This window comes from Nocardia sp. NPDC004340 (assembly GCF_053602575.1).
This window is the reverse complement of sequence record NZ_JBSGDW010000003.1, coordinates 620,123-677,117: the sequence shown is the minus strand read 5'-3', so window position 1 is coordinate 677,117 and position 56,995 is coordinate 620,123. Positions and strand designations below refer to the sequence as shown.

The 56,995-nt window shown below is 68.4% G+C and carries 52 protein-coding genes (1 of these 52 only partly in view); 24 read left to right on the top strand and 28 right to left on the bottom strand.

Annotated elements, in window-relative coordinates:
* The 9 genes in view from ACWEOI_RS15220 to ACWEOI_RS15180 are tightly spaced (at most 14 nt apart) and all read left to right on the top strand, a layout consistent with a single transcriptional unit that may run on beyond the window.
* Positions 1-939: the 3' portion of an MCE family protein gene (locus tag ACWEOI_RS15220; RefSeq protein ID WP_433666268.1), read on the top strand. The gene continues 69 nt to the left of window position 1, outside the view; 939 of the gene's 1,008 nt are visible here — the last part of the coding sequence; its start codon lies beyond the left edge, outside the window; its stop codon occupies positions 937-939.
* Entirely contained in the window at positions 939-1,949 is a 1,011-nt protein-coding gene (locus tag ACWEOI_RS15215; RefSeq protein ID WP_452360155.1) for an MlaD family protein, read from the top strand. Before ACWEOI_RS15220 ends, ACWEOI_RS15215 begins: the two co-directional genes overlap by 1 nt.
* Positions 1,950-2,870, top strand: coding sequence for an MCE family protein (locus tag ACWEOI_RS15210; protein WP_452359964.1), 921 nt, complete (start codon positions 1,950-1,952; stop codon positions 2,868-2,870).
* Positions 2,867-3,877, top strand: coding sequence for an MlaD family protein (locus ACWEOI_RS15205; protein WP_433666265.1), 1,011 nt, complete (start codon positions 2,867-2,869; stop codon positions 3,875-3,877). The genes ACWEOI_RS15210 and ACWEOI_RS15205 overlap by 4 nt, the downstream gene beginning before the upstream one ends.
* Positions 3,877-4,827: an MlaD family protein gene (locus ACWEOI_RS15200; protein ID WP_452359963.1), complete on the top strand. Its 951-nt coding sequence runs from the start codon at positions 3,877-3,879 to the stop codon at positions 4,825-4,827. The genes ACWEOI_RS15205 and ACWEOI_RS15200 overlap by 1 nt, the downstream gene beginning before the upstream one ends.
* A gap of 14 nt (positions 4,828-4,841) precedes the next feature.
* The gene (locus tag ACWEOI_RS15195) at positions 4,842-5,453 is read left to right on the top strand and encodes a G1 family glutamic endopeptidase (RefSeq protein ID WP_452359962.1); all 612 of its coding nucleotides are present in this window, start codon (positions 4,842-4,844) and stop codon (positions 5,451-5,453) included.
* Positions 5,393-6,106: a TetR/AcrR family transcriptional regulator gene (locus ACWEOI_RS15190; RefSeq protein WP_452359961.1), complete on the top strand. Its 714-nt coding sequence runs from the start codon at positions 5,393-5,395 to the stop codon at positions 6,104-6,106. Before ACWEOI_RS15195 ends, ACWEOI_RS15190 begins: the two co-directional genes overlap by 61 nt.
* Complete coding sequence (locus ACWEOI_RS15185) at positions 6,103-6,756, top strand: TetR/AcrR family transcriptional regulator (protein ID WP_452359960.1); 654 nt, start codon at positions 6,103-6,105, stop codon at positions 6,754-6,756. Before ACWEOI_RS15190 ends, ACWEOI_RS15185 begins: the two co-directional genes overlap by 4 nt.
* Before the next feature lie 10 nt (positions 6,757-6,766).
* Positions 6,767-7,801 (top strand): HD domain-containing protein, encoded by a 1,035-nt coding sequence (locus ACWEOI_RS15180; protein ID WP_452359959.1) that lies wholly within the window; start codon positions 6,767-6,769, stop codon positions 7,799-7,801.
* On the opposite strand, the gene ACWEOI_RS15175 is transcribed toward ACWEOI_RS15180, so the two are convergent.
* Complete coding sequence (locus ACWEOI_RS15175; protein ID WP_452359958.1) at positions 7,774-8,382, bottom strand: TetR-like C-terminal domain-containing protein; 609 nt, start codon at positions 8,380-8,382, stop codon at positions 7,774-7,776. The genes ACWEOI_RS15180 and ACWEOI_RS15175 overlap by 28 nt on opposite strands.
* 131 nt (positions 8,383-8,513) lie before the next feature.
* Here ACWEOI_RS15175 and ACWEOI_RS15170 point away from each other — a divergent pair, with 131 nt between their 5' ends.
* Complete coding sequence (locus tag ACWEOI_RS15170; protein WP_452359957.1) at positions 8,514-9,095, top strand: TIGR03086 family metal-binding protein; 582 nt, start codon at positions 8,514-8,516, stop codon at positions 9,093-9,095.
* On the opposite strand, the gene ACWEOI_RS15165 is transcribed toward ACWEOI_RS15170, so the two are convergent.
* Positions 9,079-9,936, bottom strand: coding sequence for a cyclopropane mycolic acid synthase family methyltransferase (locus ACWEOI_RS15165; RefSeq protein WP_433666257.1), 858 nt, complete (start codon positions 9,934-9,936; stop codon positions 9,079-9,081). The two genes, ACWEOI_RS15170 and ACWEOI_RS15165, sit on opposite strands and share 17 nt — an antisense overlap.
* A gap of 216 nt (positions 9,937-10,152) precedes the next feature.
* Between ACWEOI_RS15165 and ACWEOI_RS15160 the strand changes: the two genes are divergently transcribed.
* Both ACWEOI_RS15160 and ACWEOI_RS15155 read left to right on the top strand, forming a co-directional pair.
* Positions 10,153-11,055, top strand: coding sequence for an expansin EXLX1 family cellulose-binding protein (locus ACWEOI_RS15160; RefSeq protein ID WP_452359956.1), 903 nt, complete (start codon positions 10,153-10,155; stop codon positions 11,053-11,055).
* A gap of 84 nt (positions 11,056-11,139) precedes the next feature.
* Positions 11,140-12,060: an alpha/beta fold hydrolase gene (locus ACWEOI_RS15155; protein ID WP_452359955.1), complete on the top strand. Its 921-nt coding sequence runs from the start codon at positions 11,140-11,142 to the stop codon at positions 12,058-12,060.
* A gap of 22 nt (positions 12,061-12,082) precedes the next feature.
* Here ACWEOI_RS15155 and ACWEOI_RS15150 read toward each other — a convergent pair whose 3' ends face one another.
* Positions 12,083-12,703 (bottom strand): WS/DGAT domain-containing protein, encoded by a 621-nt coding sequence (locus tag ACWEOI_RS15150; RefSeq protein ID WP_452359954.1) that lies wholly within the window; start codon positions 12,701-12,703, stop codon positions 12,083-12,085.
* A complete protein-coding gene (locus ACWEOI_RS15145) occupies positions 12,700-13,482 on the bottom strand; it encodes a wax ester/triacylglycerol synthase domain-containing protein (protein ID WP_452359953.1) in 783 nt (260 codons plus the stop codon). The genes ACWEOI_RS15150 and ACWEOI_RS15145 overlap by 4 nt, the downstream gene beginning before the upstream one ends.
* Positions 13,483-13,750: 268 nt before the next feature.
* On the opposite strand from ACWEOI_RS15145, the gene ACWEOI_RS15140 reads away from it, so the two are divergent.
* On the top strand, positions 13,751-14,398 hold the full coding sequence (locus ACWEOI_RS15140) for a cutinase family protein (protein ID WP_433666253.1): 648 nt from the start codon (positions 13,751-13,753) through the stop codon (positions 14,396-14,398).
* A gap of 247 nt (positions 14,399-14,645) precedes the next feature.
* Here the strand turns inward: ACWEOI_RS15140 and ACWEOI_RS15135 are convergent, their stop codons facing one another.
* From ACWEOI_RS15135 to ACWEOI_RS15115, 5 genes are all read right to left on the bottom strand, one after another.
* Positions 14,646-16,706, bottom strand: coding sequence for an SDR family oxidoreductase (locus ACWEOI_RS15135; protein WP_452359952.1), 2,061 nt, complete (start codon positions 16,704-16,706; stop codon positions 14,646-14,648).
* Between the two features lie 337 nt (positions 16,707-17,043).
* On the bottom strand, positions 17,044-17,295 hold the full coding sequence (locus tag ACWEOI_RS15130; RefSeq protein ID WP_452359951.1) for a hypothetical protein: 252 nt from the start codon (positions 17,293-17,295) through the stop codon (positions 17,044-17,046).
* 160 nt (positions 17,296-17,455) lie between these two features.
* Positions 17,456-18,775 (bottom strand): GDSL-type esterase/lipase family protein, encoded by a 1,320-nt coding sequence (locus tag ACWEOI_RS15125; protein ID WP_452359950.1) that lies wholly within the window; start codon positions 18,773-18,775, stop codon positions 17,456-17,458.
* 88 nt (positions 18,776-18,863) lie between these two features.
* Entirely contained in the window at positions 18,864-19,787 is a 924-nt protein-coding gene (locus ACWEOI_RS15120) for a sigma-70 family RNA polymerase sigma factor (protein WP_452359949.1), read from the bottom strand.
* A 4-nt stretch (positions 19,788-19,791) separates the two neighbouring features.
* Complete coding sequence (locus ACWEOI_RS15115) at positions 19,792-20,184, bottom strand: VOC family protein (RefSeq protein WP_433666248.1); 393 nt, start codon at positions 20,182-20,184, stop codon at positions 19,792-19,794.
* 296 nt (positions 20,185-20,480) lie between these two features.
* On the opposite strand from ACWEOI_RS15115, the gene ACWEOI_RS15110 reads away from it, so the two are divergent.
* Positions 20,481-21,251, top strand: a complete 771-nt coding sequence (locus ACWEOI_RS15110) for a GNAT family N-acetyltransferase (RefSeq protein WP_452359948.1) — start codon at positions 20,481-20,483, stop codon at positions 21,249-21,251.
* Entirely contained in the window at positions 21,248-21,481 is a 234-nt protein-coding gene (gene infA, locus ACWEOI_RS15105; protein ID WP_452359947.1) for a translation initiation factor IF-1, read from the top strand. Before ACWEOI_RS15110 ends, infA begins: the two co-directional genes overlap by 4 nt.
* A gap of 45 nt (positions 21,482-21,526) precedes the next feature.
* On the opposite strand, the gene ACWEOI_RS15100 is transcribed toward infA, so the two are convergent.
* From ACWEOI_RS15100 to ACWEOI_RS15050, 11 genes are all read right to left on the bottom strand, one after another.
* Positions 21,527-22,387 carry an amidohydrolase family protein gene (locus ACWEOI_RS15100; RefSeq protein WP_452359946.1) on the bottom strand — a complete coding sequence of 287 codons (861 nt, stop codon included), beginning with the start codon at positions 22,385-22,387 and terminating at the stop codon, positions 21,527-21,529.
* 80 nt (positions 22,388-22,467) lie between these two features.
* The gene (locus ACWEOI_RS15095; RefSeq protein WP_452359945.1) at positions 22,468-23,646 is read right to left on the bottom strand and encodes a glycosyltransferase; all 1,179 of its coding nucleotides are present in this window, start codon (positions 23,644-23,646) and stop codon (positions 22,468-22,470) included.
* A 13-nt stretch (positions 23,647-23,659) separates the two neighbouring features.
* Entirely contained in the window at positions 23,660-24,979 is a 1,320-nt protein-coding gene (locus ACWEOI_RS15090) for a glutamate-1-semialdehyde 2,1-aminomutase (RefSeq protein WP_452359944.1), read from the bottom strand.
* Positions 24,972-26,276 carry a GNAT family N-acetyltransferase gene (locus tag ACWEOI_RS15085; protein ID WP_452359943.1) on the bottom strand — a complete coding sequence of 435 codons (1,305 nt, stop codon included), beginning with the start codon at positions 26,274-26,276 and terminating at the stop codon, positions 24,972-24,974. The genes ACWEOI_RS15090 and ACWEOI_RS15085 overlap by 8 nt, the downstream gene beginning before the upstream one ends.
* The gene (locus ACWEOI_RS15080; RefSeq protein WP_452360154.1) at positions 26,273-27,601 is read right to left on the bottom strand and encodes a glycosyl hydrolase family 28-related protein; all 1,329 of its coding nucleotides are present in this window, start codon (positions 27,599-27,601) and stop codon (positions 26,273-26,275) included. The genes ACWEOI_RS15085 and ACWEOI_RS15080 overlap by 4 nt, the downstream gene beginning before the upstream one ends.
* Before the next feature lie 77 nt (positions 27,602-27,678).
* On the bottom strand, positions 27,679-28,980 hold the full coding sequence (locus ACWEOI_RS15075) for a Wzz/FepE/Etk N-terminal domain-containing protein (RefSeq protein WP_452359942.1): 1,302 nt from the start codon (positions 28,978-28,980) through the stop codon (positions 27,679-27,681).
* The gene (locus ACWEOI_RS15070; protein ID WP_452359941.1) at positions 28,971-30,347 is read right to left on the bottom strand and encodes a hypothetical protein; all 1,377 of its coding nucleotides are present in this window, start codon (positions 30,345-30,347) and stop codon (positions 28,971-28,973) included. Before ACWEOI_RS15070 ends, ACWEOI_RS15075 begins: the two co-directional genes overlap by 10 nt.
* 86 nt (positions 30,348-30,433) lie before the next feature.
* Positions 30,434-31,438, bottom strand: coding sequence for a CgeB family protein (locus ACWEOI_RS15065; protein ID WP_452359940.1), 1,005 nt, complete (start codon positions 31,436-31,438; stop codon positions 30,434-30,436).
* Positions 31,435-32,718, bottom strand: coding sequence for an oligosaccharide flippase family protein (locus ACWEOI_RS15060; protein ID WP_452360153.1), 1,284 nt, complete (start codon positions 32,716-32,718; stop codon positions 31,435-31,437). Before ACWEOI_RS15060 ends, ACWEOI_RS15065 begins: the two co-directional genes overlap by 4 nt.
* 445 nt (positions 32,719-33,163) lie before the next feature.
* Complete coding sequence (locus ACWEOI_RS15055; protein WP_452359939.1) at positions 33,164-34,354, bottom strand: glycosyltransferase family 4 protein; 1,191 nt, start codon at positions 34,352-34,354, stop codon at positions 33,164-33,166.
* Complete coding sequence (locus ACWEOI_RS15050) at positions 34,351-35,412, bottom strand: glycosyltransferase family 4 protein (RefSeq protein WP_452360152.1); 1,062 nt, start codon at positions 35,410-35,412, stop codon at positions 34,351-34,353. Before ACWEOI_RS15050 ends, ACWEOI_RS15055 begins: the two co-directional genes overlap by 4 nt.
* Before the next feature lie 341 nt (positions 35,413-35,753).
* On the opposite strand from ACWEOI_RS15050, the gene ACWEOI_RS15045 reads away from it, so the two are divergent.
* The 3 genes from ACWEOI_RS15045 to ACWEOI_RS15035 all read left to right on the top strand — a co-directional run bounded on the left by ACWEOI_RS15045 (position 35,754) and on the right by ACWEOI_RS15035 (position 39,725).
* Positions 35,754-37,352, top strand: coding sequence for a serine/threonine-protein kinase (locus ACWEOI_RS15045; protein ID WP_452359938.1), 1,599 nt, complete (start codon positions 35,754-35,756; stop codon positions 37,350-37,352).
* A gap of 145 nt (positions 37,353-37,497) precedes the next feature.
* A complete protein-coding gene (locus ACWEOI_RS15040) occupies positions 37,498-38,889 on the top strand; it encodes a polysaccharide pyruvyl transferase family protein (protein ID WP_452359937.1) in 1,392 nt (463 codons plus the stop codon).
* Positions 38,886-39,725: a glycosyltransferase family 2 protein gene (locus ACWEOI_RS15035; protein WP_452359936.1), complete on the top strand. Its 840-nt coding sequence runs from the start codon at positions 38,886-38,888 to the stop codon at positions 39,723-39,725. Before ACWEOI_RS15040 ends, ACWEOI_RS15035 begins: the two co-directional genes overlap by 4 nt.
* Positions 39,726-39,821: 96 nt before the next feature.
* On the opposite strand, the gene ACWEOI_RS15030 is transcribed toward ACWEOI_RS15035, so the two are convergent.
* Together ACWEOI_RS15030 and ACWEOI_RS15025 are read right to left on the bottom strand one after the other, a co-directional pair.
* A complete protein-coding gene (locus tag ACWEOI_RS15030) occupies positions 39,822-40,448 on the bottom strand; it encodes an MspA family porin (RefSeq protein WP_433666234.1) in 627 nt (208 codons plus the stop codon).
* Between the two features lie 245 nt (positions 40,449-40,693).
* Positions 40,694-41,815, bottom strand: coding sequence for a class I SAM-dependent methyltransferase (locus ACWEOI_RS15025; RefSeq protein ID WP_452359935.1), 1,122 nt, complete (start codon positions 41,813-41,815; stop codon positions 40,694-40,696).
* Between the two features lie 14 nt (positions 41,816-41,829).
* On the opposite strand from ACWEOI_RS15025, the gene rfbC reads away from it, so the two are divergent.
* On the top strand, positions 41,830-42,399 hold the full coding sequence (gene rfbC / locus ACWEOI_RS15020) for a dTDP-4-dehydrorhamnose 3,5-epimerase (RefSeq protein ID WP_452359934.1): 570 nt from the start codon (positions 41,830-41,832) through the stop codon (positions 42,397-42,399).
* On the opposite strand, the gene ACWEOI_RS15015 is transcribed toward rfbC, so the two are convergent.
* From ACWEOI_RS15015 to ACWEOI_RS15000, 4 genes are read right to left on the bottom strand one after another with little or no spacing between them, the layout of a single operon-like run.
* On the bottom strand, positions 42,383-43,411 hold the full coding sequence (locus tag ACWEOI_RS15015) for an NAD-dependent epimerase/dehydratase family protein (protein WP_452359933.1): 1,029 nt from the start codon (positions 43,409-43,411) through the stop codon (positions 42,383-42,385). The genes rfbC and ACWEOI_RS15015 overlap by 17 nt on opposite strands.
* 2 nt (positions 43,412-43,413) lie before the next feature.
* The gene (locus tag ACWEOI_RS15010; protein WP_452359932.1) at positions 43,414-44,064 is read right to left on the bottom strand and encodes a PIG-L deacetylase family protein; all 651 of its coding nucleotides are present in this window, start codon (positions 44,062-44,064) and stop codon (positions 43,414-43,416) included.
* On the bottom strand, positions 44,061-44,843 hold the full coding sequence (locus ACWEOI_RS15005) for a glycosyltransferase family protein (RefSeq protein ID WP_357084950.1): 783 nt from the start codon (positions 44,841-44,843) through the stop codon (positions 44,061-44,063). The genes ACWEOI_RS15010 and ACWEOI_RS15005 overlap by 4 nt, the downstream gene beginning before the upstream one ends.
* Before the next feature lie 5 nt (positions 44,844-44,848).
* Complete coding sequence (locus ACWEOI_RS15000; protein WP_452360151.1) at positions 44,849-46,105, bottom strand: methyltransferase domain-containing protein; 1,257 nt, start codon at positions 46,103-46,105, stop codon at positions 44,849-44,851.
* A gap of 521 nt (positions 46,106-46,626) precedes the next feature.
* Here ACWEOI_RS15000 and ACWEOI_RS14995 point away from each other — a divergent pair.
* Together ACWEOI_RS14995 and ACWEOI_RS14990 are read left to right on the top strand one after the other, a co-directional pair.
* Entirely contained in the window at positions 46,627-48,138 is a 1,512-nt protein-coding gene (locus ACWEOI_RS14995) for a sugar transferase (RefSeq protein ID WP_452359931.1), read from the top strand.
* A gap of 112 nt (positions 48,139-48,250) precedes the next feature.
* Entirely contained in the window at positions 48,251-52,726 is a 4,476-nt protein-coding gene (locus ACWEOI_RS14990) for a caspase, EACC1-associated type (RefSeq protein WP_452359930.1), read from the top strand.
* Positions 52,727-52,769: 43 nt separating this feature from the next.
* Here the strand turns inward: ACWEOI_RS14990 and ACWEOI_RS14985 are convergent, their stop codons facing one another.
* Complete coding sequence (locus ACWEOI_RS14985) at positions 52,770-53,084, bottom strand: hypothetical protein (protein WP_452359929.1); 315 nt, start codon at positions 53,082-53,084, stop codon at positions 52,770-52,772.
* Positions 53,085-53,327: 243 nt separating this feature from the next.
* On the opposite strand from ACWEOI_RS14985, the gene ACWEOI_RS14980 reads away from it, so the two are divergent.
* The 3 genes from ACWEOI_RS14980 to ACWEOI_RS14970 all read left to right on the top strand — a co-directional run bounded on the left by ACWEOI_RS14980 (position 53,328) and on the right by ACWEOI_RS14970 (position 55,865).
* The gene (locus ACWEOI_RS14980; RefSeq protein ID WP_452359928.1) at positions 53,328-54,302 is read left to right on the top strand and encodes a hypothetical protein; all 975 of its coding nucleotides are present in this window, start codon (positions 53,328-53,330) and stop codon (positions 54,300-54,302) included.
* A 339-nt stretch (positions 54,303-54,641) separates the two neighbouring features.
* Positions 54,642-54,890, top strand: a complete 249-nt coding sequence (locus ACWEOI_RS14975) for an integrase core domain-containing protein (RefSeq protein WP_452359927.1) — start codon at positions 54,642-54,644, stop codon at positions 54,888-54,890.
* Between the two features lie 12 nt (positions 54,891-54,902).
* On the top strand, positions 54,903-55,865 hold the full coding sequence (locus tag ACWEOI_RS14970; RefSeq protein ID WP_452359926.1) for a DUF6615 family protein: 963 nt from the start codon (positions 54,903-54,905) through the stop codon (positions 55,863-55,865).
* Positions 55,866-56,122: 257 nt separating this feature from the next.
* Here ACWEOI_RS14970 and ACWEOI_RS14965 read toward each other — a convergent pair whose 3' ends face one another.
* On the bottom strand, positions 56,123-56,623 hold the full coding sequence (locus ACWEOI_RS14965) for a hypothetical protein (RefSeq protein ID WP_452359925.1): 501 nt from the start codon (positions 56,621-56,623) through the stop codon (positions 56,123-56,125).
* Positions 56,624-56,995: the final 372 nt, after the last annotated feature.

Sequence of the window (56,995 nt, the reverse complement as noted above, 5' to 3'; positions counted from 1 at the left end):
TTCATCGTGACCGCGCTGCGGACGCCGATCCCCGGCGACAAGGTCACCTATGACGCCGTGTTCACCGATGTGTCGGGCCTGTTCGCCGGAGACTCGGTGCGCATGTCCGGTGTCGCGGTCGGGAAGGTGGAGACGGTGTCGCTGGACGGCAGCCGGGCCCGGGTGCACTTCACCGTGGATCGGGAGCGGCCGGTGTACGACAACACCAAGGTCGCGGTGCGATACCAGAACCTCATCGGCCAGCGGTACGTCGAACTGCTCACCGACGGGCCGGGGCGCACGAAAATCGCCGCCGGGACGACGATCCCGGTCGAGCGCACCATCCCGAGCTTCGACGTGTCCAAGCTGTTCAACGGTTTCAAGCCGATGTTCGACACGCTCGATCCCGCGCAGCTCAACCAGCTCGGCACCAACCTGCTGCGCGTCATCCAGGGCGACGGCTCCGGGATCGGGCCGGTGCTGGCGGACGTGGACACGCTCACCAAGCACGCCCGCAACAGCGAGGCCGTGATCGTGCTGCTCATCCGCAATCTGGGCGTGGTCGCGGACGCCATCGGCGGCAAGTCGAAGGCGGTCGGCGACCTGGTGCAGCAGCTCTCGGGCATCCTGCATCAGTTCACCGCCAAGACCCAGGCCATGCTGAGCGCGGTCGACACCGCGAAAACCCTGCTGGCGCCCGTGGTTCCGCTGCTGGAGGAGACCCGCGACGCCTACGACACCGCCTACGGTCCGGTCGACGGCCTGCTCCGGCGACTGGTGCCGCAGACCGACGAACTGACCCAGATCCTCGCTCTCGCACCGCAATTGGTGACCGGGCTGAATCAGACGGTTCCCGGGCAGGGGTTCAAGCCGCGCATCACCTGCTCCCACGGTGAGGCCGCGCTGCCCGCGGTGGCCGGGGTCATCCTGTCCAACCAGAACCTGGTGGTGTGCAACTGATGAGAGCGTTGATCGCCCGGATGGGCGAGCTGATCCGGGACGTGCTCACCGGTCGCGGGGACCAGAACACGCAATTGCGCTGGGGTATCGCCGGGGTCGTGGTGTGTGTCATCGCGCTGGCCGTCGCGGGGGCGGTGTACGTGATCCCGTTCGGGCAGCGCACGTACGTGGCCGACTTCCGGATCTCCGGCGGGGCCCGGCCCGGCGACGAGGTGCGGGTGGCGGGCATCAATGTCGGCAAGATCCGCGCCGTCGACCTGGTCGGGGATCACGTGGAGGTCGCGTTCACCGTGAACCGCGATGTGCGGGTGGGGGACCGGTCGGCGGTGGAGGTCAAGATGCTGACCCCGATCGGCGGCCACTACCTGGCGCTGGCCCCCGCCGGGGACAAGGACCTGGCGTCGAAACACATCCCGCCCGAGCGCACCACCACCCCGTTCGAGCTGAGCGACATTCTCGACAAGGGCACCCCGGTGTTCGGCAAGGTCGACGCCACCACCATGCGCGACACCATCGGGCAACTGAATTCGGCGCTGGTGCAACAGCCCGACGCGCTGCGCGGGGTGATCGGCAATGCCAACGAGCTCACCGGGCTGCTGGCCGAGCGCACCGATCAGCTCAACGGCGCGCTCACCGTCTCCGACGAGTACATCGCCGCCATCGCCGACGACAAGGCGCTGCTGGCGGACTTCGTGAAACAGCTCGGCACGGTCGCCGACCGGCTGGGCAACCGCAAGAACGACATCGTGAGCATGTTCGCCCTGCTCAAGCGATTGCTGATCGTGCTGCACCGGCCGCTCATGGCCTACGACAGCATCGAGCCGTCGGTCACCCAGTTCGAGCAGCTGTTCTCCAAGCTCATGGAGGACCCGAACCGGCTCGACACCGTGATCAACGGGATGCGCGAGGTGATCAACCGGCTCAGCGGGCTGCTGGGCACTCAGGTGCAGATCGCGGACCCGGCCGCCGGCGTCCGGCTGTGCATTCCCTTCGAAGGCAAGGCGTGCTGAATGAACTGGGGCAGAACAGCACTCGCCGCGGGTGTCGCCGTCGTGGTGGTGGCCGCCGGGGCGGTGGGGGTGTCGTGGGCGACGACCGTCCGCGATCCGAAACAGAACGTGTGCGCCGAGTTCACCGACACCGTCGGACTGTACGAGGGCAACAGTGTGACCATGCTCGGGGTCGAGGTCGGCACGGTGTCGAAGATCGAGGCGCTGGGCGACCGCATGCGGGTCACCATGCGCGTCAAGGACTCGGTGAAACTGCCCGCCGATATCGCGGCCGTCACCATGTCGAGTTCCATCGTGACCGACCGGCACGTGGAACTGACCAAGCCGTACACCGGCGGCACCCGACTCGACACCGCGAAATGCATTCCGCTGGAACGGACCAAGACGCCCATCGGGATCAGCGACGCGCTCGACGCCATGGGCAAGCTGGCCGGTGACCTGACCGGTGGCGGCGGCACACCGGATTCGCTGCTTGACGACACCCTGACCGCGGCCGACAAGGCCATCGACGGGACCGGGCAGCAGTGGAATCAATTGCTGCAGCGACTGTCCGCGGTCGTCGGTGACCCCGCGCAGAAGGATGCCGCGTTCCGGCGGCTGGTCGACAATCTGGACCAGCTCACCACCATGTTCGTGACCAACTGGCCGGATATGGCGCAGGTGCTGAACAATCTGCGCAACGGCCTGCAACTGATCGGGCAGTTCTCGGCGGAATTCTCCGGGGCGGTCGATATCGCGGTCGAATTCCTACCGGTGATCGCGCGCAATGCCGGGAAATACGATCAGCAGATCTACAGCCTGCTGGATGTGGTGTTGCCGCAGGCGCACACCTTCGTGCAGCAGCATCAGGGGGACATCACCTCGCTGCTCACCGCGTTGCCGCCGCTGGCCGCGCAGCTCCCGCAGGCGGGTGCGCGGTGAGGCGGGCGGTCGTCCGGCTGCTGCCGGTGGTCACCGCGGCCGCGCTGGTCCTGACCGGCTGCGGGGTGAAGGCGACCGATATCCCGATTCCCGGCACCTATCCCTCCGGCGACACCTATTCGGTGCGTATCGAATTCGGGTCGGTGCTGAATCTGCCCGACCGCGCCAAGGTGATCTCCGACGGTGTCGAGGTCGGCATGCTCGACCACATCGAGCTGATCGGGACCACCGCGGTGGCGACGGTGAAACTGCACACCGACGCCAAACTGTCGAAATCCACGACGGCGGAACTGCGGCAGTCGACCATTCTCGGCGATATCCATATCGCGCTGGAAGCGCCCAAGAACGCCGGCGGCACGCTGCTCGGCAACGGTGACGTGATTCCGGTGTCGCAGACGATTCCGGCCACCAATGTCGAGGATATTCTGCGAGCGCTGTCGAACATCATCACCGGCGGGCGCTGGTCGGACATCCAGAAACTGGTGACCGACGTGAATGCCGCGTTCCCGTCGGACCCGGCCGAACTGGACCGGGTCAACCGGGCCGGGCGGGCGGCGCTGCACGATATGGCCACCCACACCGACGAATTGAATCGCATCCTCACCTCGGCGCAGCAGATCACCGCGAAGCTGGAATCCGGTCGCGGGGCGGTGGACCGGATCCTCACGCTCGGGCCGGATCGGGCGGCCGGATTGTCGGATGTGCTGCTGGCCGTGGTGAATCTGATCATCAGCGGCGGTCCGCTCGCCAAGAACGCCGGGGATCTGCTGCTGCCGCACATCGGCGACTTCCGGTCGATCGTGTCGGTGCTCGCGCCGACCGCGGTGACGGCCGGATACGCCGACCTGACGCTGGCGGCGAATCTCGACATCTTCCACACGCTGCTGAAGGAGAAGATCATTCCCTTCCTGAACGCACCGGATGTGAAGGTGCGCAACGTATCCGCCGCTGACGCGCAGGCCGATCAGTTGATCGGCACGCTGCGCGGGATCGGGATGGTGCCCTGATGAAGCTCTCACTGTCCGGGCCGGTGTCGCTGGTCATGCTGCTGGTGCTGACCTTCGTGTGCGGCAGCTACATGGCCGTCGGCGTGCTGAATCTGGATCCACGCCGCCAGAACAACACCGTCACCGTGCTGCTCGACGGGTCGGGCGGGCTGATGAAGACCTCCCAGGTGACGCTGCGCGGGCTGCCGATCGGCAAGGTGCGCGATATCGGGGCGACCGCGCACGGACTGGCGGTCACCCTCGAATACGACGCCAAGTACCGGATTCCGGTGGACAGCGTCGTGCAGATCGCCAACCTGTCCGCGGCGGGGGAGCAGTTCCTCGACTTCCGGCCCACCGGGACCGCCGGGCCGTTCCTGCGCGACGGCAGCGTGGTGCCCAACCGCCAGGTGCGGGTCGCGACCACCGTCGGGGACGCGCTCGCCAAACTGGATGCCTTGACCGCGCAACTGGATCCGGCCAAGCTGCGAAATCTGGCCACCACCGTGGCCGCCGGGTTCGAGGGTCGTGACGCCGAGGTCGCCAACCTCACCAAGGCGCTGGTCGGGACCGCGAATCTGTTGCGGGACAAGCGGGAAGCCATCGGACGGCTGTACTCGAACGTGCAGACCCTCGGCGACAAGTTCGACGGGCGCGCGCCCACGTTGAGCGCGGCCGCCGGGGATCTCACCACCGCGCTGCCCGAACTGCTGCACATCATCGCCGCGTTCCAGAACTACTCCTACATCGGCGAGCACATCTTCGACGATCCGATCGGGCCGCTGGTCACCAAGATCGACGAATACCTGCGCCTGATCGGGCCCGACCTCGGGCAGATCGCCACCGTCCTGAAACCCGCCACCAGCGTGATCAAACCGCTGCGCGTGGACGCCGGATCGATCGTGGACCTGCTGTCCGCGGTGTTCCCCGGCGACGGCGCGGCGCACGTGGGCATCGAGATTCCTCGCTAGAGAGAAGGCAGACCGTGACCGAGACCGAGCAGACCGAGACCGACAAGCCCGACGCGGAGGAGACCGTCGAGGAATCTCCGAAGGCGGAGTCCCCGAAGGGGATCGGTGAACGACTCAATCCGTTCGTGGCGGCGGCCGCGGCGGTCTTCGCGATCGCGGCCGTGGTGCTGGGGGTGCTGTGGCACAACGCCTCGGGCGACTACGACGCGCTGAAGGCCGGCGCCGCCGATCGTGATCGCGCCGCGCAGGTGGCGAAGGACTACACGCTGCGCTCACTCACCTACGACTACCGCAACCTGCCCGCCTTCTTCGACGGCGTGCAGCGGGGAGCATCGGATCCGTTGCGCGACAAGTACACCCAGTTCCACGACACCCTCGCCAAGATCATGACCGATGCCCAGGTGGTGGCGTCCGGCGACGTGGTGGGCACCTCGGTGGAGGCCAAGGACAACGACCAGTACACGGTCACGGTGTATGCCACCCAGCGCACACAGAACGTGCAGCAGCCCGACCCGGCGACGGTCCCGAACCTGCTGGTGGTGACGGTGGCCGGGCACGACGGCGAGTGGCTGGTCACCGACTACGGCCCCAAGGACGCCGGTGTGAAGGGCGGGGCCGCGAAATAGCCTCGGCACGCATCGGCCGCCCGCCGCAGCGCGAACTCCCCGCGCGCCGCCGCCGGGAGATCATCGAAGCCGCCTACGAGGTGTTCACCGCGCACGGCTACGAGGCCACCGCCATCTCCGAGGTGGCCGCCCGCGCCGGCATCGGCCAGGGCACCGTCTACCGCTACTTCGGCAGCAAACGCGAAATCCTGGACCACGTCATCGATCTCGGCATCGAGAAGGTGACCGACGCCATGCGACTGCACACCGTGTTCGGCGCGGCCGACACCGTGGACGACCTGGTGGCCGCGGTCCGCGCCGCCGTGGCCCGCCTCTACGACCTGCTCGGACGCGAGCCGCGCGTACTGCGGCTGCTGGTGGTGGAGGCCGGGGCCATCGATCCCGAACTGGCGCACCGCCTGCTCGGCCTGGAGGCCCTCACCGCCTCCCTGATCGCCGCCGAACTCACCCGCGGCCTGGAGGCAGGATGGATCCGTCCCGACATCGATCCGGAAGTGCTGGGCCACACCATCCCCACCCTGGTCGGCCCGTGGCTCATGCGGGAACTGCTGGGCGCGGGCAATCCGGCCATCCGCGACCGCAGCATGACCGCGGTCCTCGCCTACCTCGACCGAACCCTGCGCCCCCTGGCACCCCCGAGCCCGCCCCCATGACCGCCGCCCCGGCTCCCGACCCCCACCGCGACCGCCCCCGCCTGTCCCGAGCCGACCGCCGCCGCGCCGAACTGGTCACCGCCGCTTACGAACTGGTCGTCACCCGAGGCTTCCGCACCATCTCCGTCGACGACATCGCCGCCGCGACGGGCGTCAGCCACGGCACCTTCTACAACTACTTCCCCAACAAACGCGCCATCCTCGACGCGGTCATCGACCACAGCTTCCTCCACATCCGCGACCTCCTCCTGGGCCCCGAGGGCGACGTCACCCCTACCACCATGGACGCATTCTGCGACCGCTACGCCCGAGTCATCGACCGCTGCTACGACCTGGTCGCCACCGAACCCGGCCTGGTGAACTTCTTTCTCCTGGAAGCCTCCTCGATCGACGACGCCGTCCTCGACCGCTGCCTCCACAACGCCCGCGCCTACGCCGCCGAATCCGTGGCCCGCATCCGCGAGGGCATCGCCCACGGCTACCTAGACCCCACCCTCGACCCCGCCATAGCCGGCGAAGTCCTCCTCTCCCTCCTCGTCTCCGCCCTTCTCTCGGCCCTCCGCGCCGGCACCGACGGCCTCACCCAACCCCGAGTCCGCACCCAACTGGTCACCTTCCTCCGCACCGCCTTCGCCGACCCGCACGGGTAGCTTCGACTTCATGATCGACGACGACATCGAGGAGACCGCGCGGTGCTTCGCGCGAGCGGCTCACGGTGACCAAAAATACGGTGGCGCACCGTATTCAGTTCATCTGGCGACGGTGCGGGATGTGCTGGACGACTTCGGTTTCGCGGGGGATCTGGGGGTGGCAGCGTGGCTGCATGACGTGCTGGAGGACACGGCCGTTACCCGGGTGGAACTGGAGACGGCATTCGGTGCGGGGGTCACCGAACTCGTGTGGGCGGTGACCGGGATCGGGGGGACGCGGGAGGAGCGGAACCGAGACATCTACGGCAAGATCGCGGGCTGTCCGTCGGCGGTGATTCTGAAGCTGGCCGATCGGATCGCGAACGTCGAGGCCAGTGCCGGGACGCGGTGGTTTGCGATGTATGCCGCTGAACAGCAGGCATTTCGAGCACACCTCGGGCCGATCCTCGCGGGCGAGACGGCTGTCGGCCAGATGTGGACCAGGCTCGAAGGGGCGCTGGCGATGAACAGTCGAGACGCGACGGTGCGGCAGGTGCTCGAGCGGTGGCGGGCGCGGGAGGCTCCGGATGGGGACTCGATCGTGTTCGCCGACGGGACGCTGGTGACGATGGCGTTGGTGCGGAGCAGATTCCATCAGCCGAAGGGTGAGCCGCCGAAGCCGGACAAGTGGTACTGGCAGGAGGATTTTCGGGCTACGGCTTGGTCGGCTGCCGAGTGGATCGACGTGGACCCGACGTTCGACACGGCGGTGCACGACGGTAGCCGCGCGATGGTGGGGGAGTCGGCGTCGCACGGGAGCATCGGGTGGGTCGCGTTGACCGACGATGACGAGCAGAACACGCTTCGGTGGATCGCGGTGTCGGGGACCTCCAATCCCTTCCATCACGTCACGCTCGATGCGGAATTCGTGGTTGCCACCAGCACTTTGGAGCTGACCTGGACCTTCCCGCGGAACTCGCCGCAGGATGTGACCATCGCTCCCGCTGATCCGGCGGTGCTGGAGGTCATGCGGCGCCGCTACGTCGACAAGATGCGGGCGCGGTAGGCGGTCAGGAGCATGGTGGTGAGGTCGTCGAGGTAGGCGGGTTCGGGGGGGATGCCGGTGATGGTGAGGCGCCAGTAGAGGGGGCCGGCCAGGAAGTCCAGGGCGAGGGGGAGATTGAGGTCGTGGGGGAGTTCGCCTCGGGTGATGGCGCGGCGGAGGAGGGCGGTGGCGCGGTCGCGGCGGGTGGTGGCGACGCCGGTGGTGAGGGTGGCGGCGAGGGCTGGTTCGCGGGCCGCTTCGGCTAGGAGGTCGGGGATGATTTTCGAGGCCAACGGGTGGCGGAGGCCTTCGGCGGCTGCCGCGAGGAAGGCGTGGAGGTCGCCGCGGAGGGTTCCGGTGTCGGGGGTGTCGGCGGCGTCGACGGCGACCTTGGTGATGAGGTCGGTGGCCATGGCCTGTTTGGAGGGCCAGCGGCGGTAGACGGCGGCCTTGCCCGCGCCCGCGCGGCGGGCCACGGCCTCGATGGAGAGGCGGCCGTAGCCGACCGCGGCGAGCTCCTCGAAGAAGGCGGTGGTGAGCGCCTCGGTCAGGTCGTCCTGTAGGACCGGGCCGCCGGACGTGCGGCGCGGGGAAGGGGGCATGTGATCCACGCTAACACGAGACGGAACGGTTGCGTATCGACTGGACCGGGCTGTACCGTTCTCGACATAGCCGAGACGGAACCGTTCCGACTCGATGGACTCGAGCGGTCCTCCGATCGAAAGACACCACCATGAACACCGTGGTCCCCACCCTCGTCGACCGAATCCACGACGCCCTCGACACCACCGGCGCGATCGTCGCCGGCATCGACGACACGCAGCTCGGTCTGCCCTCGCTCTGCCCCGGCTGGGACGTCCGATTCGAGCTCAATCATCTGGTCGGCGGCCTGCGCGTCTTCGCCGCCGAACTCACCCACACCGATCCCGGCGGAGACCACCACGACGACTGGCTCGGCACCCACCACCGCACCGCCTACGCCGCCGCCGCGCACCTCGACCGCGACGCCTGGTCACGCCCCGGTGCGCTGGACACCACCGTCCGGCTCGGCTTCGGACCGGTACCCGGCCCCATGGCCGCCCTGATCCACCTCACCGAGATCCTGGTCCACGGAATCGATCTGGCCGTCGTCACCGGGCAGCAGCACCTCGTCGACGAGCGGCAGGCCGACTACCTGTTCACCGTCATGCGATCCATGGACTTCGACGCCTTCCGTCGCCCGGGCATGTTCGGCTTGGCGCAACCGTCGTCCGCGGATGCGCCCGCTCACCAGCGGCTGCTGGCCTTCCTCGGCCGGCCTACTTCTGCAGCGTGAACTGCATGACGTCGAGGTGGCCCGCGCGGAAGTGCTGGGCACACCCGGTCAGGTATCTCATGTAGCGCTGATAGACCTCTTCGGAGGTGAGCCGGACGGCCTCGGCATGGTGGGCGGCGAGGGATTCGGCCCACAGATCAAGGGTTTTCGCGTAGTGGGGGCGCAAGGCTTGGATGCGGGTCGTGCGGAACCCGACCGCCTCGGCCTCCTGGGGGACGGTGCTCTGCTGGGGGAGTTGGCCGCCGGGGAAGATTTCCCGCTTGACGAAGATGTGGAACAGGGCGTCCTCACGGGTCACGGGAATCTCGGCGGCCCGCAGGTCGGCGAGACTGTGGCCGATGATGGTATGGAGCAGCATGCGCCCGCCGGCCGGGAGCATGCGGTGGCAGCGGGTGAAGAACTCGGGGTAGCGCTGTTTGCGGAAGTGCTCGAAGGCGCCGATGCTGACGATGCGGTCGGCGTTGCCGTCGAATTCCTCCCAACCCTGTAGGCGCACTTCGGCTTCGGAGATGCCGAGTTCGCGCAGCTGGGTGCGGACGTACTCGAATTGGTTGCGGCTCAGGGTGAGTCCGATGACGCGCACACCGTAGGTGAGCACGGCGCGGATCATGGTGGAACCCCAGCCGCAGCCGACATCGAGCAGGGTCATACCGGGTTCCAGACCCAATTTGCCCAGTGCCAGATCGATCTTGGCCAGTTGCGCCTCCTCCAGGGTCAGGCCCGCACGGTCGAAGTAGGCACAGCTGTAGGTCATGGAGGGGTCGAGGAACAGCGCGTAGAAGTCGTCGGACAGGTCGTAGTGAGCCTGGACCTGCCGGTAGAAGGGCGCGAGCTGGGCCATGGCATCTCTCCCCGGGTGTGGTGACGTCGGAGATCTGGACATCCGGATATACGTAGCGGTCGGCCCTGGGTTCTACATCGCGGACACACCGCCAACACGCCGCGCTTTTCATTCCGAAATTGCCATTCGACCTCAGCGTAGCGGCCCCGGCTGCTTTCCTGAAGGGGAGTTCAGCATCGTTTCAGCAAACACAATTCGGAGGGTTGGGGACCGGCCATGCACCGCACCGGACACGAAGAGGTCCATCCTGGCAGGCCGTGGTTGTGGACGATTCTGGTGGGAGCGGTGGTGGTGGGACTGGCCACGTGGTGGATCAGACCGCAGTCGTTGAGCTGCAGCGTGGCCGAGCCGACGACGACCGTCGTCATGCTGCCCGCCGCACCCGCGCCGATTTCGGTTACTCCTCAGCAGATGCACGCCGTGGACGCGCAACCGCCGCAGGAACGGGCCGAGGCCCGGTTCTACGCCTTCGGTCAGGGCGGCGCCTGCTCACTGCCGGACCTGCCGCTGGACGGCTACTACGTCGGGGTGCCGACCAATCGCTACGACGGCTCCGCCCCCTGCGGCTCCTACGTCGATATCGACGGCCCGCTCGGCAGCGTCCGCGCTCAGGTCGTCGACCACTGCCCCGGCTGCGGCCCGGATCAATACGATTTGAGCCGTTCGGCTTTCGACGCGATCGCCAATTCCGTCGACGGCGTCGCGCCGGTCAAGATCACCACCGTTCGCGACCCGAACCCCGCGCCGGAGCTGTTCTACCGCGTCCAGCAGAGCTCCTCGACCAGCTGGATCGGAATCCTGTTCTCCGGCACCGGCAATCCCCTCGCGCAAGTAGCCTTGCGCCCGGATTCCGGCGGCGACTACCGCCCGATGCGCCGGGGCTACGACAACTACTGGACCGTGTCGGGCATCGGCAGGGGCCCGTTCACCGCCCAGGTGACCGACATCTACGGCCACGTCGCGTACGTCCCTGGGGTCGCGATCGAGCCGGGACAGTTGCGCCGCACCGGAATTCAGCTCTACGACATTACTGCCGAGCCGTCCCCCGCCCCGCCCGAGCCCCCGGCCCCGGTGGTCGTGACCACGGTGGTCGCCGCCCCCGCGCCCTGCACGCCGTAACCCGCCGCCGCGCCCGCGGTATGGCATCATCGAGTGAAACGTGTTCCAGTTCGACCGCCGCGACGGTGTGCCGGGAGGCCCTCGATGACGAACCCCAGCTCGGATACGACCACGCCCGCCGCGCCCCGGCGGGGCCGCCGCCTGTCTCCGCGCATCTCCCGGCTGACCGAGGTGCCGCAGGGCGAGATGGTGGAGCTGCCCGGCCGCGGCGCCACCTACGTGGTGGACCTGCCCGGCCCGACCGCGGCCGCGCCGACCGTCCTGCTGCTGCACGGCATGGCGACCACCGCCATGCTCAACTGGTTCCCGTCGCTGCGTGAGCTGAACGCCCACTACCGCGTGGTCCTGTTCGATCAGCGCTGGCACGGCCACGGAATCCGTTCCGAGCGTTTCGATCTCGACGATCTGGCCGACGACGTCATCGCCGTCGCCGACGCCGTGGGCGTCGAGCGCCCCATCCTGGCGGGCTACTCCATGGGCGGCGTGGTGGCCCAGCTGGCCGCGCACCGGCACCCGGAACGGGTGGGCGGGCTGGTCCTGGCCGCGACCACCTACCGTTTCCAGGAGAAGTGGCGCGAGCGCGCCTTCCATCGGGGCTGGTCGGCGACCGCCGCCCTGTTCTCGGAGTGGTCGTTCCGCCGGGCGGAGCTGCGTCGCGACAAGCTGCCCACGCTGCCGGAGTCCTCGTGGCCGGTGGGCCGGATGGATCGCTGGGCGATGGCGGAACTGCGGGCCACCAGCGGCTGGGCGCTCGCGCAGGCGCTCGCGGTGCTGGGGCGTTTCGACGCGTCGGAATGGCTGCCGACGTTGAAGATGCCGACGGCGGTGGTGATCACCACGCGGGATCGGGCGCTGCCCGTGTTCCGTCAGCTGGAGATGGCGAAAGCGATTCCGGGAGCGGAGATCTTCCTCGCCAGGGCGGGCCACGCGGCCTGCGCACTCGAGGCGGACGTCTTTGTCCCGGTGTTCCTCGAGGCCGTGCAGTCGGTGGCGGAGCGGCTCTAGACGGTAGCCACTCGGTTCGGGCTCAGCCCTTTTCGCGCGCGGCCTTGAGCAGCGCGGTGATCACCTCGGGGACGGCGTCGGCGATCTTGTCGACATCGGGGACCAGTTCCTTGCAGGCGATGAAGCCGAAGTCCAGGTGGCCGTTGTTGGAGATCACGGTGGCGGTCAGGCCCGCGCCGTGGAACACCGGTCCGAACGGATACATCGACGACACCCGCACCCCGAGGAAGTACATCGGGAAGTTGGGTCCGGGCACATTGGAGATCACCAGGTTGTGCACCACCGGGTGGTGATCGGCCAGTTTGAGCGAGGAGTACGCCCGGGCGGCGAGCTGGAAGGTGTTGGGCGGGGCGTACTTTCCCCAATCCTGGAGGAAGTCGGCGCCGATCAGGTTGTGCTCCTCCTTGGCCCCGCGATTGTCCTCGGCGATGGCCAGCACCCGCGCCACCGGATCCTCGATCTCGGTGTAGAGCCGGGCGAAGATGGTCGACACCTTGTTGGTGCCCTCCTCGTGGCGTGAGGTGTCGTGGGTGGACACCGGAACCGAGGCCATGAGCGAGGTTTCGGGCAGTTCGTCGTGCAGTTCGAGGTAGCTGCGCAGCGCGCCGCCGACCACGGCGAGCACCACGTCGTTGACCTTCACCCCGAAGGCGGTCTTATCTCCTTGATATCCGACAACTCGGTCTGTTCGAAGGAGATGGCCCGATGCTGGGTGATTGCCCGATTGAACGGCGTGCGGGGCGCGGTGAACGGCAACGGCATACCGCGACTGCCGGATTCGCGCCGCCGCTGTACCAGCCCGCCCAGAATGCCGACCGTCTTGGGCACCATGCCGACCATGCCGAGGCGGCCCGGCAGGTTCAGCAGCGCCTCACCGGCGAGCTGCAGATCGGTGGGTTCGGCCTCGGCGGCGGCGTCCTCGGCGGGCGGGGTGTAGGTCACGCCCGGCTGCATATCGCACAGGTGCATCATCATATTGGTGCCCGTGATGCCGTCCACGATGGCGTGGTGGTACTTGGAGACCACCGCCACCCGGCCGTGCGGCAGGCCCTCCACCACCCACATCTCCCACAGCGGGCGGGCGCGGTCGAGGGGGCGTCCGGCGATGTCGGCGGCCAGTTCGGCCAGCCCACGGTCCCCGGCCCCGCTGGGCAGCGCCAGCCGGCGCACGTGGTAGTCGAGGTCGAAGTTCGAATCCCGTACCCAGACCGGATGATCGAGGTTGAACGGGACCGCGTGCAGCCGCCGCGTCATGGCCGGGATGAGGTGCAGCCGCCGGCCGAGTTCGGCCTTGAACGCCTCGTGCTCATAGCTGACCCCGTCGGCGGCGGGGTCGAGTATCAGCAATGCGCAGACGTGCAGGAGTTGGGTGTCTGTTTCGAAATAGAGGAAGCTCGCGTCGAGCCCGGTAAGTCGTTCCATACCAACACACTATGAGAACCGGTTGTATTTTGCGTGCGGTTCGCGGTGCGCTGCGGAACCGGTCCGAGCCCGTTTTGTTGCCCCAAAGTTGCACGTAGATAACAAGTTTCATGATGAAACGGTTGGGTACCAATCAGGTGTCTCTCCAGTGGAATTCGTTGCCGCCCTTCCGGAGCGTTCTTACCGTGGGTCACATGGTCCGGTGATCGGTCTCTAGTCAATGACAAGAGTCACCGGACTTCTCACAACGACGTGAGAGGTGAGGACGATGGGCGACCGGAAGGTGCTGCTGCCCGGAAGATGGCGTACGGCGTGGGGTTTCGCGATCATGCTGACGATCGCGACCGTGTTCGTGCCGCAACCGAGGTCCCACGCGCAGGGCTGCGCTGATGTGGACGTCGTAGTGGCCAGGGGCACAGGCGAACCCGGCTGGCTCGGCGATCAGATCGGCGACCCCCTCTTCGGCGTCCTGCAGGACCGGCTGCCCGTCTCGATGTCCGCCTACCGCGTGAACTACCCCGCCGATTACAGCTTCGACGTCGGCGCGGGCAGCGCTGATCTGGTGCGGCACTTGATCATTCGCGCCGCCGCCTGCCCGGGTCAGCAGTTCGTCCTGGTCGGCTACTCGCAGGGCGCGGCGGTCGTGCAGGCCGCGCTGGGCACCGGCGTCGTGTCCTGGTACCCCGGCCGCGTCCAGCTGCCGGGCTACCTCGGCGATCGGGTGGCGGCGGTCCTGCTCTTCGGAGACCCCGTCCGCGGCCTGGGCTGGAATGTGCCGGGCGAGTTCCTGTCCCGTACGGGGGACTGGTGCGTCGGCGGCGACCCGGTGTGCGGTTCCGGCCTCAATGCCAACGCGCACGTCGCCTACGGCAGTGATCTGGTGGCCGCGGCCAATTTCGCCGCGGACCACATCTGACCCCGGGGAGGGGAAGGGCCCGGCTCCCGGGCGGTCTCGTCGGACCCGCCCGCGAGACCCCGGAGCGGGGTCCGGGTACCCGCGGTTCGCGGGGCGTCGGGTGTCACGGCACTCGGGGCCTCATCCCACAGTGAGCCGCGGGTATCGCACGAGTCGGCCCGGTGCGCTGTCCCGCACCGGGCCGAACTCTGTGTGAGGCGCTACTACTCCGCCGAACGGATCTGAATACCGTTGCCGGACAGAGAGATCACCAGTTCAGGCCCGGAATCCGGTTGGTGATCCGCGCCGCCGGCGCGGGCAGGCCCATCAGCGGCTGCACGATCGGGGCAAGCGCCAGCAGCGGACTGCGGGACTCGGGCTTGGCGGTGACCTCCGCCGCGCTCTCGCCGGTCGCCGTGCTGGATTCGGCGTCCACCGCCGGGTGCCCGGTCTTCGGCTGCGAGCGCGCCGCCTTGGATTCGCCGAACATCCGGTAACCCTGGTGCAGGATGGCGCGTTTCACCGACGGCATGACCGTGTCCACGAACTGCGCGAAGGTGCCGATCGGGGTGTCGATGCGGCTGGGCCGGTGCTCGAGCGCCCGCACCACGATGTCGGCGGCCTGATCGGGGCTGTGCACCGGAATCGACTTGTACAGATCGGTCGGCGCGATCATGGCGGTCCGCACCAGCGGCATGCGCACCGAGGTGAAGGTGATTCCGGCGTCGGCGTTCTCGACCGCGGCGATCTCGCTGAAGTTGTCCAGCGCCGACTTACTGGCCACGTACGCGGCGAAGCGCGGCACCTTGGTCTGCACCGCGATCGAGGAGATGTTCACGAAGTGCCCGAAGCGGCGTTCCCGCATGGACGGCAGCAACGCCAGGATGAGCCGCACCGCGCCGAAGTAGTTGACCGCCATGGTCCGCTCGAAGTCGTGCATGCGGTCGGTGGAGTTGAGCACCGAGCGGCGGATCGAGCGTCCGGCATTGTTGACCACGTAGTCGACGTGCCCGTGGTCGGCGAGCACCTGCTTGACCAGCAGCTCCACCGACTTCTCCTCGGTGATGTCGCAGACGTACGCCTGTGCCGCACCGCTGTCGGCCCGCACCGCGGCGGCCGCGGCCTCCAGGTCCTCCTCGGTGCGCGCCACCATGAGCACGGTCGCGCCGCGCTTGGCCACGGCGTGCGCGGTGGCCAGGCCGATGCCGCTGGACGCGCCGGTGATCAGCACGATCCGGCCGCCGAGGCCGCCGTCGTGGCGGCGGGCGCGGTCCGGGTCGAGGTGGGTGCGCCAGTACGACCACAGCGTCTCGGCGTAGTCCTCGAAGGCCGGGACCTCGACGCCGGTGCCGCGCAGGTGCGCCCGGGTGGACTCGCAGACGAAGGTCGACTCGAACGCGGTGTGCGGGGCGACCTCGGCGGGAATGCCGAAGCGCTCCAACAGGAAATCGCGCACCGTGGGCACGCCCGGCAGTCCGCCCAGGGCGTGCAGCGCGGTGTGCGAGCCGGGCACGGTGCCGATCGCGGTGGGGGCGCCGGCCGCGCGGGCCAGCGCGTTGTAGATCTGGGTGAAGGGCTGCGGTTCCGGGTTGGTCAGGTGGAAAGTGCGGCCGATCAGACCCGGCTTGGCGATGAGTTCGAGCATGGCCGCGACCACGTAGTCGACCGGAACGATATTGGTGGCGCCCAGATCCGGGATCGGCACCGGCAGTTCCGACGGCAGCGCGCCCAGTCCGGCGATGGCGGGGAAGAAGTAGTAGGGCCCGTCGATCTTGTCCATCTCGCCGGTGCGGGAGTCGCCGACCACGATGGCCGGGCGGTAGACCCGCCAGCGCAGGTCGGCGGCCTCGCGCACCATCTTCTCGGCCTCGAACTTGGTGCGGTGGTAGGGCGAGTGCAGACCCTGGCCCAGATCGAAGTCGTCCTCGAAGAACTTGCCGCGGTGGTCGCCCGCGACCGCGACCGAGGACACGTGGTGCAGGACCGCGCCGAGTTCGCGGGCCAGCGCGATCACCGATTCGGTGCCTCGCACGTTGGCCGCGTAGGTGACCTCGGGGTCGGCGGTCATGTCGTAGACCGCGCCGAGGTGGATCACGTGGTCGGCGCGGGGCGCGTCGTCGATCAGTCCCAGGCCGGGCGCGGTCAGGTCGCCGACCAGCGGGAACACCCGGTCCTCGGCGCCCCAGCCCGCCGCCATCTCGCGCAGCTTGGCCACCGAGGCCTCCCGCGTCAGTGCGTGGACCACGGCTTCCGGGTCGCGTTCCAGCAGTCCGGCGACGAGCCGTCGACCGAGGAATCCGGTTCCGCCCGTGACGATGTAGGAAGTCATCGTCCCCTCCTTGATTACGAACCTGTTGATACCCAACGGGGTTCGTCCGACATGCGTCGGTGGATGCGGACGTTGTGTGAATGGCCCCCTACACAATGTCGGGCCGAGATAGGAACACCATCGTGCCTAACTAGCCGGTAACTTTACGGTTCCGCGAGGAGCCGTTCAAGCGGAACGGCCGTTACAGCCCTGTGTGACTGGTCACCCCGGGGCTATTCGAGTTGGTATGTGTAACAACGGGTTTGATGTAACCCGGGGGCGCACTCGGCAATTCATGGGCAACTGGTCAAATGTCCTGAGCGGTTGCCCACTTGGTTCGATTGCGCAGTGTTCGCTGTTATTCGTCGACGCAGCGGACGTCGCCATCGGCCGCCTGAGTCACGACCGTGAAGGGCGGGCACTGGCGGAGGTTGCCCCACTCGCCCTCGATGCACGAGTCGTAGGTGTGCGGGTCGGAGGTCGGCACGCGGGTGCCGGAATGGCAGCCCTCGCTCGCCGGAGTCGCTCCCGCGGAGGCCGCGCCCAGCATGGGTGCGCTCAACGCGATACCGGTGACAACAATCCCGATTGCCACTCGACGGCGATTCATCGACCTCCACCTTTCCTCGGTGTTACTCATCAGTAGGTACCGAGTTCAGTATGACGATCGGTCTACTGCGGAGTGAAGCCGACAAGAGTCACACTTGCCGTGACCGGGGAACGGCCGCCCTCCCGCCATGATTCGAGTCACACGGGAGGGTCGTGCGGGGTCAGCGGCAGCGGCCGCGGAAGGCGCTCAGATCGATGGCCTCGGCCATGGCCTGGTATCCGGCCGGATTGGGGTGCAGATTGTCGGCGCCGGCGTAGCGGGGCGCGAGGACGTCGGGGTCGGCGGGATCGCGCAGGGCGGCGTCGAAATCGATGACGCTGTCCGACAGGGTCTGGGTGCGGATCCACGCATTGACCCGTTGCCGCACCGGCCCGGCGAGGGGCAGGGTCGCGATGCCGTCGGAGAGCGCGTTGCCCGCGGGCATGATCGTGCCGAGATGGACCGCCAGCCCGGCGGCGTGCAGCTGCGTGATCAGGTCGGTGTAGCCCGCGACCAGCTGGTCGAAATCGACGCCGATCGGGACGCCGAGATCGTTGATGCCCTCGAGGATGATGACGTCGGTGACTCCGGCCTTGGCGATGGCGTCGCGCTGCACCCGGGTCACGCCCGCCGGGCCGAACTGCGGGATCAATCCGTTTCGGGTGACCCGGTTTCCGCTGATCCCGGCGTCGATGACGGTGAACGGGAGGCCCGCCTGGTCGATGCGGCGCTGCAGGAAGTCGGGGTAGCGGACATTGCGGTCCACCACGGTCGGATCCTGCGGCACGCTCAGGTAGGTCGCGCCGACATAGCCGTCGGTGATCGAATCCCCGAACGCGACAATGGTCGACGTGGTGCCGGGCGCCTGGACGTCGAGGCCCGACAGGAACGGCATCGACGTGGTCGGCAGCGGCAGGGCCGCACCGGACGGCTCGTCGGTGGCGTCGCCCGCGAGCGGCAGGCTGTAGTAGCTGGTGGCATTGGCATTGAAGTGCTCGGTCGGCAGCACCGCCAGTCCCGGCGCGTACACGCTCACCGCCAGCGGTTGAAAAGCCTCGAACGTCAACTCGATCGGATCGCTGACCACCTCGCCGCCCGCGGGCACGGTGACACGGGAGCTTCCGTCGAAGCTCACCTCCCGCAGCGTCTCGGCGCGCACCGCCGGGCCCGCGGCCTGCTCGGCAATGGTGACGTGCGCGAATTCGACCGGCACCGGCCGATTCTGGTTGCTCAGGTGAATCCGCACCACGGACCCGCCCAGGTGCGGTGTCGCGACCAGGCGGAACGTCTGCCCGCCCACGTGCGCCTGCGGCACCATCGACGGATCCACCGCCCCGAAGGCGTCCGAGGGCGCGGCCATCCATCCGCTCACCCATTGCGGCGCATCGCATCCCGGTGTCTCGGCCACGGCTGTCCCCGCCGGTCCGCCGACCGCTATCGCGGCCACCGCGACCGACGCCGCGACACCGGCATTGCACACACCCCACCCACGAGACGCCATAGCGACCACCATCACCCGACCCAAATGGACATTTCGGCCAACGTATCGGCCGAAGATCAACCGCGGGGCCGATTCCGGCGAATGACTATCAGCCTTCGGTGCCCTCCCGGTCGCCGGTCGGGGCCGGGGCCGGGGCAGGTCGCAGCGCGGCGAGCCGGGCCGGGTCGACGAGCAGTGCGATGGCGGTGACGCGGTCGCCGGTGACCGTGAACGACATGACCGACTGGGCGGTGCCGTCCGCCCGCCACGAGATGTACCCGGGCAGCCCGTCGACCAGGACCGGCTGGTGGCGGACCACCTCACCGGAGAACATCCGTGCCCGGGTGGCGACGTCGGTGGCCCCGAGGGTGACGAATACGCCGCCTGGGGTCGCCACGGTCAGCTCGACATCGGGATCGAGGACGCGCAGCAGTTCTTCGAAGTCCCCGCCCATCGCGGCGGCGCGAAAGGCCTCGGCAACGGCCCGGTGCTCGCGGCGCGAGGCGACCGGGCGGTCGGTGGCGCGGACCTTGCGACGCGCGCGGCTCGCGATCATCTTGGTGGCGTCGGCGGATTTGCCCAGGATCTGGCCGATTTCGGCGAACGACACCGCGAACATGTCGTGCAGCACGAACGCGAGGCGCTCGCTCGGTCCCAGTGAGTCCAGCACCATCAGCAGTGCGATCCCGACCGAATCGGCCACGGCGGCAACGTCTCCCGGCTCCGGGCCGTCGTCGGCGGTGACGGCGAACGCGGGCGTGCCGTCGTGGGACACCTCGGGCCGCGCCTGTCGCGCGCGCAGCGTGTCCAGGCTGATCCGGCCGACGACCGTGGTGAGCCACCCGGCCAGATTGTCGATGGTCGCGGCATCCTGGCGGGCCAGCCGCAGCCAGGCTTCCTGGACCGTGTCCTCGGCGTCGGCGTGCGAGCCGAGCACGCGGAACGCGACCGCCCGCAGCCGGTCGCGGTGCGCCTCGAACGCCTCGGCCACAGTCCCCGAAGGGGATTCGGCCGTCGAACCGGATTCGGCCATATCCCTACCGCCCCCGGCGCTGCCGCAGCGAGATCCGGTTGCCGTCCGGATCCACGGCCTCGACGCGCATCCCGAACGGGTACTCCTCGGGTTCCTCGTCGAGGAACGTCACGCCTCGGCCACGCAGCACCTCGAAGTCCTTCCGCAGGTCATCGGACTCGAGGATAACCGGGCCCGGCGCGAGCACCTCGGGGCCGCCGCCCGGCTGCCCGGCGGCGGACGGGTGCGACCAGAGGATGATCTCCACCGGACTCCCGGGGGCGCGCACGGTCAGGAAGCGGCCGTCGGGACCCGGATAGTCGCTGTGCTTCTCGAGTCCGAGGCCGTCGGTGTAGAACGCCAGCGCGCGGTCCTGATCGGTCACGTAGACCGTCACGTACATGATGTCGGTCAGCATCGAGTCCTCCATTCATCGGTTCGACGACCGCGTTCGGCCGTCTCTCCTATGACGGAAGCCGCTGCGCGAAGGTAACGCGATCGCCGCGGGCCGGGAAAGCCGCAGGTAGAAAAATCGGTGGGCAGGTGTGGGGGCGGCCTGTTAGCGTGCTGGACACCGTGACATCAGGCGAGGAGGTGAGACCCGTGCAGACAGTACCGATGTGGGGGCTCCCCCTCGTGGTCGCGGATGGGCGAACGAACTAGTCGTCGCCGGGAGCGCCTCTCTGCGTAGGCAATCCCGAAAGGTGACGACCGATGAACGCTAATTCTGTAGATATCCGCCGGGTCGAATTGACGCGGTGGGAAGCCGTCGAGAACGACCTGGTGGTCGCGTCCGGCGAGGTTTCACGACGGCCCGATGGGCGGCTGTTCGCCAGTATCGACGCGTGGCACGACGACGTCTTCGATCAGATCGCGGCGGCCATGCTGGCCACCCTGCGACGGCCGCTGCACACCGTGGTCGACGAGGGCGACGATGGACTGCTGTCCTGTTGGGGCCGAGCGGGTTTCGTGACCCGCAGGCGGGAGTGGGAGTATCTCGTGCCCACTGATCCCGCCACCACCGGACTGGGGGCCGTGACACCGCCCCCGGACATCGCGGTGGTGCCCGCGGGCAGCGCGGAGAAGGAACCGCTGCGCGTCGTGGACCGGTTCATTCGCGAGGAAGTCGAATCGACGATCGGCTGGCAGGAGATGCCCGCCGAGATCCTGCGCGGGCCCGGCGGTGACACCGTGGTGGATCCGAAGCTGTACGTGGCCGCGGCACAGGCCGATCGCTATGTCGGACTGCTGCGCGTGGTCCAGGTGACGCGCTTGCCGCGCATCGGACTGATCGCGGTGCGGGCCGATGCGCGGCGTCGCGGCATCGGCCGGGCCATGCTGTCCGAGGCGCTGGGCGCGTTGCACGATCGCGGAATACCCACCGCGACAGCCGAAGTGAACGAATCCAATGGTGCGGGCGTGGCGCTGTTCGACAGCGTCGGCGCGCGCCGGGTCGGCGGCAACCTGGAACTGGTGCTGCGATGACGAATCCTGGTCGAAAAGGAAAGGGCATCGAGATCCAGGGCACCGTGGTCGAGTGCCTGCGCAATGCCACGTTCACGGTGGAACTGCCCAATGGGCATCGGGTCCTGGCGCACATCAGCGGCAAGATCCGGAAGAACTACATCAAGATCCTGCCCGAGGACCGGGTGCTCGTCGAGCTGAGCCCCTACGACCTCACCAGGGGACGAATCCTGTTCCGGTACAGGACCTGACGGGCAACGGGGCGGCGTCGAGTCGCCGCCCCGTCGACCCCGGGTCTATTGCGGCCGGTAGGTGTCCAGGGCGTTGGTGCGGTAGAAGTACTCCGCCTCCTGCTCGGTGGCATCGGTGGTGACGGCCTGATCGATGGTGGTGACCAGCTCGGTGTAGGTCCCCGCCATCGAGTCCACCGGCATGTTGGAGGCGAACATCAGTCGCCGCCAGCCCCACAGCGCCACACTCGATTCCAGCCAGTACTCGACCGTCGGCCAGGACAGGTCCCGGCAGATCAGCCCGAACCCGGACAGTTTGCACAACCACTGGGTCTCCTTGGCGGCCAGGGAGATCGCGTTGTGCCAGGCGGTGCGGGCCTCGGAGGAACGGCCCTGCGGGAAGCCCAGATGTTCGAGCACCACCCGCAGATCGGGGTAGCCGGCCAGGAAGTCGATCCAGTCCAGGATCTCGCCGGGCTGGGCGACCAGGTCGAGGACCGCGTCGTGCTCCTGCAGCCAGCCCGCGATGGTGTCGGCGGCGGGCGTGTTCGGCGACAGCCCGGCGAAGGCCCGGATGCCGCGCAGCCGCGGGGTGCGGGCCTGCTGGTCGAGGTGGTCGATCAGCTCGTCCTTGGGCAGGGTCGGGTCGATGCCGCCGACCAGGGCGAACGGTCGCGGGTCGGCGTCGGCGATGCCGTCGGCCCACCGGGTTTCGGCCAGATAGGCGTGCGGCGCGGTGGTCGCGGACACGTGCACCAGCCCGTCCACCCGGATGTCGCCGAGGCCGCGATCGAAGTCGGCCGGTAGAAAGTTCTGCGCGATCTCGGGTTTTCCGGCATCGACGAACCTCGCCAAACTCGGGTACCAGGCGTGTGCGCTGGTGTCCCACAGGTGCATGTGGGCATCGACGAGGGGGACGGTGGGCATGTTCGCTACTCCTGGACCATGATGACGCCGGCGCTGACGCTATCGAGCGCGATGGCTGTTGCAGATCCATGAATAGTCGGTCAGCGGGAATTGTGCGACACAATGTCGGCGATTCGGGTGCGGAACGCCTCCGGGGAGAACGTCGCGGCATGCTTGCGGATGGTGTCGGCGTGATAGGCGGCCGGGTCGAAATCCCGCATGGCGCGTGCGAATCCGTCGGTCACCTCCGCGTCGGTCCCGGCCGGGACGTGCTCGCCGGAGATGCCGGGCACCACCGTGTCCAGCGCGCCGCCCGCGCCGACCGCGAGCACCGGCGCGCCGCAGGCCATGGCCTCCACCGGGACGATGCCGAAATCCTCCACGCCCGGCATGAGCAGCGCGCGGCAGCGCCGGTACATGTCGAGCAGGACGTCGTCGGAGGCCGCGCCCAGGAAGGTGGTCTCCGGGCCCGCCATCGCCTCGAGCTGCTGGCGGTAGCGGCCGCCGCCGAGGATGACCAGCCGCACCCCGGCGCGCCGGGCGGCCGCGATGGCGAGGTCGGGTCGCTTGTAGGGCACCAGGCGGCCCGCGAAGAGGAAGAAGTCCTCGCGCTCGATACTCGGATCGGGGGCGAAACGGGCAACGCGCACCGGCGGATTCACCACCGACGCGGGCAGACCCCACCAGTCGCGGACCCGATCGGCGACCGCCTGGGAATTGGCGACCACGTGCGCGAGCCGGGGCGCGGCGCGCAGTTCGTTGCGCCGGGCCAGCGCGCCCAGTCCGGTCAGCACGGCCTGCCCGGCCCGGCCGCCCGCCTCGCGGGCCCGGAACGCGCTGTCCCAGGCCCAGCGGGCCGGACTGTGCACGTAGGCGATGACCGGTGCGGTGGTGGCGAAGGCGGCCTGGGTCGCGAAGGCGTGGTGGCTCACCACGATCGCGTCGTAGGCGTCTTCGAGGGGGAGGGTGCGAAAGGCCCTCGGCGCGAACGGGAGCAGCGGGGCGTGCGAGCGTCGTCCACTGGCGGCGTACGCCCGTGACAGCCAGGTGTCGCGCACCAGCTCGCTCGCCGGTGAGGACATGGCCCCTGGCCCACCGGCGCCAGGAGTCTCGGGGCTCAGTCCCGCGGCCTCCAGCAGCGTGCGCGTGCACCGCGGGTCGGTGATGGGCGCGAAAACCGGTGCGCCGGGCCAGGTCTTCATGAACTCCGCGACCACCGCCTCGGAGCCGCCGTATTCGGTGAAGCGTTCGTGGACCAGCGCGATCCGGGGTGCCGACATGAGAACTCCTCGATCAATCCGCGAGCCGGCGCGGTGCGGCCGTGCGCCGCAGCGCCGGAGCCACTGGCCGCCCGGCGAGCAGCCCCGCGACCGTGCCCTGCTCGAGCGCCTTGCGGTAGGTCTTGGCCGCCGACTGGCAGGCGTCGACGGTGTGGTCGATATCGGCGTCGGTGTGGGCGGCCGAGTTCACGAAGGACTGGCCCAGCACCCCGCGATCCAGCAGCTCCTGCAGGAACAGCGTCCGGAACGGCTGGGACGGAACGCCTTCCGGGTCGCGGGTGAGGAACACCAGGCACGACGGCCGGCCCGCCACCTCCAGATGGTCGGCGATGCCCAGATCGGCGGCGATGGCGTTCACCCCGGCGGCCAGCCGGCGGCCGGAAGCCTCCATGCGCGCCACCGGATCACCGTCACGGTAGACCTGGACGACGGCCCGGAAGGCCGCCAGCGACGCGGTTTCCGGCCCGTGCGTGGTGGACAGCAGGAACACCCGGTCCGCGTCGGTGCGCAGGCCACCCAGTTCCATGTATTCGCGTTTCCCGGCCAGCGCCGAGAGCGGGAAGCCGTTGGCCATGGCCTTGCCCCAGCACGACAGGTCCGGCACCACGCCGTAGAGCTGTTGCGCCCCACCGGCCGACCAGCGGAACCCGGTGATCATCTCGTCGAAGATCAGCAGGCTGCCGTACCCGTCGCACAGGGCGCGCACGCCTTCGAGGAAGCCGGGCGCGGGATCGGCCAGGGCCGTGGCCTGTTCGAGGATCACGCACGCGACGTCCTCGCCGCGCAGCACGGCTTCCAGCGATTCCAGGTCGTTGTACCGGAACTTCACCGTCGGGGCCGCCGGGATCCCCGCGTTCATCTCCGTCATTCCGATGAACCAGTCGTCCACCGAGAAGAACGGCTGATCGCAGATCGCGACCTTCTCCCGCCCGGTCGCCGCGCGCGCCAGCCGCACGGCCGCCGTGGTCGTGTCGGAGCCGTTCTTGGCGAACTTCACCATGTCCGCGCCCGGCACCAGGCTCAGGAAGTCCTCGGCCGCCGCCAGTTCCAGCTCGGTGGGCCGCGAGAAGTTGACGCCGTCGGCGATGGTCCGCGCGACCGCCTCGACCACCGGCGCGAAGCCGTGGCCCAGGGTCACCGAGCGCAGGCCCATGCCGTATTCGACGTACTCGTTGCCGTCGGCGTCCCAGACCCGGGCGCCGTTGCCGCGCACCAGGATCGGGGCCATGTCCTCGGGATACTGGTCCGCGCCGCGGGCGTAGGTGTGCGCGCCGCCCGGCACCAGTTCGTGCAGGCGCGCCTGCATCGCGGTGCTGCGCCGGTAGTCACGCATGGTGATCACCCCCGGCGGTGATGGCCCACAGGTCATGGTCGCCGCGGTGTCCGTCGAGTCCGGTGTAGCTGCGCATGGTTCCCTCCTTGTGCAGGCCCGCGTCGGCGGCGACGGCGGCGGACGCGGTGTCCCCGGCCGCCACGGCCGTACTGACCCGGAACAGTCCGAGCCGGTCGAAGGCGTAGGCCAGCAGTGCCCGAGTGGCGGCCGTGCGCACGGCGTCATCGGCGCGGGCGGGATCGGTCCACAACTGGATCCGGGCATTGCGATCGAACAGGTCGAGGTCGAACAGCCGGGCGGTGCCGGCGTAGGCGCCCGCGACGTCGAGGACGAACAGCAGACCGGCGGGGGAGCGGACACCCGCTGCGCTGAGGGCGATTTCGCGTAGCCACGCCGTTCCGCTGCTACCGATTCCGTCGGCGGCCACGGGTCCCGCGTTACGCACTGCCGTGGCCCGGATCGGGCCGTCGGCGGGCTGCGCGGAGCGGAGCACCATCCCGTCGTGACCGGGCAGCGGCAAGGTCACCGGCCGGGCGGGTAGCAGTCGCTGCGCGGCCCGCCATATCTGTCCGGCGCGATAGCGTGCCTCGACGCCGAAAAGCATTGCGGTATCGGGCATTACCGGGGTCGGCAGAGCATCTTCGGGCTTACAGGGCGGCGCGGGCGGGGTGCGGTGTTCGAGGGTCCGTTCGGTCCACATCTCGGTGAACCCCTTGGGCGGGATCTCCGCCCGCGTCATCGACCACAGATCGTGATCGGCCCGCGCCCCGCCGACGTCGAAGTGCAGCCGCATCCGGCCCTCCCGCACGAACCCGATCTGCACCGCGCCACTGGTGGCGGCCGCGTTCCCCGGCGAGATGGGCGCGTTGACGCGTTCCAGACCGAGTGCGTCGAAGGCGAAGTCGAGGATCAGCCCCGCCGCGATGCCGCCGAAGCCGTGCCGCCCCAGCCGCGCGTCGATCCAGATCCCCATCTCGCCCTGCTTGGCCCGATCGTCGATATTGCCGATCTCCACCTGCCCGGCGAAGCGCCCGTCGATCTCGATCACGGTGGCCACGCGATGCCCGGTGCGGGCATTGGTGGCTGCCTCCAGACATTCACGCACCCAGGCCTTCTCGGTGTGCCGGTCGGCCCAGCACAGCGGCGAGGTGTGCCAGAACGGTTCCAGGAAGGCCCGATCCCGCAGCCGGAGCGCCCGCCACTGCGGGAAGTCGGTGTAGCGCGGCAGCCGCAGCAGCAGGGTGCTGCCGTGTAGTCGCGCCGGTCCCAGGCGCAGTGCTGTCGGCTGCCCGCTCACGAGTGTGGCCGCTGCTTTCCCAGCGAGGTGGTCTTGACCGCGCCGTCGGTCCCCACCGACATCCGCCAGTACACCCCGGCCGCATCCTTCAACACGATTCCCCCTTCGCTGCGATCGGAAAGATAAGCCCCACTGTTCAATACGGCCGACAACACCGTGCCGTCGCGGTCCTGGACCTGGAAGATGTCGGCGCCGGGCTGGAAGGCCTGCGCCACCGTGGTTCCGGCGAAGCGCGCCCCGTGGATCGCCCCGCGCCCGATCACATGCCAGCCGTCGGGGAAGGACTTGGGGTCCACGTCCTCGAACGACCCGGAGATCAGATTGATGGCGGTGCCCTCGGCCACGCCCTTGGGATCGACCCGCACCTCGATCGGCGGCGCGTCCAGATCCGGATCGAACTGCACATTGGCCAGATACGGCTGGCGGCAGCGGATCAGGTCCAGGCACACCTTTCGTGCGGCCACCTTGCAGTTGACCAGACCGAACTGGGCGGGCCCGCCGGCCGGGCCGCCGATGGCGAGCGCGGTGTCGGCCCCCTCGAACCACACATTGGTCAGCCACCAGTCATTGGCCGGGCCGTCGACGAACACGTGCTTGTCGGTGGTGCGGGGGTCGTTGTCGGAGACGAATTCCACATTGGCCATGGCCAATCCGGCATTGTGGTCTCCGCCGGTGCCCAGCACGCCGATGCGATTGTTGGTCAGCTTCGACGACGTCACATAGTTCTGGATGCAGGAGGTGACGATGCCGTAGCCGAAATTGTTGATGTCGGAGTTGATGACGGTGGTGCCGCCGGTATTGCGGTCCAGCACCAGCCCCCGCTGCTCCTGGAACCGGGGCGCGTTGTCGCTGAGGTGATTGCCGCGCAGCACCACCGAGTCGAAGGTGCAGCGGAAGCACTCCGACAGTCGCACGGCGGTCACCTTCGCGCCCGAGAAGTAGAAACCCAGGCGGGAGAAGCGGACCCGCTGCTTGCGCTGCAACGCGATGAAGGTGTCATCGCCGTCGTAGTTGATGGTGGTCACGTCCGCGCCGTCGCCCAGCACCGTCGCGTAGTCCGACAGCGCCGGGAAACGGGTGAGCACATACTGCCCGGCCGGAATGTAGAGCACCAGCGGCCGCCCGCTCACCGCCGCGGCCTTCTCGAAAGCGACGGTGTCGTCGGCCTTCCCGTCCCCGACCGCGCCGAAGTCCTTCACATTGCGGGCGGAGGGCTGATCGGTGACCTGCGGGGACCGGAACTCGGTGCCGTCCCCGGAATCCCCGCTCGAGCACGCCGCCGCCACCGGCAGGATGGCCGCGGCCCCCAGCCCGGCCATGAGCATGTGCCGACGCCGCACACCGCTGCTGGTATTCGCCTCGCCGTCCGTGCCGGCCTGGTCCGTCCCCCCGCCGCCCTCGATCACCGCTTCACCAGATCGAGGGGATGCCGGACCAGCTCGCCGACGCTCTTGTGCGGCCGCGAGAACACCACGGTCCCGATCATCCGCTTGTTGTCGAGGCCGAAGGTGGCCACCGCGCCGCGCACCTGATTGGAGGTGGTCTGGCCGAGTTCGATGACGCCGATGGTGCCGTCACAGCGTCGCGCCAGCGCGATGGCGTCGGCCGCCGCGGTGACCGGCGCGCACTCCACGACGATGTGGTCGAACTCGCTGCGCAGCTTGGACATGATGTCGGCGAACCGCTCCGAGTCGAGCAGGTCGGGGGTGCGGAAATCCACACCGCCCAGCGGCAGCACATTGATCCCCACCTCGGGCCAGGCCATGACCGCGGCCGAGGGATTCCCGTTGCTGCGCAACAGTTCCGAGAGCCCGGCCGCCGCGGCCGCGGGCGTGCGCCGGGTGGAGCCGTGCCCGGTGGTGTCGGCGTCGACCAGCACCACCCGCGCGCCGGTGTCGGCGAAGGTGCGGGCCAGGCCGATCGACACGTCCGGTTCCGAATGCGGGGTCAGCGAGGTCATCAGCAGGCTGACCAGTTCGGGATCCTCGGTGAGCCGGGTCCGCAGCCGCCGCAGCTCCCCGGCCGCGCCGGGCCGCCCGTCGTCCACGATGCCCAGGATCGGCACCGGGAGAAAGGCTTCCAGTTCGGTGGAGGTGCGCACCCGCTTGTCGAGCTTGTCGCGCACCACCGCCGCGCCCAGGCCCAGCATCAGCCCGGCCAGCACGCCGAGGATGTAGAAGCGCTTCTTCTGCGGGGCGCTGGGCTGGGTCGGGGTCTGCGCCTTGTCGATCACCTCGGCGCGGGCCGCGGGCGCGGCGTCGGTCTGGGTGACCTCGAGCCGCGAGACCAGCGCGCGGAACTGGGAGACCACCTCGTCGGCCAGGGTGCGCGCCCCGCCCGCGGTGGAGTCCTTCACCGTGATGACGATGATCGTGGTGGCCGGCGGCGAGACCGCGGAGATGCGGCCGCGCAGATCATTCACCGACGCCTTCAGGCCCAGCTGATCGTGGACGAAGGTGGCGACGGTGACGGAGTTGGCCAGGTCGACATACGAGCGCACCCGCTGCTGCGCGGCCAGCCCGCCCTGATAGGAGTCGTTGACCGAGGTTCCGGTCGCCATGGACACGTACACCGAACTCGTCGCCGTGTACTCGGTCGGCAGGGTGCTCGCGTAGCCGTAGGCCGCCCCCGTGCAGATCACCACCGCGGCGACGATTATCGGCCAGCGCCGCCGCAGCAGCCGCCAGTAGTCGATCAAACCCATTGCGCTGTCCTCGTTTTCCCGGATGGAACACCGGCCCCCGGCGGCTGCTCCACTCGTCTTCGGAATTCACCAACAACCAGATACGCCGTCCAGGCCAGCACCACGGCCTGCAGGTATTTGCCGAGCATCTCGACGGTGCCGAGGATGCCGCGCTCGAACAGCACCGGCACCTCGATCACCGACAAGCCGAGAATGGCCATGGCCAGGTACTTGCTGTACAGGGCCCGGATCCAGATCAGCAGCAGCACGAACGTGATGGTGACCCCCACCGCCACCCCGATGTAGCCGCCCAGCACATAGCCCTCGTTGATATTGCCCTCGGCCAGCGACACCTCGACCGTCGACATGTCGACGGACCCGCCGCGCACCTGCTCGGCCCAGGCCGCGCCGGAGCGGAACTTCTCCGCGCCCAGCAGCTGGGTGGGGATCAGACTCTGGAAGGCGTGCACCGCCACCTGCTGCGGCGTGAGCCACGAGTGGGGGCCCGCGAACCAGGCGTCGGTGGCGGCCTCGAGCAGATCGAAGCGGCGCAGCATGCTCAGGAACGGGTGCACCACCGCCGGATACTGCGCATCCACCTGCGCCGCTTCGGCTTTGGCGGCGGAATCGGTCTTGAGCGATTGCAGCCAGCCGAAGCCGCCCAGCGCCAGGGCGATGATGCTCAGCACGCCGATCACATTGCGGCGGGTCCAGCCGGTCATGGCGAAGCGCACGGCGATGGCCAGGGCCGCGCCCATGATCGGCGTCTTGGACTGCACGGTCGCGGTCCACAGCAGTTCACCGCCGACGAGCGCGCCGACCACCAGCAGAGTGGTGCGGCCGGAGTCGCTGCGGAAGAACACGATCAGGCCGACCGCGCCCAGGGTGGCCAGAATGGTGACCAGGTTGATCAGCGGGTTGGGGCTCTCCAGTTCACCGGCCTTGCCGGTGGAGCCGGTGGCGTAGGCGGCCAGCCGGCCCAGGGTGCCGATGCCGTAGAGCAGGAACAGGGTCTGGGTGAAGACCGGGTCGCCCGCGAAAGGCGCTGCGCGCGGCGGGTTCCGCGGCGGCCGCGACCGCACCCACAGGACGTAGGCGATGATCAGGCCCGCGTAGAACCACAGGCCGAAGATCACCGGCTGTAGCACCGCGGCGATGCCGTCGTCGTAGCCGTACTCGTACAGCCGCGGATCGGGCACATTGTCGCCGAAGCCGGGCACGGGTTTGACCCACAGCAGCACCACCGGCCGCGCGATGAACGACAGCGACCAGTGCGCGGTCTGCGCGATGAGGAACACCCGGGCCACCCCGGGCAGGAACATCGCGGCCACGACGATTGTCGCCAGCGCGGCGGCGACCAGGAATACGGCGAACTGAGCGGAGGCCATCACTCTCCCATCACCCCCTTATGTCGCCGGGCGTGCCACGGCGTTACCCGCTTGCGGGAAGGTCTTTTTCGCCGAGACCGCGCGGTTCATACCAGGGCGTCGACGATCTCGCGGGCGCGGTCGGCGTAGCTGTGCGCGCCCGAGATGATCCGGTGGTGCCCGGCCTCGGCGACCTTGGCGGCCTGCTCGGGATACTTGGTGCAGCGGCGCAGGATCTCGCGCAGTTCGGCGGGACCGGAGAACAGGTAGCACTCGGCGTCGTCCTGGAGCAGTTCGGCGTGCTCGTCGGTGCGTTCGCCGACGAAAAGCCCACCGGCGGCCGGGACTTCGAAGGTGCGGCAGGTGTGGGTGTCGCGGTTGTCGGAGTTCAGCAGCACCAGGTTGGCGGTGACCGCGGCGACGGCCGCCGAGAAGTGCTCGCCGTAGACCGCCCCGCCGACGTCCGCGCCGGTCTGCCACAGCGCGCGCACCCGCCGCCAGCCGGGGCCGCGCAGCAGCATGTCCCCGTGGTGTTCGCGGGCGAGGGAGACCAGGAGGTCTTCCCGATCGGGCCGGACCGCGCCGATGAAGCCGAGTAGATATGGACGCACGGTGCGCCGGGCGGTGATGTGGTGCAGCGCCGGATCATAAGCACTACGAACGAATTTCACGTTCTGCGCGCCGCGCGCGGTGAGCTCGGGGACGTTATGCCACTTGGTGGTGACGATGAGGTCCCATTCGGCCTCGTGTGCCAGGTAGTCCGGGCTGGTGTTGTACGGATTGGAGACGTCGTCGGGGCTGTAGTGCACATGCAGGCCGGCGCGGGCCGTGAGCAGCCGCTGCTGATCCAGGTGCACGGACTTGAACGCGAACAGCACGTCCGGTGCGAATGCCTGTGCGGCGCTGTCGATCTCGCGGTGCAGCGCCTCCACGTCCCAGGGGGCGCGGCGGTGCGCGAACTTCGAGTACACCCACGGCGGCGACAGCCGTGCGGGCAGCGTCACCGCAGTGGTGTCGATGACGACCACCTCGTGTCCGGCCTGCCGGAATCCGTCGGCGAGCGAGCGCGCGTTGCTGCCCACCCAGTCATCCCCGACGAAGAGCACCTTCACGCCACATCCCCCTTGGTCAGCAATGCGGTGGCCGGTTCGATCGGCCTGTCCCGCCGGGTCCGTTCCCGGACCATGAGCCAGCGCACCCGGATGATGTACCACAGCGCGACACCGAATTCCGCGCAAACGGTCCCATAGACCAGGCTCCACACCGAGCCGGTCCGCATGGCCACCACCAGGGCCGTCGCCGCGACGCAGGTGCCGATGATCGCGCCGATCAGCACGCCCATGGTGTCCTCCTTGACCGGCAGCACGGCGGTGGTCACATACGAGGTGATGGTGGTGGCGGGCAGAATGAGGATCTCCACGCGCAGCAGTGAGATCGCGCCGGTGAAGTCGTCGGTGTAGATCAGGTGGATCAGGGTCGGCGCCATGATCCAGACGGCGACCACCGCCAGGCAGGCCAGGGTCACGCAGCCGATGATCATCTGAATCTGATTGCGCCAGAACTGATCGTCGCCGCTGCGCCGGGCCATGCGCGGCAGCAGGGCGAAACCGATCGGGTCCAGGGTGGACTGGATGGCGCGGACCAGGCGGTCGCCCGCGGAGTACAGGCCCAGCGAGGCCGCCTCGAGCACCGCGCCGTAGACGGCGGCCGACCCCTGGCCGTAACCGGTGACCAGCAGCCGGGAGGTGAAAATCGGTGCGGCCATGCGCAGTACGGCCTTCACGCCGTAGGGCCGGGCGGGCGGGCCGAACCTGCGGAAGGAATCCCACCAGGTCAGCGACACGGTCGCGATCGAGGAGATGAGCAGGCACAGCACGGCCATGGACGCGCTCGGGAAGCGGGGTAACAGCCCGACCAGCAGCGCCAGATAGCCGATGCGCCCCACGCCCTGATACATGGTGGAGGTCCCGAACCTGCCCTGGCCGATCAGCAGCCAGTCCTCCGACACCGACCAGAAGCCGCCGGCGAACAGCCCCAGCAGCACCATGTGCAGTTTGGGGGAGACCCCGACGGTCATGGTGGCCAACAGGGCCGCGCCGATGATGGTCAGGGTGGTGGCGCGAATGGCGAGATAGGTGCCGCGCAACCGGTTCACCTCGCGGTGGCCCGGATCGTCCTCGGGGACCTTGGCGGCCAGGAACGAGGTGACGCCGAGGTCGACCACCAGCGAGCCGATGAAGTACGAGGACATGCCGATGGCCAGCAGGCCGGTGCCGTGCGGGCCGAGCATGCGGGCCAGCAGCGGGACGGTGACCAGGGTGATGACGTATTGGCCGTACTTGCCGAAGGTCACCAGTCCGATGTCGCGGATGATGCCGCCGACGCCGCCCAGGCCCGAGGACGATTGTTTACGGTGTTTACCGGTATCGGTGGAATGATCTGCGGCGGAATCGGATTCGCCGTCGGCGGGGCGGTACGCGCCCGACGCGTCGCGCTGCGGAACGATGGCGGGCAGCCGGACGGTCGGCGGTTCGATGGGGTCGCCGTAGAACGTGGGCAGCACCGGTCCCCGTGCGGGGGCCGCGTAGCGGGCGGCGCGGGTCTCCTCGAACGATGCCCGGCCGAACGCGGGCCCGCGGTCGAATCCGGCTGAGTGGGCGGGCCGGTGCGCGGCCGGGCCGTGGTCGTGGCGTGATTCGTCGTGTTCGAAGGCGGCGGCCTGCTGGTCGACTTCGGGAATGCGGTGCCGCAGGTGGCGGCGTTGCCGCAACTTGCCCAGCGTGCCGAGGCTCTCCATCTGCACTGTGGGCGGGTCGTAGGGGAACGGGTCGGTCGGATCATCCACGACGCCACCGCTTTCCGGGCAAGCCGGTCAGGAAAGCGGTGACGGTCCGGCCCGAGGCGGCCACGTCGAAGTCCCGCGCGCGCAGTCGTGCGGCGTCGGCCAGTTTGGTGCGCAGTTCCCGATCGGCGATCAGGCGGTCCAGGGCGCGGGTGAGTTCGCCGCGGTTCCCGGCGGTCACCAGCAGGCCGTTCACCCCCGGATCGACGATCTCCTCCGGGCCGCCCGGCCGGGTCGCGATGACGGCGCAGCCCGCCCGCATGCCCTCGACCACGACCTGCCCGAACGGCTCGGGCAGCACCGAGCAGTGCACGAGGATATCGGCGTGGCGCAGATAGGATTCCGGGTCGTCCACGTGGCCGGTGAAGGTCACCGGGAGGCCGAGGGCGGTGGCGTGCACCTCGAGTTCGGCGCGGTAGGACTGCTCGTCGAAGAAGGTGCCGCCGACCAGGAACACTTCGCGCGGCAGGGTTGTCGCGTCGGCGAGGGCGCGCAGGAACAGGTCCTGGCCCTTCCACGGGGCGAGACGGCCGACCACGGCGATGACGGTCTCGGTGGCGGGACGCTGACCCTGTGGGCGGGCGTCGCCGAGGATCCCCGAATCGGCAGCGGATTCCCCTGATTCGTCACCGGCGGGGAATTCGACGCCCGGGTAGGCGACCACGGCCCGGCGTCGCCAGGTGTAGAGCGAGGCGAGAGTGCCGCGGCTGTTGGCGATGACGCCATGAGCCACCACCCAGCCCAGCACCCGGATGATCAGCGCCAGTACGCGGCCGAAGTAGTCGCGGGAAACCCGGTCGTGCACATGCCATACCAGCGGCACCCCGGCCCGGCGCGCGGCCACCGCGCCCATGAGCATCGCCTTGGTGCTGCCCGCGACCAGAACCGTGGCCTCCAGTTCGCGCACGGTTCCGCCCAGAGTCCAGCCCAGGCGCAGCAGGCCCGTCGCGCCGACCAGCAGGCTGCGGACCCCGGCGTTGTCGATGGTCATGGCGCGGGAGTCGAAACCATTGCGTACGACGCGGGTTTCGATACCGCGCTCGGCCATCAGCCGCAGCATCGGGCCGTCCTCGGTGTACACCACGGCGGTGCGACCGGCCGGCATGGCCGAGACCAGGCGCAGGGTCGCCAGTTCGGCCCCCGAGGGGGCGGCGGTGTGTGCCAGGAAGACGGCCTTCAGGGTCATCGCGCGGTGAGCTCCGTATACAGGTCACGGTGCCGCCGGGCCGCGACGGCCCAGGAGAAGGTCTCCGCATGGGCGCGACACTGTTTCGGGTCCGGTCGCACCCCGTCCAGGGCCGCGACCAGCCGGGCGGCGAGCGCTTCGGCATCGCCCGGCGGGACGATGAGCGAGGGATCGAGCTCCCGGACCGAGTCCGGCAGGCCGCCGCAGTCGGAGACGACGGGCGGGCGTCCGGCGGCGAGGGATTCGAGGGCGATGAGGCCGAAGCCCTCGAGGGCCAGTGACGGCACCACGGTGAGATCGGCCCGAGTGTAGAGGTCGGTGAGTTCCGCGTCCGACACCGTGCCGGTGAACCGGACGGGGGAGTGCGCGTCGTCGCCGAACAGGCTCGCCGCCTGTTCCCGCAATTCGGCCTCGGCGGTACCGGTTCCGACGATCACCAGCCGCGCGTCCGGATGCCGGGTGGCGACCGCGGACCAGGCGCGGAGCAGGACGTCGATGCCCATGCGCTTCTCCAGCCGCCGCACGCACAGCACGATCCCGGAGTTCGCGTCCGGCTCGGTGGCGGTGAAGCGGTCCAGATCGACGCCCGGCGGAATCACCCGGACCTTGTCCGCCCGGATGCCGTAGTCGCCGACCAGCAAACGCCGGAAATGGTCGGACAGCACGATGAATCGGTCCGCGCGGGCGTACCGCACCCGCTCGACGAGGTACTTGGCCCGGACCGCGCGCGGGCCCTCGCCCGCCATGCGGCTCTCGGCGGCCCACGGTCCGTGGAAATGGACCACCAGCGGGTTCCGCACCGCTGCCGGACCGTACAGGCAGAAGTGCCGGTCGATCACGGTGTCGCGGGTGAGCGCGTCCCGATCCAGGAAGGCGGTGCGGGCGCGATCGAGGGTGGAGCCGCCCGTCGGTCCCCAGGAGCGCGCCCCGGCCGGGGCATCGCCGAAAGCTCTTGCGCTGAGCGTTATTCCGCTGTCGCGGGCGAGTGCCTCGTAGAGATCGGTGAAGTACCGATTCAGTCCCCCGTGAGCGGCCGTGAACCACTCCGACCCCGTCATGAACACCCGAATGGGCCGTGTCAAAACCCTCACCCCCGGGTCCGTCACCCACATTGGACCGACATCCCGATCCGAACGCCCTTGCAGCGCAAGTGTATGCCAATCCGGGGGTGGAGGAGGGCTAACGAACGGCTATCCTGCGACTGACCAGTCCGTATGGCGAGAAAGATCAAGTCGCGCCGGGGCGGGCCGGAACGAATTCCGAATTATGTTGTGACACAGAATAAGTAATTCGTTTCCATCCGGAAAAGCGTCCCGGGTGATTAACGCGCGCGTCGCCGAACGAGATCTGGGTTACGGTGATCGGCGGGAATGATGTGGTCGGAGAGGGCAGGCAGGCTGTGGGGCGCACACTCGCGCAAGGGCAGGTATTCGCGGGGTACACCATCGAACGGCTGCTCGGCGTCGGCGGAATGGGCGAGGTGTACCTCGCCACGGACCGCGATCTGCCCCGATCGGTCGCGCTGAAACTGCTGGCCGCGGGCAAGGCCGACGATCCCGAGGTCCGGGCCCGCTTCCTGCGGGAAGCCGATACCGCCGCGCGGCTGTCGCATCCGAACATCGTCGCGATGTACGCGCGCGGCAACGACGACCACCGGCTCTGGATGGCCATGCAGTACGTCGAGGGCACCGACGCGGCGGCCATCCTGCGCGACGGCCCGGTGCGGCCCGACCACGCGGTGCGGATCATCGGCGAGACCGCGCGGGCGCTGGACCACGCGCATCGATCGGGTGTGCTGCACCGCGACGTGAAACCGGCCAACATCCTGCTGGCCTGGGGGACCGAACAGCAGGTCTTCCTGGCCGATTTCGGGATTGCCAAGGCGGTCGACCACACCAGTACGCTCACCCGCACCGGTGAGATGTACGCCAGCTTCCAGTACGCCGCCCCCGAACAGTTCGAGCTGCGCGGCGACACCGACCACCGCGCCGACGTGTACGCGTTGGGCTGCACGCTGTTCCACATGCTCACCGGACAGCTGCCGTATCCGGGGGAGAGCACCGCGCAGCTGGTCGCGGCCCACCTGGGCGCGCCGATTCCGCGGCCGAGCCAGGTGCACGGCACCGTGCCCCCGGCTTTCGACGCGGTCATCGAACGCGCGCTGGCGAAGAACCGCGACCACCGCTTCGGCAGCTGCGGTGAACTGGCCGCCGCGGCCGAGGCGGCGCTGACCGCCACCGGCACGGCGCACGGGCCGTGGGTGCGGCAAGAGGTTCCCGTCACCTTCACCGGGGCGACGACTCAGCCCAGCCCGATCGGACAGCCCGGGTCGACGCGGGAGCGGTTCGAGCAGCTGCCGACCCAGCTCGGTGCGCGGTCGGGACCGCACTATCCGATCGTGGGCGGCAGCGGACCGCATCAAATGGATGGCGCCCCACATCGGTTCGCGACGGGTGCGCCCGCCCCGAGTCGCGGTCGGAAGCGGCTGATCGCGGCCTTCGCCGTCGCGCTCGTGGTGGCCGGTGGCGTCGGCCTCGGATTCGGCACCGGCGCGTTCCGTTCCGTGGCCACCGGCGGTGGCAGCTCGATCGGTGAGACGCCGGTGCCCGCGGACGCGTCCAAGGAGGCCGCGGTCCAAGCAGCCTGTGACTACGGCAAGCTCATGAGCTCCTACGACTACAGCAATGGCGACGGCTGGCAGGCCAAGGTGATCGCGGGCGCGACCGGCCAGTGGAAGTCGCAGGCCCAGACGCTGTTGCCGACCATCCGGCTGCTGCTCGAGAACGACGCCGAGCACACCTGGTCCGACACCGCGGCGTGCACGGTGACCTCCGGCGGCGGAACCCACTACGAGCTGGCGGTGGACATCACCGAGCTGACCGCCGCCACCAAGAACACCCCCGACAAGGCCAAGCACCAGAACATCACCATGTCGATGGATTACGCGGACGGAAAGTGGCTGTGCAGCAAGTGGGTCAGCCCCCTGTTTCCGAGCTGATCTAAATGGTCGTGCGCCCAGTTATGATCTTGCGGGCGAATCGATTTCGCGCTGCGCGGGCGCTGCGTTCGTGTAGCGCGAAGGCCTGGTCGTGCGATAGATTCGCACCGGATTCGTGCTCGGAACGGGCGTCGGAAGGAATCGCGTGGGGAACTCTGGCGCGGGGGATGGTGCCGGGACGTTGAAGGTGCTCGTGGACAACGGCGAGTACTGGCTCCGCAATCGCGGTGACATCGCCATGATGGTGATGACCGTGGAACGACTGCGGGAACACTGGCCGCACGCCCGCATCGGCATGCTGACCGACGAGCCGCACATCCTGCGCGGGGTGCTGCCGCAGGCCGAGCCGGTGGTGGCGCACGCGGGCGGGCCGTGGGGGCGCGACGGGCTCGCGGGACGGCTCGGGGAGACCGCCGGAGTGCACGTGCTCGGCCCGGCGGCGCTGCGCTGGCGATCGGCCACCGAGGTGCCCAAACACTATCTGCGCGGTGTGAAGAACTGGGCGCGCAAGGAAGTTCACGCGCTCGCCACCGGAGAGCCCGAGCCCGAACCGACCGGCATTCCGGAACTGCCGCCGGTGCCCGCCGCGCTGGCCGGAGCGGACCTGGTCATCGCGCAGGGCGGCGGCTATATGACCGATGTCGACCTGTACCAGGCGCATCGCACCCTCAACCTGCTCGAAGCCGCGCAGCGCCACGGCATTCCGAACGTCATGATCGGGCAGGGGCTGGGCCCCATGCGCGACGCCGACCTGCTGCGCCGCGCGGCCGAGGTGCTGCCGGGGGCGGATCTCATCGCCCTGCGCGAGGGTCGGCGCGGGCCCAAACTGCTGGCCGAGCTCGGCGTGCCCGAGGACAAGATCCTGGTCACCGGCGACGACGCGGTGGAGTTCTCCTACCGGCTGCGCCGCCCGGGCATCGGCACCGATCTGGGCCTGTGCCTGCGCATCTCGGACTACTCCAAGGTGACCGACTCGGCCCGCGACACCCTCGGCGAGGTGCTGCGCCGCGAGGCCGCCGCCCTGCACACCGCGCTGGCCCCGCTCATCATCTCCGAATACGACGACGAGGACCGCCGCCACACGCTGCCGCTGCTCGAGGGCGCCGCCCGCACCCGGCCCGTCATCGGCCGCGCGGGCACCGCCCAGGACGTGGCGCGACAGGTCTCACGCTGCCGGGTCCTGGTGACCAGCGCCTACCACCTCGCGGTTTTCGCGCTGTCCCAGGGTATTCCGGCCGTGGCTGTAACGGCCTCGCAGTACTACGACGACAAATTCTATGGGTTGGCCGACATGTTCGACGCCGACACCGCCGCCGGACTGCGCATCGTGCACCTGGACGTGGACAATCTCGACGCCGAGTTGACACGTGCGATTCGCCAGTTGTGGGAGTCCGCGCCGGAGCTGCGGGATACCCTGCAGCAGAAGGCAGTTGAGCAGATCGACGCCGGCCGTGCGGGCCTGGATCGGGTGTTCCGGCTCGTGGCGGGAGGTGAGGGCTCACCCGGCGAACCGGCCGAACCAGTTCAGGGGGAATGATGAAGAACCTTTCGGTGTGCGTCCCGGCCTACAATTCCGGCCGCACCCTGGAGACCACGCTGCGCTCGATTCTGGACCAGGACACCGACATCGAGGTCGTCGTCCTGGACAATGCCAGCACCGACGACACCGGCGCAATCGCGAAGTCCTTCGACGACCCGCGGGTGGTCATCCACCGCAATCAGGAAACCCTGCCCATCGGCGAGAACTGGAACAAGGCCGTCTCGCTGACCTCGGGCCGCTTCGTCAAGGTCGTCTGCGCCGACGACATCCTGCTGCCCGGCTCGCTGGACAAGCAGCTGGAGATCATGGGTGACAACGGCATCGCCATCTGCTCCTCGAAATTCCAGGTCATCGACGAGAACGGCCGCGTCGAGGAGAGCGATCTGGGTCTGCCCGATCTACTGGGTCGCCGCGACGCCCGCGCCCTTATGCGCACCATCGTGCACCGCGGCCCCGCCGACTTCGGGCCCACCGCCGCCGCCGTCTTCCGCCGTCAGGACTTCGACCGGGTCGGCGGCTTCCGCGGCGACCTGGTCTTCCCCATGGACGTGGACCTGTTCGCCCGCGTCAGCGCCTTCGGGGACTTCTTCGGCACGGCGGAAATCCTGGCGGCCTGGCGCAATTCGAGCTTCAACCTGTGCAGCCAGACCTCGACGGTCAGCAAGCTCACCGAGATGCTGCGCTTCCACCACCGGCTGGGGTCCGAATACCCGGAATACGTGGGCCGCGGCGCGGTGCTCGGCGGGGACTGGCGGTTGGCCCGCGCCGCCGCCGAACGCCTCCGGGTGCGCACCGTCGCGACCGCGCTGCGCCGCCCCGATCTCCTGCACTGAGCGAGGGCAAGGCGCGCGGACAACGGTGTGCCGCACCATGATCCGCTCCGCGGATCCGGGCGGTCGCGAAGCGCGAGACCGCCCGGACCCGGGGAATCAGATGCGGGCCAGCGGGCCGTAGGCCACCACGGTGTCGCCGGCGCTGCTGATCAAGCGCACGAACGGGCGGATGGTGGTGGTGCCCAGCACGCCGGTCACGGTGCCGTGGAAGCCGGACATCATGATGCAGCCGTCGGACCCGGAGACATCGCCGCCAGCCACGTCGACCGACTGGATGCCCGGGCCGAAACCGACATCGAGCTGCATGCCCAGCGTCGGGATCAAGTTGTAGATGTCGAGCTTGGGGCCGTCCCCGCCGATCTCGAGTTCGAGGCCCGGGGTCTGGTACTGGAACGAGATCTTGCCGGACAGGGTGGCCGGGTAACCCACCTGGTAGCCCATGGTGAGGTGGCCGCTCCACGGATCGCCGGAGGGCAGGGCCACCTTGAAACAGGCCTTGCCGCTGTGGAACCACTCGCGGGTCAGCGGATTGCCGTCGAGGGGCGGCACGAAATCGATACGGGTGTCCGCCGACAGGGCCTCGACGGTCCGGCCCTGCTGATCGACGACGGAATTGTTGCCGTCGATGGCGGCGTCGGACGCGCCGCCGCTCAGGACGACGCCGATGGTGCTCGCGACCGCCACGGCCGCGGTGCGCGAAAGCACGGACTTGGTGTTGCGCATGATACTTCTCATTCCCTCATCAGGTATTGCTGCGTAATTGCGTACGCTCGCTTGATGATTCCCCTGTGCACTCAGGGGCACGGGTGAACGTCCACCCGTCCCCCTCGGCCGGTGATCTACCCCACGCTGAGACTATCCCACTCGATTACCCTGCGTGCGGCCGCGATCGCATGATCGCGCTCACTGACCGACGTGTCGCGTGCGCGGCGCCCCTCAGGCCGCCGCCGGACGAGAGTTGCTGGGTTTCATAGCGATTCCCGCACGTCGATCACCCACTTCCCGTCGAGTTCGGGCCACCGGGAGGAAACCTCGGGGAGCAGGTCCGGCAGCGTCAGCAGGACCCGATCCGGTTGCGCCGCAACGAGTTCGGCGGGCGACAGGATCGGGATGTCGGTTCCGGGCATGCGGCGGCCCTGCTTGCCCGGGGAGGCGTCGGCCACCCCGGCCAGCAGTCCGCGGTGCGCGCCCGCGAGATGGAGCAGGGCGACCGCGCGGGAGGCCGCCCCGTAGGCGTAAACGGTGCTGCCGGAAGCGTTCTCCGATTCCAGCCAGGCACGCAGGGCCCGTGCCTGCTCATCGGCGGCCGACTGGAGTCCGCGCACCACGGCCGGGTCCGCGACCGCCGCCTCCGCGACGCGGATCCGGGCGATCGTCGGATCGGCGTCGGCGGGGGCGTGGACCGCGGCCACCAGGACGGTGCCGCCGTAGAGCTCGAACTCCCACGCCGTCACCGCCGCCAGGCCCGCCGACCGCAGCAAGGCCCGCAGCGAGTCCATCGAGTAGTAGGCGAAATGCCCGTGCCGCAACGCGTTCCACTGCCCCTGATCGACGATCGCGCACAGCGAGTGGAACTGCATCAGCAGCACCCCGCCCGGCGCGACGGCCGCCGCCCGCCGCGCGAAGGCCGCGCGCTGATCGGGTTCGTGCATGATGCCGAAGCAGTCGATCACCACGTCGGCGGGGTCCTCGGTGACGGAGTAGCCGCGGTCGGTCAGCAGCGGCAGCCAGCTGCCGCCGTGCGGGCTGCCGAACTCGCGCACGGTGCCGCCGCCGGGCAACCAGCCCCCGGCGGCCACCCGGGACACCGCGTCCGCGGCCTGATCCCGCAGCGCCCGCGGTTCCACGCCGCGCGGTTCGGCGGTGACCGTGTCGTCCTCGGCGAGCTGCGCCAGCCCGCAGCCGGCGCACAGGTCCATGGCCAGCGGATGCGCTGCCTCGTCGCCGCCGGACATCGAGTCCAGACTCGGAAAGTCGTCCGCCGCAGGCATTTTCCCGAGATCGAGCACCCGCACCAGCGGCCCGTGCCCGCAGCCGCGGCACCCCCGGGCAGGTTCCGTCCGCACGGCCTCCGCCGCCGTCCCGCTCATGGCAGCATGGCCTGGTGCGTATCGAAGCGACCGACCTCGCCGACGTCCTGCTGCTGACCCCGCAACCGTTCCGCGACGATCGCGGCCTGTTCACCCGCACCTTCGACGCCGAGGAATTCGACGCGCACCTGGGCCGGCCGGGCCTGGCCGCGAGCTTCGTGCAGGACTCCCAGTCGCGCTCGCGCCGGGGTGTGGTGCGCGGAATGCACGGGCGCTCCGGCCGCGGTGAGGCCAAGCTGGTGCGGTGCGCGCACGGCGCCGTGCACGACGTGCTCGTCGACATCCGGCCCGAATCGCCGACCTTCGGTGTGCGGCAGGCTTTCCTGCTGGACGACGACGACTTCCGGCACCTCTACGTGCCGCCGGGCTTCCTGCACGGATTCCAGGCCCTCACCGAGGTGGCCGACGTCTGCTACCGCATCGACCGCCCGCACGACCCGGCCGAGGACCTGGGTGTCGCCTACGACGATCCCGACCTGGCCATCGCCTGGCCGCAGCCGGTCACGGTGGTGTCGGAGCGGGACGCGGGTGCGGGATCGTGGCGCGAGTTGCTCGCCGCCCATCAGTTCACACCCCGGTCCTGATCCGGCGCAGTTCGTCGTCGAGCACCCCGGCGTCCTTCAGCGACGTCAGGTGCGCCAGGCGCGTGAAGCGCTGGAAGAAGGCCTCCGAGGTGAGCCCGCGCGCGGTGTACTCGCGATACAGCTCGGCCGCGCCGTCGGGAATGCTCCAGCGCGCCTCGAAGCCCAGTTCCTTGCGGGCGTACCCGAAGTCGACGCGGTAGGAGCGCGGATCCGCGCCGCTCTCGCCGGTGATGGCCAGCGTGGACTCCGGGACCACGTCGACCACCGCCCGCGCGATCTCCGCGACCGTCAGATTGTTCGTCTCGGTCCCCACGTTGTAGGCGCGGCAGTGCACGGCCTCGATCGGGGCGTCCAGGCAGGTGGCGAAGGCGAGCGCGATGTCCTGCGCGTGCACCAGCGGCCGCCACGGCGTGCCGTCGGAGAGCACCTTCACCTCGCCGGTCAGCACCGCGTACCCGACCAGGTTGTTGAGCACGATGTCGGCGCGCAGTCGCGGTGAGAAGCCGAAGGCGGTGGCATTGCGCAGGAACACCGGCGAGAAGCCGGAGTCGGCGATGGCGGCCACATCGTCCTCGACCCGCACCTTGGACTCGGCGTACGGGGTGAGCGGACGCAGCGGCGCGTCCTCGGTCACCAGGCCGTCACCGGCCGCGCCGTACACCGAACACGTGGAGGCGTAGAGGAACCGGCGCACCCCGGCCTCCTTGGCCAACCGGGCCAGCCGCACCGACGCGTGATGGTTGATGTCGTAGGTGATCCGCGGCGCCAGCGCGCCCAGCGGGTCGTTCGACAGCGCCGCGAGATGCACTACCGCGTCGAACCCGGCGAGCTGATCGACGGTCACCTCGCGCAGATCCACCGCGAGGGCCGGCGGCGGGGGCGGAGCGTCGCCGAGCACGCAGTCCGCGAAATAGCCGATGTCCAAACCGGTCACATCGTGCCCGGCCTGGTGCAGGAACGGCACCATGACCGTCCCCAGATACCCCTGATGTCCGGTGACGAGCACCCGCATGACTACGCACCTCCGAAAGTGATGACGGCCTTCTCGAGCAGAAACGCCTCGGCGTGCCGGGCGCGGCACTGCACCCCGCGCAGCCGCGAGAGGGCCAGGAAGGACTGCTCATCGAACCAGTCCCGATTGTGTTGCGAGGGATAGTGTTTCAGCAACAGGGCGGCCTTGATCTCGGCCAGCCCCTCGGCGAGTGGATGGAACACCACGGGCTGCGGAGTGTCGTTCTCCCACTTGAGTATTTCGTAGCCGAGCACCAGATGGTCACGAAATTCCGTGGGGGCCAGCTCGGCCAGCAGCCGGTGGTCCTGGTGGGCGTCGCCGCGATGCGGCGCGAAGACCACCTGCGCCGCGGAGCCGCGGGCCAGCGCGGCAACCGCCTGCTTGGCTTGCGCCCAGTGCGCGGGGGCGTAGCCGTCGGGGATGTCGAGAATGGCGAGTTCGAGTTCCGCTCCGGGACAAAAGGATTCGAGCGCGGCACGCTCTTCGTCGGCCCGCTCGGTGCCCGCGCCGGTCAGCACCAGCGCCCGCACTCGCAGGCCCGGCCGCGCCTGCGCCAGCGTCAGCAGGGTGCCGCCCATTCCGATGGCCAGATCGTCGCAATGCGCGGCCAGTAGCGCGATCTCGGTGATCGCGCCGGTGTCGAAGCCGATCATGCGCCGGGACGCTCCCACACCATCCACGGGCGATCGCCCTGCTGGTAGCCGGTGTCGAGCTCGGCGCGCTCCTTGAAGGTGTCGGCCGGCTTCCAGAAGCCGTGATGCTGATACCCGAACAGCCGGCCCTGCCCGGCCAGCGCGCCGCAGGCGTCCTCCACCAGGTCCCCGCCGGGCGGCAGGTGATCGAAGATCTCCTGGGTCAGCACGAAGTAGCCGCCGTTCTCCCAGATCGGCAGCTGCGAGACCGGGGTGATGTTCTTGACCTCGCCCGCGGAGTTCACGTCCACGCAGTGGAAGGAGGACTGCGGCGGCACGATCATCATCGACGCGGCCGCCCCGGAATCCTGGAACTGCCCGATCATCTCGTCCAGCGGGGCGTCGGTCAGCACATCGGCGTAGTTGGCCAGGAAGTACGGCTCGCCCTCGAGGTGGCCGCGCACCCGGCGCAGCCGCTCGCCGATCGGCGACTCCACCCCGGTGTCGACGAAGGTGATGGTCCAGTCGCTGATGTCGGACTGCAGCAGCTCCACCTTGCCGCCGCGGATGACGAAGTCGTTGGACACCGACTCCTGATAGGTGAGGAAGAAGTTCTTGATGTGGGTGGCGCCGTAGCCCAGGCACAGCACGAAGTCCTTGTGCCCGAAGTGCGCGTAGTAGCGCATCACGTGCCAGATCAGCGGGCGCGGGCCCACCATCTGCATGGGCTTGGGGATGACGTCCTCGGTTCCGTTGCGCATGCGCATGCCGTAACCGCCGCAGAACAGTACGACCTTCACGAGCTTTACCTTTCGGCAGGTGTGGATGCGGCGGCGTCGTCGAGCGTCGCATGATGAAGATGGGGGAGCGGGTAGACGATCTCGCCGCCCCGCTCGAGGACGTGACGCAGTTGCGTGGTGATCTCGCGCTCGAGATTCCACGGCAGCACCAGCACCACCTCGGGGCGATCGGCGTCGATCCGCTCCGGTTCGTGTATCGGGATGCGGGTGCCGGGCGTGAACCGCCCGTGCTTGTAGGGGTTGCGGTCGACCGTGTACTCCAGCAGGTCGGTCCGGATGCCGCAGTAGTTGAGGAGGGTGTTGCCCTTGCCGGGGGCGCCGTAGCCGACGACCCGCTTGCCGGAGGCCTTGGCGTCCAACAGGAATCGCAGCAGGTCCTGGCGCACCCGCTCGGTGTCGGGGCGCAGCTCCAGGTAGCCGGCGATCTCGTGCAGCCCGGCGTCGGCCTCGAGGCGCAGGACCTCGGCGACCCGATCGGTGGGGGTGCCCACACCCTGCGGTCGAGCCCAGATGCGCAGGGAGCCACCGTGTGTGCCGATCAGCTCGCAGTCGACCACCTCGAGCCCGGCGGTGGCCAGGGCACGCTGGGCGGACAGCAGTGTGTAGTACTGGAAGTGCTCGTGATAGATGGTGTCGAACTGGGCCAGCGCCACCAGGTTCAGGGCGTGGTGCACCTCGATCGACAGCCAGCCGTCGTCGGCCATGAGCGCGCGCAGCGAGCGGGTGAAGCCGAGCAGATCCGGGATATGGGCATAGACATTATTGGCCACCACCAGATTCGCCGGTCCGCGCTCGGCCACCACGCGGGCGGCCAGCTCCTCGTCGAGGAAGCCCGTTTCGGTTGGTACGCCTTTGTTCCGTGCTGCCGCACCGACATTCACCGATGGCTCGATGCCCAGACAGGGGATGCCGGCGGCCACCGCGTGCTGCAGGAGATAGCCGTCGTTGCTCGCCACCTCAATTATGAAACAATTGTTGTTCAGTTTTAGCTGTTCGATAGCCTGGTCCACGAAGAGTTTTGCGTGCCGGACCCAGCTGTCGGAAAACGACGAAAAGTAGGCGTATTCGGTGAATGTCTCTTCCGGGGTGATCAGCGCCGGAATCTGTAGCAGCAGACAGTTTTCGCAGAGCCGCAGGTGCAGCGGATATGTCGCTTCGGGCAGGTCCAGCTCGTCGGCGGTGAGAAATTTCTCGCAGGGCGGCGTGGCACCCAGATCAAGAACGCTGAGCAATCGATTCGAATCGCAAAGACGGCATTGCACGAAGTTTTCCCCATCTTTCACCGAGTCCGGGGCTGCCCGCGCAGCACCGGATGACCAGTGGGTCGGCTCGGTCCGGCCTTACGTTACAACAGGATTGCGCGGTGCTTCGGGGCCCGACGACGGACGGATAGTGCCAAAACAACTGTAAATTTGCGACCCGCAGAACCGGGCGTCCGGACGGCAAACCGTCGGGCCTTGCGCTGCAAGGGTTTCGACCAGCTCACACCGTGTGGCTTGCGTAGTTCAACCTGCGATTTTGCGAATAGGGGAAATAGGGGGATCGATGGGGGGAACCGGTCAGGTTCCTACCCGTTACTTTCCGGAAACGTTGAGGCCGTACGAGATTGGGGGTGTATGACATCCGGGGTGTGTAACATTCGCCTTCTGGCCGCCGAAAGACTCGACGGCATCATCGGTTGTCATGGTCTGAAAGCCCTTGGGAAACCGGCGTCAGCCTGGTCGTGGAACTGATCAGCGGGGATCGGAACCGAGTTCTCCCGTGGGGGAGGTGCGTTCGTTTCATGTCTTATGAAATTTCTGCCGGTCGCGCCGTGCGCGTGCACCGGCCGCCGCGTCCCGAGCCGCGCTCGGATCGTGAACGCTGGCAAGCAGATTACGCCAGTCGGCTATTTATCAGCGACCTTTGCGTATTAATCCTATCCGTCGGTTTCGCCCAGTGGATTCGTTTCGGCGGATCCGGTGCGGAGCCCCCGTTGGCATCCCAACTGCCGCTCGAGGTTCGCTACACCATGGTGTCCGCCGTGCTCGCGCTCGCCTGGTCGGTGACGCTGGCGCTCAGCGGTACCCGCTCTCCGCGCGTAATCGGCAGTGGCACAGAGGAATACCGTCGCGTTGTGTCCGCGTCACTCAAGCTCTTCGGTGGAATAGCTATTGTTTCGCTGCTGCTGCGCGTGGATATCGCTCGCGGATACCTCGCCATCGCCCTGCCGCTCGGCATGGTGTTGCTCATGGTGGAACGGCGGATCTGGCGGCGCTGGGTCGCGGGCCGGCGCGCTCGCGGCGCCTACCGCACCGCCATGCTCGTGGTCGGTAGTCCCGAGGCGGCGCGAGCGATGGTGTCGGCCTTCTCCCTGGACCGTGACTCCGGCTATCAGGTGATCGGGGTCTGCACCCGCGCCGAGGCGCAGCTGGCGGAATCGGTGCTCGAGGTCGGCGGCCGGGAAATCCCCGTGGTCGCAGGCGATCACGATGTCATCGACGCCGTGCGGCGCACCGGGGCGGACACCGTCGCGGTGACCGCTACGGACAATCTCGGGCCCGCCGACTTCCGCCGCATGGCATGGGAGCTCGACGAACTCGGGGCCGAGCTGATCGTCACGCCCGGACTGGTCGACATCGCGGGCACCCGGCTCACCCACCGGGTGGTCGCGTCCATGCCGATGCTGCACGTGGAGAAGCCGCAATACGACCGGGCGAAGTCGATTCGCAAGGGCGTGTTCGACTTCTGCTTCGCCGTTGCCGCCGTGCTGGCCATCGCACCCGCGCTGGCCCTGATCGCGCTCGCGGTGAAGCTGTCCAGCCGGGGCCCGATCTTCTACCTGTCCGAGCGGATCGGCCGGGACGGGCAACCGTTCCGAATGATCAAGTTCCGCAGCATGTACGTCGACGCCGAATCGCACATCAACGCGCTCATCGACAGCAATGGCGGCAACCCGCTGTTCTTCAAGGTCCGCGACGATCCGCGCGTCACCACCGTCGGCAAGGTGATCCGCAAGTACTCCCTCGACGAACTGCCGCAGTTCTTCAATGTGCTGCGCGGTGAGATGAGCATCGTCGGCCCCCGGCCGCAGGTGCAGCGGGAGGTGGACTCCTATGACGGCGTCATGCGACGGCGTCTGCTGGTGAAGCCGGGCGTCACCGGGCTGTGGCAGGTGAGCGGCCGCTCCGACCTCACGCCCGAGGACGCCATGCGCCTGGACCTGTCCTATGTCGAGAACTGGTCCATGGTGCTGGATCTGCTGCTGATCGCGAAGACGATCGGCGCGGTGACCCGCGGCGAGGGCGCGTACTGAGGCAAGCGACCAATATATAAGGCGCGCATCGCATCCAGCGGTGCGCGCCTTTCGTCCGCAACCCGTGGCAGACTCTCTGGAACAGTGACGTTCGGGGGAAGGACAGGGGAGGATGACGCTTCCAGATCCGGTCGCCGCGCGCGCGATCCTCATCGGAACCGCGCGCTACGCTCCGGATTCGGGCTTCGAGTCCTTCCCCGAGGTGGAGCGCAGCCTGCTCGACTTCGCCGAATTCCTGCGCGGTGAAACAGGACTGCCCGCGGATCACATCGATGTGGTTCTCGATCCGGGGGACAGTACGACCATCGCGGCCCGGGTCACCGCCGCCGCTCGCGCCGCGACCGGGCTGCTGCTCGTCTACTACGTCGGCCACGGGGTCGCGGTCGACAACCAGTTGCATCTGACCCACACGGGTTCGCGCTCGGCCGACGCCGACGTCACCGCGCTGCCGTATCCGGTGCTGCGGTCGCGGATCAGGTCCAACGCGCGCGGTCCCGTCGTCGTGATCCTCGACTGCTGCCACAGCGGAAGAGCCTTCGGCCGTGACGTTCTCGCCGGGGAGGGCGAGCCGTTGCGGGAGGCCACCGATATCGACGGCGCGTTCGTCCTCACCGCCACCGACGAGAAGACCAAGTTCGCGCGGGCCACCGGAGGCGGCGGCCGCACCGCCTTCACCGGCATGATGCTCGACACCCTGCGCGCCGGGGTGCCGACAGCCGAGCGGTACCTCACCATGACCGTCCTGTTTCGCGAGCTTCGCACGCGGCTGCCCGCCGCGAACATGCCGAAACCGAAAGCGCTGGAGCGGGGCACGGCGGGGCGAATCGCGCTGGCCGCCAATCCCGCATGGACCGGTCGCACCGAACCCGCCGCGCTCCCCGGTATCGGCGATACCCCGTACCGGGCGACGATCCGCGACATCGCGCCCGCGGAGGGCCTGTCCGATCGCGACGCGGAGTTGGCCGAGCTCGCCGACTTCTGTACCGGCGACGGGGCGTACCTGTGGTGGCGGGCCGGACCGTGGGCGGGCAAGACGGCCCTGATGTCCTGGTTCGCCCTGAATCCGCCGCCGCGGGTACGGGTGGTGGCCTTCTTCATAACCTCGCGCATGGCCGACCAGGACGATCATCGGGCGTTCACCGACGCTGTGCTGGAACAGCTCTCGGCCCTGCTGCCGGATCAGGCCGCCACCGTGGCCAGCGCGACCGGGAGCCGGGACGGGCTGCGCCGCCATATGCTCGCGCTGGCCGGCGAACGGGCCGCGGAGCTCGGGCATCGGATCGTGCTGCTGGTGGACGGGCTCGACGAGGATCGCGGGCGGACCAGCATCGCCTCGCTGCTGCCGAAGAACCCCGGACCCGGCCTGCGGGTCCTGGTCTCCGGGCGGCCGAATCCCACCCTCCCGCTGGATGTTCCCGCCAACCATCCGCTCCGGCACTGCCGCCGCCGCGAACTCGGACCGTCGGCCAAAGCCTTCGACATCCGCGACGCCGCGCAGCTGGAACTGCGGGGGATTCTGGAACGCTCCGACGCGGACCAGCAGATTCTCGGATTGGTGACGGCCGCGCGCGGGCTGACCCGCGCCGAGCTCGAGGATCTGACCGGGTGGCCGCCGTTCCGCATCGAGACCATTCTCTCGGGCGTCACCGGGCGCACCTTCCGGGTCCGGACCAGCCGGTTCGGGTCCGACCACGTGTACCTGCTCGCGCACGAGACCCTGCAACGTGAGGCCGAAGCGACGCTGGGGCGCGCGCTGCTCGCGGAATACCGAAACCGCTTCCACGCCTGGGCCGACCGCTTCCGCGACCGCGGGTGGCCGGTGGAGACGCCGACCTATCTGCTGACGCGATACTTCTCGATGCTGCGCAGGCACGGCGACATGGTGCGGATGACCGAACTCGCGCTCGACACCGCCCGCCACGATCGGCTGCTGCTGCTCTCCGGCAGCGACCAGATCGCGCGGACCGAGATCGCGACCGTATCGGGTGTCTGGCTCGAACAGCGGGATCCGGACCTGGTCGCCGTCGGCGAACTCGCCCTGCGGCGGCACCGGCTGACCCGGCGCGGACGCGACATTCCCGCGAAATTGCCCGCGGCACTGGCCGACATGGGTGAACTCGTGCGCGCGCGAAGCCTGGCGGACGGCCTGCTGGACCCGCACCGCCGCCTGCGCGCCCGGATCGGCGTCGCCTCGACTCAGTTTCTCCGCGACGATCCGCCACACAATCGGGCCGTGATCGACTCGCTGCGGGAGTCGGAGACCTCCATCGTGCGCGACGCGGACCTCGCTCGCCTGGTCGACGCCCTCATCGCAGTCCCCGATATCGAGAGCGCCGAACTGCTGGCCGACGAGATCACCACACCCGTGGAACGGGTTCGGGTGCTCGCGCAGCTGATTCCGGCCTGGCGGTCGATCGGCTCTCACGAGGCGATCGAGGCCGCGAAGACCGAGATCGACCGCCACGTGGTGTGGGCGCGCACCGCGGAACGCGACGAGATCCTACGGCCCGCGGTGCGCGCCTACGCGGCGCTCGACGATCACGACCGCGTCGAAGAGCTGAGCGGCGCCACCGAATCCGTCGGGGTGCGGGTGATCGCCCTGGCTGCGATCGCCCGTTCCTTCGTCTCGCAGGGCGACACCGAATCGGCAGCCCCGCACGTGCGGTCGATCCGGTCGGAGCTCGCGCCGATCAGCAGCAAGGTGGTCCGATCGCACATGCTGGCCGCCGTCGCCGACGATCTCGTCGCGGCCGGATTCGGCGAGGTACTGCGCGCGGAGACCGACGCCGTGCTGGTCGACATCGAGGCCTGGCTCGCCCAGCTGGAGGCGTCGGACACCGGGTTCGAGACCGCGTTCAACGACGCGATCAGTGGCATCTCCGACTACCCGTGGGGTCATATCGAGGCCGCGGTCGTGCAGCTGGCCGAGTGCCTCGTCGCGTTGGGGGAAGCCGATCGAGTGGTCGTGCTGGCTCGCCGATTCACCCGGGGGACAGGCGGACTCGAGGTGGCGGTCCGCGCGCTGACCGCCCTGCTCGCGGCGGATCGGACGGCCGATGCCCGGCGGCTCGTCACCGAGATCGAACTCCGCGCGTACCAGAGCATCGACCCGCGCGAACGCGACCTGGTCCTGTACACGATGATGCGGGCGCTGGCCGTCGCGGGCGAGATGACCCGCGCTGTCGCGATCGCCGACCGGATCGACGGCGACGACCACCGGATCCTCGCCTTCACCTATCTCGCGACGCATTCATCCGAATCCGCAACCAGCAGAGGCGTCTTCCTCGAACGAGCGATGAGCGCCATGCGCGTCGGCACCACGCTGCCGAACGGCGGCTACCTGCGGACCGACCGGTCATTCCTCACCACGGTCTTCGCCACCGACTGGCTCGGCGGCACCGCGGGTCCGCGGCCGAGCACGCCGCTGGCCGCGCTCGTTAGCGCGCTGCTGGCCGATGCGGCGGTCGAGCGGGTGCGCGATCTGATCGACCACCTCGTCGTGATGTATCACGGCTCGCTCGATCCGGTCGACGGTCTGGCTCCAGGGCTCGGCGGCCTCGCGGTGCTGCTCGCCGACATCGGGCAGCTCGAAATGGCTCGCGAGCTGATCGACGGGATCACCCTGCTCCCGGTCTGGCTGACCTCGCGAATCCGTGCGGGCGCGGCGATCTGGAGTGAACCCGCCACCGTCGCGGAGCTGCTCGACGATGCCGAGCAGATCGCGATCGCGCTGCGAACCGTCGTCGAGGACGGCAGCGGCGACCTCGCCGCCTTGGTCACCGCCCGAGTGCACGACGAGGCCGAAAGAGACGCCACCGCACGCGATTCACCCGACCTGCTGACGAATCGTGTGATCAGCGCCCTGTTCTCCGCGGCCCTCGGCGATGCCGACGCGGTGACCAGTCTCCTTGCGACCCGATGGATGACCCCGCTCGGCGAAGAACGCGTGCTGTCCATGCTCGCCGGCTCGACCGCCCGCGCCGGCACGGTGGACCGGGCGCTGGAGGTCGCCGAACAACTCACCGGCGACCTCGCCCGATCCATCGCCTACCGAGAGATCCTGGCCGCCCAGGTGAAAGCGGGCCGCGAACCCAACGTGCTCACCCGCCGCCACTCGATTCCGGTGACCGGAGAACGAATCCACGCCATGGCACAAGCGATCCCGGCCCTCGCCGACGGCGACCGCTCGGAACGCTCGAAGACCGCGCTCGCATCCGCCACCGAACTCCTCTCCCAACTCCCCCCGGCCGAGACCCGCGACCGCGCCGCCGCCCGCCTCGTCGACGCCGCCCTCACGATCGGCGCCCTCGACCAGGCAGTCGACCTCGCCCGCGGCACCACCCGCGAAATCCGCGGCCACCTCCTCACCCGCATCGCCGACACCCTGGTCCGCACCTACCCCGACGTACCGCCCGCCACCCAGGGCTTCGCCCGCCGCCGCATCCGCCGCCTCCTCGCCGAAGCCTGGAGCGTCGCCCCCTGGTCCTCGGTGCTGGACACCGTCGCCCGCTTCGACCCGGTCCTCCTGGTCGGCATCACGGACGAGGCCCTACGCCTGGACTCCCTGGAACGCGTGACCAATCCCTGAAGGTCGAACAGCGGCAACCAGAGTGGGTCCGCTCGACGAACGCTCAGTTCGTATTGACCATGTGCCGCTGGATGGCTGAGTCGACCGGGTCCATGGCGTTCGTCGCAGAGGTGGACTCGACACCGTCGAAAATCGCGTCGAGAATCCCGGCGCGGTCCAGCGTGGCGCGGCATCCGTAGGACTCCCGCGCGCTGGCGATCACGGCATGCAACATGGCGGCATGAACCCGCGACCGTGGAACGGTCAACCGCCGGCCGCACCGTTCACCTTCACGCAGCCGTGCCTCGACAATGTCGAGAACATCCTGGATGACCTGAATCTCGATTGCATCGAAGTCATCGCAAGGCATGGTGACCACCCAAAAACAGTGCACCGTAGCCCACTATCGCCGCTCGCACGATCGTCGACAACGAACGCCTCGCCTCAGCGGGGGACCGAACGGCCCGTTTGTCGAGCACCATCCGTCCCGCCGCCACGAGGGCGTCACGTGGACGCCAGAATCGCACTAATAGTCCCGAAGTGGATGAGACCGGCGGCGACTTTCCGATGCGTTTCCGTTGTGAAGCAAACTCTCGTCAGTCCTGCTGGGTAACCTGTGCCGATGGCCGCCCTGAATGTCATGCTCAACACCCTGCGCCTGGTGTATCCGCCGGTCAGCAATCAGGAAGCCGAGTGGGTGAAATCCGATCCGGCAGTCGCAGAGCGTCTACGCAGAAGCGACTTCTACATGATCGGAGCCCGAGCGGAAGCGCGGTTCACCGAGTTCAGCGGCGATGATGTGTCCGGTCAACTTCGAGTTCGTATCGATGCCGGCGAGGACCTGCACGACGAGGTCGTCCTTGACATCATCCTCATGGCAATGCTCAGCCTTGGCCGTGTTCCTGAGGATCTCAGCGTCCGTTTCGACGCGAAGGTCATCAAGGTGTATGCAGCTTCCAGCGAGCAGATCGACACCGAGGACCCGGAGCCGTTCGAGTGGTTCACTACGGAGAAACTGATCTGGGATCGAAGCCATCACAAGCAGGGCATCTACGGGTTCGATAGGTTCCACGAGTTCGGTACCTACGAGTTGCTCTATGTCGGCATTGCCAAGCGCACCAACACCTTCGAACGTCTATTTGCCGGCGCGCACGCGACCCGCCAGCGGATCCTGTCAAACGAATACCAGAGGCGGCCGGGAGCCCGGGTAACCGACGAACTGGTGCTGTTCGCCTTCGAGGTCGCGCCGCTGGTGATGCGCGACTGGACCGAAGGCAGCGCGCTGATCACCGATACCGAATGGTCGGTGATGCGTAAAGCTGTCGTTGCAGACGCCGAGAAAGCCTTTGTCCACCTGCTGGATCCGCGATACAACGTTGAGAAGTTCGCCAACTATCCACGCGGCGAAGACGGCTTGTACAGCTCCGGATTCGACCGCTATGGGTTCGTGCTGATCGAGAACCTGAGTTTCCGTACCGGCGAGCACGTTTTCCGCGGGGCGGGAGTTCCGAGTATGGGGCAGGCCCGCAATGACGCCGATATGCTCTCGATCTGCGGTGATGTCGTCGAGTTGCGTCGGGGTCTTGAGGCTAGTTGACATCGCATGTATCGCCCGGACGCGACGGTGTGGAATGGCGCTCCGTCTCAAGTTCGCAGTCCGATCCGAACTTGGGGGACCGCTAGCCGGGCGGTATGTGTAGCAATCCCAGATTCGGGTACGGGCGACAGGGCTCTGGGCGGCCATGCTGGACACTGAGATCAGCTGCGGTAGAAGATATCTCAGTGAAGTTAGGTCTTCCTTGGCTTGGTGGAACAGGTCGAGGTAGGTCACGTGGACGTTGGAATCGCACTTCTGGACGCGCATCACATCCCGGTCCACCAGACCAAACCCAGTGTTGCGCTGACCCACTGAGATCACACCGATGTGTGTTCGATTATGGACCTGAATTGGTGGCCCGCGGCGATGGCGGACCGGGCCGGGGAACGCGTCAGGCTGGCGTTTCTCCCACAAGGTCAGCCTTGGCGAAACAGCTACATTGGGTCGTTTAACAGCCGCCTGCGCGACGGATGCCTCAGTATCAACAGCGTCTGGTCCCTGACCCAAGCGAGGGTCGTGATCCCTAACTGGAAGGACGAATACAACCACCACCGAAGACCTTCCGCCCTAGGCACCGATGCCGCGTAGGAGGATGAGACCATGACAGCGGTCGCGAAAGCGTTTAGACAGGCTCGTATCCAAGCCGTTCGGCACATGGCGGCGTGTGAGCGGGCGCGTCTGCGGTGGAACGAAACGACGATCACCGAGATCGTGACAGCTCACACCTCGCCGGCAGTTGACGTCGTTCCATTCACTCAGCGGGCCGAAGCTCTCAGTGGTGCCGACTGGGTGTGGTGGTGGGTGGATAGCGCGAGCGCTTATGGAATGCTCGTTCAGGCGAAGCGAGTGACCGTGACGAGCAGCGCGTGGAACTTCGACTTCGGCTACACAACGAAGGGCGCGGCGCGCTCACAACGCGAGGTGCTTCGTTCCGCTGCAGAGAGGCTGGGCCTCCTACCTGTATATGCGCTTTACCTTGGGACCGGTGACTACCGGAGGTGGGAGCACTGCGCGGACACTCACCGGCGCAGGCGCTGCATCGATTGCATCAAGCGCACCGTCTCCCTGATGCCAGCTCTGCTTGCAGATGAACGGCTCGTCTGTGACGCGGCGTCGACTTATAGGTCGTCTGTGGCACTGGAGGACCTTTGGACGGGCTACCCAGCCAGCGCACCGCTGACACCCGTGCTCAAGAATCAGCTCCCAGCGGAACTCTCAGACTTCCTGCGGTACCAGCAGGACGGAACGCGAGCAGTTTCTCGTTCCATGATCGACACAGTGTTGAAGGCTCGCGTTGGCGAGTTCGCCGCAGTGTCAACAAGTGTCGCAAGCGAGCACGATGGCGACCATGATCGGCTCGGCTCGGTCTTTGGCGACCTCCCCGACGACACTGGGCACTGGGGTGTGAGGTACTTCGAGCACACGCTCAATCCCCTGCAGCAGACGCCGCCCCCCTATGTCCTCGACATTATGGCGGGGGACACCGATGAGGATCGCCTGGCATCGGACATGCCTGAAAACGTCGCAGGCATTGTCGTGGTGCGAGTGCCGCAAGTCGGGTAAGCCGCCATGGAGAGTCGGTCGAAAGCTCGTAAGCTTCAATACTCCAAAGGTTCCTTGAGCATCTCAGATAGCGGTACTCGGCAGGGCAGGCGAACATGCGCAACTAGTAAGCGCACGCTCGTCGTCGGCTGACAGGACCCAGCCACGCGGCTGGCCTGCTCCATCGCTCTACGACCGTGACGGACGTGGACAAGGTCGAGCAGCTGCTATGGGACTGGCTTGAGAACCAGTAGCAAACTTCCTGTCCGGTTTCTGGCCTATGTTGTTCCCGGTTCTGGCGGGCCATCATCGTAGAAGGCGTCCGGCACAGGCGTGAGGTGCAAGGCCTGCCGGACCGCGCCGAGGTACGTCTCGAAGGCCCGGCGAGCTGGGACACGAGCAAGAGCCCATCGCGCGGTAGTGAACCTCGTTGAAACCGCGTCGGTATGAAGAACGGTCAACTCGCGACCCAGGGCTGCCGCGGCGGCGATGGTGGCCGGAGCGCCGTGGATCCAGACGGCGGTGGCGGCAGCGTGCCATCGGTGGTTTCCGGTCGTGAGAACGGCCCGCACGGTGATGGCGTAATCAGAGTCGGTCGGGTCGGCGAACGCGATGGTCTGGATGTCGTCGTAGCTGGCACGGAACGCTTCTGACAATCTCTGGTAGGCGGCCATCGTCTGGTCGCGACGCCAGCGTGTGGCTTCAGCTCGCGCGTCCCACAATCGCCCCAAAGCAACGCCGAGTAGCGCCGCGACCGCAGCGATGGTCGCTGTCCCCACGGGATACCTCCCCCAACGCGGCTCTGATCCAATTGCCGCCCATGTCAGAGTATCTCGTGGCCAGTGCTTGAGCCGAGATCTATTGATATCAGCGGAATTTGATAGAGGGCGTCTGACTGTGTTAGGCATGCCTTGGCTTGGTGAAACAGGTCGGCAGATGTCACGTGGACGGCCAAATAGCACTTCTGGGCTGGTTGGTAGCTATAGGCGGCAGCGACTCCGAGTAACCGTCCGGGATGTGGAATGTGCTGTGTTTCTTCACATGTAACTGAGAATGCATGGTCAGGGAAGTATGTGGTGTCTTCTGGTCTTCTCGGGTCCGTCCTGTGAGGATCGGTGGACTGGGCAGGTTCAGTCGTCGTCGGATGGAGG

Bases quoted from the DNA above. Each gene is read 5' to 3' on its own strand.
- ACWEOI_RS15215 (WP_452360155.1), top strand. From the start codon at position 939: ATGAGAGCGTTGATCGCCCGGATGGGCGAGCTGATCCGGGACGTGCTC.
- ACWEOI_RS15210 (WP_452359964.1), top strand. From the start codon at position 1,950: ATGAACTGGGGCAGAACAGCACTCGCCGCGGGTGTCGCCGTCGTGGTG.
- ACWEOI_RS15200 (WP_452359963.1), top strand. From the start codon at position 3,877: ATGAAGCTCTCACTGTCCGGGCCGGTGTCGCTGGTCATGCTGCTGGTG.
- ACWEOI_RS15185 (WP_452359960.1), top strand. From the start codon at position 6,103: ATGACCGCCGCCCCGGCTCCCGACCCCCACCGCGACCGCCCCCGCCTG.
- ACWEOI_RS15180 (WP_452359959.1), top strand. From the start codon at position 6,767: ATGATCGACGACGACATCGAGGAGACCGCGCGGTGCTTCGCGCGAGCG.
- ACWEOI_RS15175 (WP_452359958.1), bottom strand. From the start codon at position 8,382: ATGCCCCCTTCCCCGCGCCGCACGTCCGGCGGCCCGGTCCTACAGGAC.
- ACWEOI_RS15170 (WP_452359957.1), top strand. From the start codon at position 8,514: ATGAACACCGTGGTCCCCACCCTCGTCGACCGAATCCACGACGCCCTC.
- ACWEOI_RS15165 (WP_433666257.1), bottom strand. From the start codon at position 9,936: ATGGCCCAGCTCGCGCCCTTCTACCGGCAGGTCCAGGCTCACTACGAC.
- ACWEOI_RS15160 (WP_452359956.1), top strand. From the start codon at position 10,153: ATGCACCGCACCGGACACGAAGAGGTCCATCCTGGCAGGCCGTGGTTG.
- ACWEOI_RS15155 (WP_452359955.1), top strand. From the start codon at position 11,140: ATGACGAACCCCAGCTCGGATACGACCACGCCCGCCGCGCCCCGGCGG.
- ACWEOI_RS15145 (WP_452359953.1), bottom strand. From the start codon at position 13,482: ATGGAACGACTTACCGGGCTCGACGCGAGCTTCCTCTATTTCGAAACA.
- ACWEOI_RS15140 (WP_433666253.1), top strand. From the start codon at position 13,751: ATGGGCGACCGGAAGGTGCTGCTGCCCGGAAGATGGCGTACGGCGTGG.
- ACWEOI_RS15135 (WP_452359952.1), bottom strand. From the start codon at position 16,706: ATGACTTCCTACATCGTCACGGGCGGAACCGGATTCCTCGGTCGACGG.
- ACWEOI_RS15130 (WP_452359951.1), bottom strand. From the start codon at position 17,295: ATGAATCGCCGTCGAGTGGCAATCGGGATTGTTGTCACCGGTATCGCG.
- ACWEOI_RS15125 (WP_452359950.1), bottom strand. From the start codon at position 18,775: ATGGCGTCTCGTGGGTGGGGTGTGTGCAATGCCGGTGTCGCGGCGTCG.
- ACWEOI_RS15120 (WP_452359949.1), bottom strand. From the start codon at position 19,787: ATGGCCGAATCCGGTTCGACGGCCGAATCCCCTTCGGGGACTGTGGCC.
- ACWEOI_RS15115 (WP_433666248.1), bottom strand. From the start codon at position 20,184: ATGCTGACCGACATCATGTACGTGACGGTCTACGTGACCGATCAGGAC.
- ACWEOI_RS15110 (WP_452359948.1), top strand. From the start codon at position 20,481: ATGAACGCTAATTCTGTAGATATCCGCCGGGTCGAATTGACGCGGTGG.
- infA (WP_452359947.1), top strand. From the start codon at position 21,248: ATGACGAATCCTGGTCGAAAAGGAAAGGGCATCGAGATCCAGGGCACC.
- ACWEOI_RS15100 (WP_452359946.1), bottom strand. From the start codon at position 22,387: ATGCCCACCGTCCCCCTCGTCGATGCCCACATGCACCTGTGGGACACC.
- ACWEOI_RS15095 (WP_452359945.1), bottom strand. From the start codon at position 23,646: ATGTCGGCACCCCGGATCGCGCTGGTCCACGAACGCTTCACCGAATAC.
- ACWEOI_RS15090 (WP_452359944.1), bottom strand. From the start codon at position 24,979: ATGCGTGACTACCGGCGCAGCACCGCGATGCAGGCGCGCCTGCACGAA.
- ACWEOI_RS15080 (WP_452360154.1), bottom strand. From the start codon at position 27,601: ATGCTCATGGCCGGGCTGGGGGCCGCGGCCATCCTGCCGGTGGCGGCG.
- ACWEOI_RS15075 (WP_452359942.1), bottom strand. From the start codon at position 28,980: ATGGGTTTGATCGACTACTGGCGGCTGCTGCGGCGGCGCTGGCCGATA.
- ACWEOI_RS15070 (WP_452359941.1), bottom strand. From the start codon at position 30,347: ATGGCCTCCGCTCAGTTCGCCGTATTCCTGGTCGCCGCCGCGCTGGCG.
- ACWEOI_RS15055 (WP_452359939.1), bottom strand. From the start codon at position 34,354: ATGACCCTGAAGGCCGTCTTCCTGGCACACACCGCCGCCCCCTCGGGG.
- ACWEOI_RS15050 (WP_452360152.1), bottom strand. From the start codon at position 35,412: ATGACGGGGTCGGAGTGGTTCACGGCCGCTCACGGGGGACTGAATCGG.
- ACWEOI_RS15035 (WP_452359936.1), top strand. From the start codon at position 38,886: ATGATGAAGAACCTTTCGGTGTGCGTCCCGGCCTACAATTCCGGCCGC.
- ACWEOI_RS15030 (WP_433666234.1), bottom strand. From the start codon at position 40,448: ATGCGCAACACCAAGTCCGTGCTTTCGCGCACCGCGGCCGTGGCGGTC.
- ACWEOI_RS15025 (WP_452359935.1), bottom strand. From the start codon at position 41,815: ATGAGCGGGACGGCGGCGGAGGCCGTGCGGACGGAACCTGCCCGGGGG.
- ACWEOI_RS15015 (WP_452359933.1), bottom strand. From the start codon at position 43,411: ATGCGGGTGCTCGTCACCGGACATCAGGGGTATCTGGGGACGGTCATG.
- ACWEOI_RS15010 (WP_452359932.1), bottom strand. From the start codon at position 44,064: ATGATCGGCTTCGACACCGGCGCGATCACCGAGATCGCGCTACTGGCC.
- ACWEOI_RS14995 (WP_452359931.1), top strand. From the start codon at position 46,627: ATGTCTTATGAAATTTCTGCCGGTCGCGCCGTGCGCGTGCACCGGCCG.
- ACWEOI_RS14990 (WP_452359930.1), top strand. From the start codon at position 48,251: ATGACGCTTCCAGATCCGGTCGCCGCGCGCGCGATCCTCATCGGAACC.
- ACWEOI_RS14980 (WP_452359928.1), top strand. From the start codon at position 53,328: ATGGCCGCCCTGAATGTCATGCTCAACACCCTGCGCCTGGTGTATCCG.
- ACWEOI_RS14975 (WP_452359927.1), top strand. From the start codon at position 54,642: ATGGACCTGAATTGGTGGCCCGCGGCGATGGCGGACCGGGCCGGGGAA.
- ACWEOI_RS14970 (WP_452359926.1), top strand. From the start codon at position 54,903: ATGACAGCGGTCGCGAAAGCGTTTAGACAGGCTCGTATCCAAGCCGTT.